General features: G+C 67.9%; 46 protein-coding genes, 2 tRNA genes and 1 pseudogene (2 of these 49 running past the window's edge). 27 read left to right on the top strand and 22 right to left on the bottom strand.

Annotation, left to right across the window (positions count from 1 at the left end; all coding sequences use genetic code 11):
- The 3 genes from EAO27_RS08725 to EAO27_RS08715 form a co-directional block, all read left to right on the top strand.
- Positions 1-265 carry the 3' portion of a tail fiber protein gene (locus EAO27_RS08725; protein ID WP_242779648.1) on the top strand. Its footprint begins 305 nt before the window's first position, so 265 of the gene's 570 nt are visible here — the last part of the coding sequence; its start codon lies beyond the left edge, outside the window; it ends in the stop codon at positions 263-265.
- A 61-nt stretch (positions 266-326) separates the two neighbouring features.
- Complete coding sequence (locus EAO27_RS08720; RefSeq protein WP_242779646.1) at positions 327-929, top strand: tail fiber protein; 603 nt, start codon at positions 327-329, stop codon at positions 927-929.
- Positions 930-976: 47 nt separating this feature from the next.
- Entirely contained in the window at positions 977-1,594 is a 618-nt protein-coding gene (locus EAO27_RS08715; RefSeq protein WP_242779644.1) for a tail fiber protein, read from the top strand.
- A 141-nt stretch (positions 1,595-1,735) separates the two neighbouring features.
- On the opposite strand, the gene EAO27_RS08710 is transcribed toward EAO27_RS08715, so the two are convergent.
- Positions 1,736-2,800 carry an MBL fold metallo-hydrolase gene (locus EAO27_RS08710; RefSeq protein ID WP_242779642.1) on the bottom strand — a complete coding sequence of 355 codons (1,065 nt, stop codon included), beginning with the start codon at positions 2,798-2,800 and terminating at the stop codon, positions 1,736-1,738.
- Positions 2,801-2,973: 173 nt separating this feature from the next.
- Between EAO27_RS08710 and EAO27_RS08705 the strand changes: the two genes are divergently transcribed.
- A complete protein-coding gene (locus EAO27_RS08705) occupies positions 2,974-4,167 on the top strand; it encodes an acyl-CoA dehydrogenase family protein (protein ID WP_242779640.1) in 1,194 nt (397 codons plus the stop codon).
- A 106-nt stretch (positions 4,168-4,273) separates the two neighbouring features.
- Complete coding sequence (locus tag EAO27_RS08700) at positions 4,274-5,413, top strand: acyl-CoA dehydrogenase family protein (protein WP_242779638.1); 1,140 nt, start codon at positions 4,274-4,276, stop codon at positions 5,411-5,413.
- Between the two features lie 431 nt (positions 5,414-5,844).
- Here the strand turns inward: EAO27_RS08700 and EAO27_RS08695 are convergent, their stop codons facing one another.
- From EAO27_RS08695 to EAO27_RS08680, 4 genes are all read right to left on the bottom strand, one after another.
- A complete protein-coding gene (locus EAO27_RS08695) occupies positions 5,845-8,307 on the bottom strand; it encodes a TonB-dependent receptor (protein WP_242779636.1) in 2,463 nt (820 codons plus the stop codon).
- A 1-nt stretch (position 8,308) separates the two neighbouring features.
- Positions 8,309-9,247 (bottom strand): FecR domain-containing protein, encoded by a 939-nt coding sequence (locus EAO27_RS08690; protein ID WP_242779634.1) that lies wholly within the window; start codon positions 9,245-9,247, stop codon positions 8,309-8,311.
- Complete coding sequence (locus EAO27_RS08685) at positions 9,237-9,755, bottom strand: sigma-70 family RNA polymerase sigma factor (protein ID WP_242779632.1); 519 nt, start codon at positions 9,753-9,755, stop codon at positions 9,237-9,239. Before EAO27_RS08685 ends, EAO27_RS08690 begins: the two co-directional genes overlap by 11 nt.
- 287 nt (positions 9,756-10,042) lie before the next feature.
- Positions 10,043-13,255 carry an autotransporter outer membrane beta-barrel domain-containing protein gene (locus tag EAO27_RS08680; RefSeq protein ID WP_242779630.1) on the bottom strand — a complete coding sequence of 1,071 codons (3,213 nt, stop codon included), beginning with the start codon at positions 13,253-13,255 and terminating at the stop codon, positions 10,043-10,045.
- Between the two features lie 204 nt (positions 13,256-13,459).
- On the opposite strand from EAO27_RS08680, the gene EAO27_RS08675 reads away from it, so the two are divergent.
- From EAO27_RS08675 to EAO27_RS08665, 3 genes are read left to right on the top strand one after another with little or no spacing between them, the layout of a single operon-like run.
- Entirely contained in the window at positions 13,460-14,677 is a 1,218-nt protein-coding gene (locus tag EAO27_RS08675) for an efflux RND transporter periplasmic adaptor subunit (RefSeq protein ID WP_242779628.1), read from the top strand.
- A 6-nt stretch (positions 14,678-14,683) separates the two neighbouring features.
- Positions 14,684-17,875 (top strand): efflux RND transporter permease subunit, encoded by a 3,192-nt coding sequence (locus tag EAO27_RS08670; protein WP_242779626.1) that lies wholly within the window; start codon positions 14,684-14,686, stop codon positions 17,873-17,875.
- A complete protein-coding gene (locus tag EAO27_RS08665) occupies positions 17,872-19,272 on the top strand; it encodes an efflux transporter outer membrane subunit (protein ID WP_242779624.1) in 1,401 nt (466 codons plus the stop codon). Before EAO27_RS08670 ends, EAO27_RS08665 begins: the two co-directional genes overlap by 4 nt.
- A 7-nt stretch (positions 19,273-19,279) precedes the next feature.
- Here the strand turns inward: EAO27_RS08665 and EAO27_RS08660 are convergent.
- Positions 19,280-19,370: transfer RNA gene (locus EAO27_RS08660), tRNA-Ser, on the bottom strand.
- 74 nt (positions 19,371-19,444) lie between these two features.
- Between EAO27_RS08660 and EAO27_RS08655 the strand changes: the two genes are divergently transcribed.
- The 3 genes from EAO27_RS08655 (at position 19,445) to EAO27_RS08645 (ending at position 21,275) form a co-directional block, all read left to right on the top strand.
- Positions 19,445-20,437, top strand: a complete 993-nt coding sequence (locus EAO27_RS08655) for a peptidylprolyl isomerase (protein WP_242779621.1) — start codon at positions 19,445-19,447, stop codon at positions 20,435-20,437.
- A 140-nt stretch (positions 20,438-20,577) separates the two neighbouring features.
- Positions 20,578-20,958, top strand: a complete 381-nt coding sequence (locus EAO27_RS08650) for a GIY-YIG nuclease family protein (RefSeq protein WP_242780527.1) — start codon at positions 20,578-20,580, stop codon at positions 20,956-20,958.
- Positions 20,955-21,275: a DUF1905 domain-containing protein gene (locus EAO27_RS08645; protein ID WP_242779619.1), complete on the top strand. Its 321-nt coding sequence runs from the start codon at positions 20,955-20,957 to the stop codon at positions 21,273-21,275. The genes EAO27_RS08650 and EAO27_RS08645 overlap by 4 nt, the downstream gene beginning before the upstream one ends.
- On the opposite strand, the gene EAO27_RS08640 is transcribed toward EAO27_RS08645, so the two are convergent.
- Positions 21,265-21,405, bottom strand: a complete 141-nt coding sequence (locus EAO27_RS08640) for a hypothetical protein (RefSeq protein ID WP_242779617.1) — start codon at positions 21,403-21,405, stop codon at positions 21,265-21,267. The genes EAO27_RS08645 and EAO27_RS08640 overlap by 11 nt on opposite strands.
- A 105-nt stretch (positions 21,406-21,510) precedes the next feature.
- On the opposite strand from EAO27_RS08640, the gene EAO27_RS08635 reads away from it, so the two are divergent.
- Positions 21,511-21,585, top strand: a tRNA-Thr gene (locus EAO27_RS08635).
- A 94-nt stretch (positions 21,586-21,679) separates the two neighbouring features.
- Entirely contained in the window at positions 21,680-22,765 is a 1,086-nt protein-coding gene (locus EAO27_RS08630; RefSeq protein ID WP_242779615.1) for an AI-2E family transporter, read from the top strand.
- Between the two features lie 4 nt (positions 22,766-22,769).
- Here EAO27_RS08630 and EAO27_RS08625 read toward each other — a convergent pair whose 3' ends face one another.
- Positions 22,770-23,648 carry a LysR substrate-binding domain-containing protein gene (locus tag EAO27_RS08625; protein WP_242779613.1) on the bottom strand — a complete coding sequence of 293 codons (879 nt, stop codon included), beginning with the start codon at positions 23,646-23,648 and terminating at the stop codon, positions 22,770-22,772.
- Between the two features lie 149 nt (positions 23,649-23,797).
- On the opposite strand from EAO27_RS08625, the gene EAO27_RS08620 reads away from it, so the two are divergent.
- Complete coding sequence (locus EAO27_RS08620) at positions 23,798-26,119, top strand: CDC48 family AAA ATPase (RefSeq protein ID WP_242779610.1); 2,322 nt, start codon at positions 23,798-23,800, stop codon at positions 26,117-26,119.
- A gap of 62 nt (positions 26,120-26,181) precedes the next feature.
- On the opposite strand, the gene EAO27_RS08615 is transcribed toward EAO27_RS08620, so the two are convergent.
- Positions 26,182-27,501, bottom strand: a complete 1,320-nt coding sequence (locus tag EAO27_RS08615; protein ID WP_242779608.1) for an MFS transporter — start codon at positions 27,499-27,501, stop codon at positions 26,182-26,184.
- A gap of 180 nt (positions 27,502-27,681) precedes the next feature.
- On the opposite strand from EAO27_RS08615, the gene EAO27_RS08610 reads away from it, so the two are divergent.
- Positions 27,682-28,320, top strand: coding sequence for a methyltransferase domain-containing protein (locus tag EAO27_RS08610; RefSeq protein ID WP_242780525.1), 639 nt, complete (start codon positions 27,682-27,684; stop codon positions 28,318-28,320).
- 15 nt (positions 28,321-28,335) lie between these two features.
- On the opposite strand, the gene EAO27_RS08605 is transcribed toward EAO27_RS08610, so the two are convergent.
- Positions 28,336-29,532: a phospholipase D-like domain-containing protein gene (locus tag EAO27_RS08605; RefSeq protein WP_242779606.1), complete on the bottom strand. Its 1,197-nt coding sequence runs from the start codon at positions 29,530-29,532 to the stop codon at positions 28,336-28,338.
- A 158-nt stretch (positions 29,533-29,690) separates the two neighbouring features.
- Between EAO27_RS08605 and rpoZ the strand changes: the two genes are divergently transcribed.
- Positions 29,691-30,035, top strand: a complete 345-nt coding sequence (rpoZ, locus tag EAO27_RS08600) for a DNA-directed RNA polymerase subunit omega (protein WP_242779604.1) — start codon at positions 29,691-29,693, stop codon at positions 30,033-30,035.
- 77 nt (positions 30,036-30,112) lie between these two features.
- Here the strand turns inward: rpoZ and EAO27_RS08595 are convergent, their stop codons facing one another.
- Positions 30,113-31,384, bottom strand: coding sequence for an MFS transporter (locus tag EAO27_RS08595; RefSeq protein WP_242779602.1), 1,272 nt, complete (start codon positions 31,382-31,384; stop codon positions 30,113-30,115).
- A gap of 147 nt (positions 31,385-31,531) precedes the next feature.
- On the opposite strand from EAO27_RS08595, the gene pgsA reads away from it, so the two are divergent.
- The 3 genes from pgsA to EAO27_RS08580 are packed head-to-tail and all read left to right on the top strand — an operon-like array spanning position 31,532 to position 32,817.
- A complete protein-coding gene (gene pgsA / locus EAO27_RS08590; RefSeq protein WP_242779600.1) occupies positions 31,532-32,104 on the top strand; it encodes a CDP-diacylglycerol--glycerol-3-phosphate 3-phosphatidyltransferase in 573 nt (190 codons plus the stop codon).
- Between the two features lie 3 nt (positions 32,105-32,107).
- Positions 32,108-32,365, top strand: a complete 258-nt coding sequence (locus EAO27_RS08585; protein WP_242779598.1) for a MoaD/ThiS family protein — start codon at positions 32,108-32,110, stop codon at positions 32,363-32,365.
- Positions 32,362-32,817, top strand: coding sequence for a molybdenum cofactor biosynthesis protein MoaE (locus tag EAO27_RS08580; RefSeq protein ID WP_242779596.1), 456 nt, complete (start codon positions 32,362-32,364; stop codon positions 32,815-32,817). The genes EAO27_RS08585 and EAO27_RS08580 overlap by 4 nt, the downstream gene beginning before the upstream one ends.
- 25 nt (positions 32,818-32,842) lie before the next feature.
- Here the strand turns inward: EAO27_RS08580 and EAO27_RS08575 are convergent, their stop codons facing one another.
- From EAO27_RS08575 to EAO27_RS08560, 4 genes and pseudogenes are all read right to left on the bottom strand, one after another.
- Positions 32,843-33,406, bottom strand: a complete 564-nt coding sequence (locus EAO27_RS08575; protein ID WP_242779594.1) for a CinA family protein — start codon at positions 33,404-33,406, stop codon at positions 32,843-32,845.
- 53 nt (positions 33,407-33,459) lie between these two features.
- Positions 33,460-33,999, bottom strand: coding sequence for a hypothetical protein (locus tag EAO27_RS08570; RefSeq protein ID WP_242779592.1), 540 nt, complete (start codon positions 33,997-33,999; stop codon positions 33,460-33,462).
- 48 nt (positions 34,000-34,047) lie between these two features.
- A pseudogene (locus EAO27_RS08565) lies at positions 34,048-34,751 on the bottom strand (IS5 family transposase).
- Positions 34,752-34,879: 128 nt separating this feature from the next.
- On the bottom strand, positions 34,880-36,082 hold the full coding sequence (locus EAO27_RS08560) for a bifunctional 2-C-methyl-D-erythritol 4-phosphate cytidylyltransferase/2-C-methyl-D-erythritol 2,4-cyclodiphosphate synthase (RefSeq protein WP_242779590.1): 1,203 nt from the start codon (positions 36,080-36,082) through the stop codon (positions 34,880-34,882).
- A 93-nt stretch (positions 36,083-36,175) separates the two neighbouring features.
- Here EAO27_RS08560 and dusB point away from each other — a divergent pair, with 93 nt between their 5' ends.
- Genes dusB through ntrC form a run of 3 tightly spaced genes read left to right on the top strand, consistent with a single transcriptional unit; the run spans position 36,176 to position 39,674 of the window.
- A complete protein-coding gene (dusB, locus tag EAO27_RS08555; RefSeq protein ID WP_242779588.1) occupies positions 36,176-37,174 on the top strand; it encodes a tRNA dihydrouridine synthase DusB in 999 nt (332 codons plus the stop codon).
- Positions 37,171-38,262 carry an ATP-binding protein gene (locus tag EAO27_RS08550; RefSeq protein WP_242779586.1) on the top strand — a complete coding sequence of 364 codons (1,092 nt, stop codon included), beginning with the start codon at positions 37,171-37,173 and terminating at the stop codon, positions 38,260-38,262. Before dusB ends, EAO27_RS08550 begins: the two co-directional genes overlap by 4 nt.
- A complete protein-coding gene (gene ntrC / locus EAO27_RS08545; RefSeq protein ID WP_242779584.1) occupies positions 38,259-39,674 on the top strand; it encodes a nitrogen regulation protein NR(I) in 1,416 nt (471 codons plus the stop codon). The genes EAO27_RS08550 and ntrC overlap by 4 nt, the downstream gene beginning before the upstream one ends.
- Positions 39,675-39,701: 27 nt before the next feature.
- On the opposite strand, the gene EAO27_RS08540 is transcribed toward ntrC, so the two are convergent.
- Both EAO27_RS08540 and gyrA read right to left on the bottom strand, forming a co-directional pair.
- Positions 39,702-40,016: a DUF952 domain-containing protein gene (locus EAO27_RS08540; RefSeq protein ID WP_242779582.1), complete on the bottom strand. Its 315-nt coding sequence runs from the start codon at positions 40,014-40,016 to the stop codon at positions 39,702-39,704.
- Positions 40,013-42,757, bottom strand: coding sequence for a DNA gyrase subunit A (gene gyrA / locus EAO27_RS08535; protein WP_242779580.1), 2,745 nt, complete (start codon positions 42,755-42,757; stop codon positions 40,013-40,015). Before gyrA ends, EAO27_RS08540 begins: the two co-directional genes overlap by 4 nt.
- Before the next feature lie 223 nt (positions 42,758-42,980).
- Here gyrA and EAO27_RS08530 point away from each other — a divergent pair, with 223 nt between their 5' ends.
- Genes EAO27_RS08530 through EAO27_RS08520 form a run of 3 tightly spaced genes read left to right on the top strand, consistent with a single transcriptional unit; the run spans position 42,981 to position 46,525 of the window.
- A complete protein-coding gene (locus tag EAO27_RS08530; protein WP_242779578.1) occupies positions 42,981-44,192 on the top strand; it encodes a hypothetical protein in 1,212 nt (403 codons plus the stop codon).
- A 60-nt stretch (positions 44,193-44,252) separates the two neighbouring features.
- Positions 44,253-45,155, top strand: a complete 903-nt coding sequence (locus EAO27_RS08525) for a hypothetical protein (RefSeq protein WP_242779576.1) — start codon at positions 44,253-44,255, stop codon at positions 45,153-45,155.
- Positions 45,152-46,525 (top strand): HAMP domain-containing sensor histidine kinase, encoded by a 1,374-nt coding sequence (locus tag EAO27_RS08520; protein ID WP_242779574.1) that lies wholly within the window; start codon positions 45,152-45,154, stop codon positions 46,523-46,525. Before EAO27_RS08525 ends, EAO27_RS08520 begins: the two co-directional genes overlap by 4 nt.
- Positions 46,526-47,062: 537 nt before the next feature.
- On the opposite strand, the gene EAO27_RS08515 is transcribed toward EAO27_RS08520, so the two are convergent.
- Both EAO27_RS08515 and gltX read right to left on the bottom strand, forming a co-directional pair.
- Positions 47,063-48,346, bottom strand: coding sequence for a citrate synthase (locus EAO27_RS08515; protein WP_242779572.1), 1,284 nt, complete (start codon positions 48,344-48,346; stop codon positions 47,063-47,065).
- A gap of 38 nt (positions 48,347-48,384) precedes the next feature.
- On the bottom strand, positions 48,385-49,818 hold the full coding sequence (gene gltX, locus EAO27_RS08510) for a glutamate--tRNA ligase (protein WP_242780523.1): 1,434 nt from the start codon (positions 49,816-49,818) through the stop codon (positions 48,385-48,387).
- 91 nt (positions 49,819-49,909) lie between these two features.
- Here gltX and EAO27_RS08505 point away from each other — a divergent pair, with 91 nt between their 5' ends.
- Positions 49,910-52,057 carry a ComEC/Rec2 family competence protein gene (locus EAO27_RS08505; RefSeq protein WP_242779570.1) on the top strand — a complete coding sequence of 716 codons (2,148 nt, stop codon included), beginning with the start codon at positions 49,910-49,912 and terminating at the stop codon, positions 52,055-52,057.
- On the opposite strand, the gene lexA is transcribed toward EAO27_RS08505, so the two are convergent.
- From lexA to moaC, 3 genes are all read right to left on the bottom strand, one after another.
- Complete coding sequence (lexA, locus tag EAO27_RS08500; protein WP_242779568.1) at positions 52,011-52,703, bottom strand: transcriptional repressor LexA; 693 nt, start codon at positions 52,701-52,703, stop codon at positions 52,011-52,013. The genes EAO27_RS08505 and lexA overlap by 47 nt on opposite strands.
- Positions 52,704-52,768: 65 nt before the next feature.
- Complete coding sequence (locus EAO27_RS08495) at positions 52,769-53,959, bottom strand: molybdopterin molybdotransferase MoeA (protein WP_242779566.1); 1,191 nt, start codon at positions 53,957-53,959, stop codon at positions 52,769-52,771.
- Positions 53,956-54,429, bottom strand: coding sequence for a cyclic pyranopterin monophosphate synthase MoaC (moaC, locus tag EAO27_RS08490; RefSeq protein WP_242779564.1), 474 nt, complete (start codon positions 54,427-54,429; stop codon positions 53,956-53,958). Before moaC ends, EAO27_RS08495 begins: the two co-directional genes overlap by 4 nt.
- A gap of 909 nt (positions 54,430-55,338) precedes the next feature.
- On the opposite strand from moaC, the gene EAO27_RS08485 reads away from it, so the two are divergent.
- Positions 55,339-56,880, top strand: the 5' portion of a protein-coding gene (locus EAO27_RS08485; RefSeq protein WP_242779562.1) for an ATP-binding protein. 741 nt of this gene lie beyond the right edge of the window; only the first 1,542 of its 2,283 coding nucleotides appear in the window; it begins with the start codon at positions 55,339-55,341; the stop codon falls past the right edge of the window.

Below are 56,880 nucleotides of genomic sequence, written 5' to 3'. Positions count from 1 at the left end.
GAACCAGATGCCGCGGCACGAGCATACGGCGTCGATCCGGACCACCAGCAGCGCTGGCAACACCGGACAGTCGTTCCGGGCCATCTTTGCAACGACACCCGCGAACAAATATGTGTCGGGCACCGCACCCGCCGCGCAGCTGATGAACATCAATACGCTCGACATCCGCCACACCGGCGAAGGAACGTCATTCGATCATCTGCCACCCTATCTGGCGATCCGCTATTGCGTCATCAGCGCGGGCATTTTCCCGTCGCGCAATTGACGGCGAAGCGCGCAGGGCGGCGACGCCAGCGGCGATGGGTTTTTGAGGGGGAGTTGGAGACATGCGGCATCTGAAGGCAGCAGCATTGGCGATGGCCGGTGTCAGCGCGGCCGGCATTGGGGCCCCGGCCTTGGCGCAGACCTATTATCTGGGCCAGATCATCGAAACGGGGGCCGATTACTGCCCGCGAAACTGGGTTCCGACCAACGGCCAGCTCTTGGCAATCCAGCAGAATACCGCACTTTTCTCACTGCTTGGCACGACATATGGCGGCAACGGCACCACGAATTTCCAGCTGCCCAATCTGCAAGGGCGGATGCTGATCGGGCAGGGGCAGGGGCCGGGACTCTCGCCTTATGTGCAAGGCCAAGTCGGTGGCGTCGAGAACCAGACTCTCACGATAGGCCAGCTCGCGCAGCATACACATCGCGGTGCGATCCTGTCAGTCAATCAGAATACGAACGATATCAAGCCGTTCCGCAACGCCTTTGCCGTGACACCCGATCGCCAATATTCGAATGTCATCCAGTTCGACGGCGCGCTGCATGCCGCCACGGTGACGGTGCAAAAGACCGGCGGCTCGGACCCGGTGGCAAACATGTCGCCGTTTCTGGTCAATCGCTATTGCATCGCGGTCCAGGGGGTTTTCCCGTCGCGCAACTGATTGCGGATCGACTATCGACCGAACAAGATGAAGACTGGAGGCGGGGTATGACACGCAAAGGAGCAATCCGGAACCTGACGATCGCGGCGCTGGCCAGCGCGTCCTCGCTGGCGGTGGCAACGCCGGCATTGGCGCAGACCGATCGTTATCTCGGGCAAATGATCCAGGTAGGCTTCACTTTCTGTCCCGCTGGTTGGGCCAGCGCAGAGGGGCAGATCTTGGCGATCAGCCAGAATACCGCGCTCTTCTCGCTGCTCGGGACGACCTATGGCGGCAATGGGCAGACGACCTTTGCCTTGCCCGATCTGCGTGGACGCACGGCGATCAACCAAGGGAGCGGCCCGGGGCTGTCGCCCTATGTCCTCGGCGAATTCGGCGGGAGCGAAACGACCACACTCCTCTCGACCAATCTCCCGCGGCACGACCATCGCGGTGCGATCCAGACGGCAAACGCGGCCGCGAACACGACGAGCGCGAACGGCAATGCGCTCGCCTATTCAGCGAACAACAGCTATCTTTCCGGGGTCGATCCGAACAATGCCATGGATGGCACGATGGTTCAGGTCGCGCCTGCCGGCAATTCGCAGCCGGTATCGAACCGGCCGCCCTATCTGACGATGCGCTGGTGCATTGCGCTGCAAGGGATTTTTCCGGCGCGTAACTGACACGCGACCGTTTGAACTTGCGCTGTTTCCCGAAAAGGCCGCGCTGGTTCGATGCGCGGCTTTTCTGCGTCGGGCCGGAGCGTCCCGGGAGGCGCACTGGAACCGCCGGCAACGTAACGCGTTGGTGGCGGACGGCGCGAGCTAGAACCAGCTGCCGCGCTCGATCGCATCGCTTCCCGCGGGAAGCGAAAAATACTGTCCGTCTTCGCCGACGATGATCGGCCCGTCGAAATGCTCTCCCGCGCCGTCGAGGAAGGCCGCGTTCAGATAGGGCGAGGGCATCGACGGAACGAGGTGGCTCAGCACCAGCATTTTCACCCCCGCGACACGCGCGCTGTCGGCCGCCTGCGCCGGAGTGGCGTGATAGTCGAGGATGTCGCGCATGATCTGTGCGGTCTGTCCGCGGCCCGCCTTGTCGAGTGCGGCGGCGAGCGCTTTCACCATCCGGGGCTGGAGCGCTTCGTGGATGAGGATGTCGGCGTCCCTTGAGGCCTGTTCGAGCATCTTCGACGGACCGGTGTCGCCGCTGATCACGACGCTGCGGCCCTTGTAATCGAAGCGATAGCCGACCGAAGGCGCGACGGGGCGGTGGTCGACCGGAAAGGCGGTGACGCGCAGCCCGTCCGTTTCGTAGACGATCGTCGGTGCGGACGGGATCGCAAAGGGCCGGGCGATCGCGCCGGCCGCCGCGGGCGGGGTGATCGCCGGCCCGTGATGTGCGGTGCGATAGCCATTGTCGCGGGCGTAAGCGGTGTTGAAGCCCGCAATCACGTCCTCGACCCCTGTCGGGCCATGGACGGGAAGCGGGCTTTGGTTGCCACTGGCGGTCCAGCGCAGCAGCATCATCGGCCCCAGCCCGTCGATATGGTCCGAATGATAGTGCGTCAGGAACAGTCCGCGAATCCGCCCGTTGGGCAGGCCCATTTGAGCGATGTTGCGCGCGCCGCCTTCGCCTGCATCGACGACCAGCATCGTCTTGCCCGCGATGACGACGGTGCAGGCGGCGGCGCGATCGCGGCTGGGCAGCGGCGATCCGGTGCCGCAAAGGCCGACGTGGAGTCCGTCGGGCAGGTCGGCATAAGGATTGCGCGCGGCGCTGCGCTCGACCGCGCGATCGAAGATCCACATGCCGACCGGTCGCTGGAACAGCCAGCCGCCCAGTGCGATCAGGACGAGCGGCAGCACCGCCCATTTGCCTTTGCCCATCGGTCATCCCCCACCTGTTTCGCGCATCATGGCGGTGAATGCGGTGCTGGACAAGGCGCCGGAAGTTGGCGAAGTTGCCGCGCAGCAGGGGTGCGTTGCGAAAGACAACTTACCTTTACGTAAGCGTGAACCAGGCCTATAAGGGCGGAACAGCCCAGTGGGAGAATCAAAAAATGGACATGGAGTTCAGCCCCGAGGATCTCGCCTTCCAGCAGGAGGTGCGGACCTTTATCGCCGAAAACTACCCCGCGGATCTGCGCGGCAAGCAGGACGAGGGCGACGAACTGTCCAAGGAGGATTTCCTCTCGTGGCACCGCATCCTGTACAAGAAGGGCTGGGTCGCCCCCGCTTGGCCGGTCGAATATGGCGGCACCGGCTGGACGCCGACGCAGCGCTTCATCTTTTCGGAGGAAACCGCGCGCGCCGACTGCATCCGCCTGATGCCCTTCGGGCTCGCGATGGTCGGGCCGGTGATCTACACCTTCGGCACTCCCGAGCAGAAGGCGCGCTTCCTGCCGCGCATCCTGTCGGGCGAGGACTGGTGGTGCCAGGGCTATTCGGAACCCGGCGCGGGATCCGATCTTGCCAGCCTGCGCACGGTCGCGGTTCCCGACGGCAGTGATTATATCGTCAACGGCCAGAAGACCTGGACCACGATGGCGCAGCACGCCGACTGGGGCTTTTTCCTCGTCCGCACCGACAAGGACGCCAAGCAGCAGGAGGGTATTTCCTTCCTGCTGATCGACATGAAGTCGCCCGGCATCACCGTGCGCCCGATCATCACGCTGGGCGGCGAGCATGAGGTCAACGAAGTGTTCCTCGAGGACGTGCGCGTCCCGCAGGCGCAGCGCGTCTATGAAGAGAATAAGGGCTGGACCTGCGCCAAGTTCCTGCTCGCGCACGAACGCACGGGCATCGCGGGCGTCGCAGCGTCGAAGCGCGGTGTCGAGAAGGTCAAGGAAATCGCGCGCACCGAGGTCGACGGCGACAAGCCGCTGCTCCAGAACGCCTTTTTCAAGCGCAAGATCGCCGAGCTGGAGATCGACCTCACCGCGCTCGAATTCACCGAGCTGCGCAGCCTCGCCGGTCCCAACGCCGGCAAGGGACCCGGCCCCGAATCGAGCCTGCTCAAGATCAAGGGGTCCGAAATCCAGCAGCGGCTGACCGAGCTGACGCTGGAAGCGGTCGGTCACTACGGCGCGCCCTATTTCCGCGGCTTCGGCGACGGCGACAACGAGCATCCGATCGGCCCCGACTATGCGCATCGGGCCGCGCCGACCTATTTCAACGTCCGCAAGACGACGATCTATGGCGGATCGAACGAGATCCAGCGCAACATCATCGCGAAGATGGTTCTGGGATTGTGATCCCGAAACCACCCCGGATCTGATCCGGGGTCTCCAACGGCCTTGAAGGCCGCTTGCGGCAATGGGCCCCGGCTTTCGCCGGGGAACACGGAAAGAGACAGAGACAATGGATTTCACCTACACCGACACGCAGGACATGATCCGCGACACGCTTTCGCGCTTCCTGGCGGACACCTATGACTTTGAAACGCGCCAGAAGTTCATCGCGAGCGACGACGGCCGCGACCCCGCGATCTGGACTGCGCTCGCGCAGGAACTCGGCATGCTCGGCGCCTCCTTTTCCGAAGATCATGGCGGTCTCGGCGGCGGCGCGCTCGAAAATGCGATCATCATGGAAGAACTGGGCAAGGTGCTGGGTATCGAGCCCTATCTGCCGACGGTGGTGATCGCGGGCGGAGCGCTCAAGGCCGTCGGCGGCGCGCAGGCGGACAAATATATTCCCGAGATCATCGCGGGCAATATGATCGTCGCCTTCGCCTATGCCGAGCCGCAGGGTCGCTACGACCTCGCCAACCTCAAGACGAGCGCGAAGAAGGACGCGGCGGGCTATGTGCTGAACGGGCACAAGAGCGTCGTCTATGCCGCGCCCTGGGCATCGCATCTGCTCGTGACCGCACGCACCGGCGGCGGCCAGCGCGACCGCGAGGGCGTGTCGCTGTTCCTGATCGACGCGAACCTGCCGGGCATCGTGCGCCGCGACTATCCGACCGTCGACGGCAGCCGTGCATCCGAAATCTATTTCGAGAATGTCGCGATCCCCGCTGAAGCATTGCTCGGCGGCGAGGGGGCCGGCCTGCCGCTGATCGAGCAGATCGTCGACGAGGCGACAGTCGCCGTGTGCGCCGAGGCGACGGGCGTGATGCAGAAGCTGCACGAAGGCACGCTGGAATATACGCAGCAGCGCAAGCAGTTCGGCATTCCGATCGCCAAGTTCCAGGTGCTCCAGCACCGCATGGTCGACATGTTCATGGAGGTCGAACAGGCGCGTTCGATGACGATCATGGGCACGCTCAAGCTCGGCCTGTCCGCCGACGAACGCAAGGCGGCGGTGTCTGCGGCGAAGAACAAGGTCGCGCGCGGTGCGAAGTTCGTCGGCCAGAATGCGATCCAGACGCACGGCGGCATCGGCATCACGCAGGAACTGGCGATCGGCCATTATTTCAAGCGTGCGACGATGATCGAGGGGCAATTCGGCAGCGCCGACTATCATATCGACCGGTTCGAGCAGCTGACGCTGGCGGCGTAACGCGGAGCAGGTTGCGCCCGCCGCCCGACGGCGGGCGCGATCGTTCCCCATCGGTGCCGTTCCCCGGTGGAAGCGGCCGCGAGAGGCCGAATTGCCGGATCGGGCTGTGATGGCAACGACTTCGCCTCTCCATCAGCCCTGCGGGCTGCACCTCCCCATGGCGGCGTGACAGGGAGGAGCGGGGCCGCTTCGACCGGCTACGGGCCTGTCTTTCGTCGTCACCCCGGCCCCGATCCGGGGTCCATGACTTCGACGCTGCTATGGATCCCGGATCAAGTCCGGGATGACGAAGGCAGGCGGGAACGTCCGCTCCCCACCCCGAAGCCGACATCCAAGCTACTCGCCCGACCTGATCGCAGCCGCCTTCGCGCAGCGAGGCCCGGTCGGATGGAACGAAAAGACATCGCCGTGGTACGCGATGGCGCGCCGCGTCAGTAGGCCACGTCGACCGCGATGCGCAGCGTCCTTGGGCGCAGCGGGGTGAGGTAGCCGGCGCTGCCTTCGACGAAGGGGGTGCCGAGCGCGAAGCGGTTGCCGCGGGCGTCGAACAGGTTGGTCAGCGTCAGCGAGAGACCGCGGCGGCGGTCGCCGATCCGCATCGCGAGGCCAGTGTCGACATAGTCGCCCTGGCCCTCGCCGAGGATCGGGCCGATGCCGAGGCGCGAGGGACCGACGTAATTGGCCCAGCCGTTCGCGCGGAATTCTTCGTCACCGATGAAGGTCGCATAGTTGATCGAGCCGCGGATCGCGTGGCTCGCGACGTTCGGAATGCGGCCAAGGCGGTCTTCGGGGGAATAGTAGAATGGCGGCAGCGGTGAGGGCGGCGGAGCGTTGCCGGAGCCCACCGCGGCATTCGCGGCGCGGAAAATCTCGACGATCGCGGGGGCGAGACGGTCGACGCGGCTGTGATTGTAGACCGCGCCGAGTTCGAACGAGAGTTCGCGTGTCGCGCGCACCGCGATCGCACCGGTGATGCTGGTGATGCGGCCGTCGCCGATATTGGCGGTGGTCGGAAAGCCGTCGGCGTCGATGAAATCGGCCTGGATGTCGCGCCAGCGCGTGTGCGAGACCGAGAGGCTGGCGTCGAAGGGCGTTTCACCCTTGCGGCCGAAGCGGATGCCGCCCTCGATCGTGCGCGTCTGGTCGTTGCGGAAACGCCGCACGAAATTGCTTTCGACCGCGAGCCCGCCGGGACGGAATCCTTCCTGATAGCGGGCGTAGAGGGTGATATCCTCGACCGGTGCCCAGAGCAGCGAGGCCGAAGGCAGCAGGTCGGTCTCGTTGCGATGCGCGGTGACCGCGCGCCCCGCGAAGGCGACGTCGAGCGCGACATCCTCGCCCCCGCCGCCGAGCCGCGCGTGCGAGAGTCGCAACCCCGCCGAGGCGATCAGGCGTGGCATCACTTCGGCGGTCGCCTCGGCATAGCCGGTGAATTCGGTGATGCTGTTGGTGACCCCGGTCAGGGCCATCGGCGACGCGAAATTGCCGATTTCGCGGTTCTGGCGCGTGCGATTGTCGAGCAGGCTGATCCCGGCGACCCACCCCAAGCCGTTGTGAAAGGGACGCGACAGGCGCGTCTCGTTGACGATCATACGCGTTTCGTTGGTCTGGTCGAGCACGCGCGGCGGGGCGTCGGGCCGCGTCGCATCGAAGCGTTCGAACAGCCGGTGGCTGACCCAGGCGCTCGACGACTGGAAACGCAGCCCGTCCCAGTCCTTCATCACCACGACCGTGCCGAGCCCGTATTTGGCCTTGGCATTCTGCTCGACCAGCGAATTGCGTTCGAGCGGCGGGGCATCCTTGTCCGCATATTGCGCGTCGTCGGAGCGGGTCGACTGATAGACGCCGCCGACGTCGATAGTCCAGTTGTCGCCCGCGTCGAACCGGAAGGTCCCGCGACCGCCGCGGATGTGGGTGCGGTTGACGTCCTTCTGTCCCAGCAGCGGGTTGTCGATATAGCCGCCGTCGCTGAGCATGTAGCCGACGAGGCGCAGCGCGTGGCCGCCGTCACCGACGGGCAGGTTGACGATCGCGCCGAGATCGCCGCCGGGGTCGCCATGCTGGGTCAGCGAGAGGCCTGCGATCGCCTGGACCGACTGATCGCGGGCGTCGGGCGCGTTCGGAACGACGCGGATGATGCCGCCGAGCGACCCGGCGCCATAGAGCGTGCCCTGCGGCCCTTCGAGCACCTCGACATTGTCAACGTCGTACAGGCGCAGGTCGGGATCAGGGGCGTTGTAGCTGAGGCGGATGTCGCCAAGATACTGGCCCACGGTCGATTGCGTGGGGCCGGTGAAGCTGGAATCGGCGATGCCGCGGATGAACAGCTTGTTGCGTCCCGATCCGAGATGCGTCGAGGACAGAGTCGCCATGCGCGACAGGATCGAGTCCATCCCGCGCTCGCCGCCGAACGCCAAATCGTCGCCATCGAGAACGGTGGCGACGCCCGCAAAGCTTGCGTAGGGAATGTCGGCCTTTGACGCGGTGACGATGATCTCGTCTTCGGGCGCGGCGACCGTCTCGACCGGCGCGGCCGGCCGCGAAGACGGCGCCGTCCGCGGCGGGGAGGTCGCGCGGCGCGCGACCCTGGCCTGTGGCGCTCGCTCGATGCGCCAGCTGGTGGCACTGACGCGAACCGCACGCGTGCCCGAATCGGCGAGCATGCGGCGGATCGCTTCGTCGACGCTCATCCGTCCGCGCACCGATCTGACGCGGCTCTGCCACAGCGCGGCGTCGGCGACGCTGATGCTGACCCCGCCCTGGCGGCTGATCAGCGGGAGCGCGTTCGACAGGCTGCCCTTCGGTACGTCGAACGCCCGCTGCTCGGACGCCGCCGCGATCGCCGGCACCGACAGCATTGCGCTCGCGGCGAGGAGGGCGAGGGGGCGACGCATCCTAGCGCGTCAGAACCCAGTCGTCGCCGCGCCGCGCCGCGCGTGTGCCCGAGAGCGCGGCGAGATCGGCAACGGTGCGATCCCGGTCCTTTGCCACGACGAGCACGCCGCGGAAGGGCAGGTCGGCGGCATCGGGCGCGACGCTGACCGTGATGCCCGCGGTGCGCCGCAGATCCTCCGCAACGACCGCCAGCGGGGTGTCGGCATAGACGAGTTGGCCGGTGCGCCAGCTGCCGATGGTGGCGGTGTCGACGTTGCGCACTTTGGGCGGGCGGGGGTCGCCGTCGCGGACGTCGATTCCCTCGCCCGCGGTCATGCGGACATTGGCGCGTTCGGGGTTCCAGGCGACGACGCCCTCGGACACCGCGACCGAGGTTGCGCGCTCGCGGCGGACGACGTTGAAGGCGGTGCCGAGGTCGACGATCCGGGCGCCGCCCGCCTCGACGACGAAGGGATCGGCGTCGCGGTGGACGACGTGGAACATCGCCTCGCCGCTTTCGAGCCGCGCGAAACGCGGGCGGTCCTTGTCGAGGTGCAGCACCGAGCCGCCGTTGATCTCGACCTTCGAGCCGTCGGCGAGCGCGAGCATGCGATGCTCGCCCGGCGCGGTCTCGATCCGGTTCGGATCGGCGAAAAGGCCGAGGCTGGGCAGCGCGATCGCGGTGACGAGCACGGCGGCGACCGCACCGCCGAACCAGGCGCGTCGCGTCGGGTGGCGGCGCGGCGGCGCGTCGTCGCGGATCACCACCGACGGCGCGGGGATACGCGGCAGCGCGTCGAGATCGGCGTCGAGGCTGGCGAGCGCGTCATAGGCGGCGGCGTGCGCCGCATCGGCCGCGAGCCAGTCGGCGAAGCCGTCCCAGTCGGCGAAGGCGGGATCGCGCTGGGCGATGATCCACTCGATCGCGCGCGCGTCGATGGCGGCAGGGTCAGGGCGCATCGAACTGCCTCCTGACGATGGCGAGCGCGGCGTAGACCTTGCGCAGGTCGGCCTCGACCGTGCTGAGGCTGACACCCTGTTCGGCGGCGATCTCGCGCTGGGCGACGCCGTCGAAGCGGAAGCGGCGGAAGATGCGCGCCGGCCGCTCGCCGGTCGCGGCGATCGCCGCCTCGACCTCTGCCAGCTGCTCGCGCGAGATCAGCGTCGCTTCGGCCGAAGGCCCCTCGGTGACGGCATGCTCGCTCCACGCCTTGTCGCGCAGTTCGCGCTGGCGCGCCGAGCGATAGCGGTCGAGCATCAGGTTGTTCGCGGCGCGCATCACATAGGACAGGGGCTCGGCGATCGGGCCGACGGCGCGATCGGTGAGGCGCATCCACAGGTCCTGGAACAGGTCCTCGGCGGCCGCGCCCGCACCGCGCACCTCGAGGAAGCGGATGATCCGCTCGCGATTGGCGAGCAGTACCGCCTCGATGCCCTGCGCGGCTGGGGGTGCGTCGTTCGCGGTCATGGATCGGTTGGTTCGGAACGCCATCTGCTGTTGATCGGCACCTGCCCGGATGGTGCCCCACATCCCCCTGGCGGTGCCGTCATATAGCGCGCCGGGCCGCAGGCGCAACCGTGGCGTGTCGCCACGCCGGGGAGCGGGGCGGAGCCGGTGCGTCGGGAAAGAGGCGGTGGCGGCAATCATGGACCTCGTCGTTTGTTCGAATGAGCCAGTGCAAGGGGGAAGCGGAGGGTGGGGGTGGGTGCTCCCCCCTTGCGTGCTACAGGCCGGTCGGGCGGGGGGCTTGCCCTTTAGAGACCGACCCGCAGGCTCGCACGGAAAGCCCAGGCCATGTGGCCCTGCTGTTCTTCCGCGGAAAGTTCGCCGCCAACCTGGAATGCAGAGTTGCCGGCGAGGCCACGGATGCGGCCGACCCAGCCGCTCGTGCGATCTTCAGGAACCAGGGTGAAGGGCGTGCCGTTCTTGAACGACGCGGTGGTCGTCCCCAGCGCGCCGCCGACGATCTGGCGCCGGCCGCCCTCGATTTCGAAGCGCGTCCAGCCGTCATATTCGTCGCGACCACCGAAATCGAGGCCGAGCGCAACGGTACCCGACACCGCGAGCTCGTCGCTGTCGCGGCCGAGCACGGTGAGGTCGAGAGCGTCGCCGCCGCCGGTTTCGGTGTAACCCTTTTCGGTCAGCTTGTAATAATCAACCGCGACGGTCGGGCGGAAGGAGATGCCGCCGAGGCGCGTGTCATAGGCGACCGAGCCCGCGGCCGACCACAGCGTGCCGTCCCACTTGCCACGGATCGTCTTGTCGATGTCCTCGGCGCCGGCTTCGGCCTGGAACAGGCGCGTGCCCTTGAAGCTGATCGGCGCGCCCGAAACGCGGGCGTGCGCGAGGAAGCCGTCGGAGGCGAGGCGCCAGTGGATCGCGCCCTCGAACTGGCTCGACGACACTTCGTTGGCGTTCGCCTTGTTGCCGTCCTTGCCGCTGAGATAGCCGATCGAGCCGCCGAAGTTGCCCATGCCGGTCTCGATCTCGGCACCGAGCGAGATGCCCCAGCCGGTGACGTCATAACCCGCGGTGTCGCCGATGCTCTTCGACGTGCCCCACACGGCCTGGTTGATCCAGTAACCCCATTTGCCCTCGTCCTGGAACGGCGCGTTGGGGTCCATCAGGTGACGCGCCAGTGCGCGCGAACCCGAGGTGACGGTTTCGAAGGCGCCGCCCGCATGGTCGGGCAGCATCTGGCCAAGCTGGCCGCGGAACTGTTCGCCGTCGCGGATGTTCAGGAACACCGATTCGATGTCCTCGTCGCCGCCGAGCGCGTCGATCACCGCGTTGAACGCGCCGGCTTCCGAGCGGTTGAGGCCGAGTTCGGTCGTGCTCTTGCGCGAAACGTCGACGATCAGCTGGGTCGCGTTCGACGACAGCGTGCCCTTGTAGAGGAAAGGCAGCATCGTCGAGTTGGCGGTGACGTTGTTCGCGCCGGTCAGCGAGCCCGCGGTCAGCACGACATGCTGGCCCTCGGCATCGTCGATGCTCGACAGCTTGAGCAGCAGTCGCGATTCGGCGCCGAAGCTGGCGTTGCCGGTGACCTGGATCGCGGTGCCCGTGGCGCCGTCGTCGAGCGTCACGCCGAGCGCGCCCTTGTCGGTCACCGCGAGCGAGGCGATGGTCGCCGCGCCGACGACGTCGAAGGTGCCGCCGGCGACGGTGACGCCGAGCCCCTGCGAATTGGCGAGGCGGCCCGAGAAGAGCGCGGTGCCGCCGATGCTGAGCGTATCATTGCCGCCGCCGAAGTCTGCGAGGCCGCCGAATTTCGAGGTGCCGGCGAGCGTCAGGCTGTCGTTGCCGCCGCCGAACAGCGCGGTGCCGTCGTAGGTGCCGTCGCCCGAGAGCGCGAGGCTGTTGTTGCCGGTTCCGAAGAAGGCGTCGCCCTTGACCGAACCGTCGGCGATGTCGAGCGTGTCGTTGCCGGCGCCGAAGCGGATGTCGCCGACGATGGTCGGCGCGGTGATGCCCGACGCCACCGCGGTCTGCTTGACGGTCGCGCCGCCGGCATTGGCCGACAGGTCGATCGCGACGTTGCGGTCGGAGCTCGCGAGCGCGCCCGACGCGGTGATCGCACCGCTGTTTTCGATGAGGTCGACATTGCCCGACAGGTCGACGATCGCGCGCGCGGTGCCGTTTTCGCCTGCCGCCTTGGCCGCGATCGTGCCGCTGTTGCGGATCATGCCGACATTGCTGCCCGCCTCGACGAGGACGCCGGTGGCGATTGCGGTCGCGGCGTTGCCGCCCGTCGCCTCGACCTTGCCCGCGTTGCGGATTTCGGCGAGGTTCGCACCCGATCCGACCTGGATCGCGGTTGCCGAGGCGCCGTTCGAAATCGCTGCGATGTTGCCGCTGCCGCCGATCGCGAGGCCGCCCGCGATGGTGACGTTGCCGCCCATCCCGCCGATCTGCATCCCGGTTGCATTCTTGCCGGCATAGAGGCCGTTGCCGATGATCGAACCGTCGACGATCACGCCGAAGCCGGTGCCGGTGCCGGCGACCGCGCCGATCGTCACGTCGCTTCCGGCGGCGCCGATCCGCACGGCGGGAGCCGAACCGAAGGAGCGGACCGCGGCCGATCCTTCCTTCGAATCCTCGATGCCATCCTTGTCCTCGTCATTGTCGGTCGTGCTGTTGTCCTTCGGCGGCACGGCGAAGACGATCCCGCCGGTCACGTTGCCCTCGACCGACAGCGCGGGTCCGCCCTGGAGCAGATCGTCGGCGTCGAGTTTCGACGGGTCGCTCGGCGGCGTGGTGAAGCGGTAGCCGGTCGAGGTCAGCGCGCCCTGCACGACGAGCGCGCCGGTGATGTCGCCCGAAAGGCGCGCGGCGGTGGCGTCGAGGCCGGTCGCGGTGATCGTGCCGGCGAGACGAACGTTGCCGGTGACGTCCTGGAGCCCGACGCCGAGCGCGCGGTCGCCGAGTACCGAAATCTTGCCGTCGTTGGTGAAGTTGCCGATGAGCGGCCCGCCGAGCTTGATGCCCGCCGAGTCATTACCCTCGATCGTGATTTCGCCCGAGTTGACGATATTGCCGTTGAACGCACCCGCGGTCGCGATGCCGACGCGGTTGCTGCCGATCGCGAAGGGGCCGTCGAGGTCGCCGTCATTGTCGATATCGGTCGGCGCGTAGTTTTCGTCGATGATGATCTTGCCGGTCGCGGCGTTGGTGATCGCGCCGGTCGTGCCCGCATTGGCCGAGATGCCCCGTGCGCCGTCCGCATTGGTGATCTGGATCGTGCCTTCGTTGACGACCTTGTGGTTGCTGTCGATCGTGATCGCGGTCCCCGATGTCGGCTTGATCGACCCCGAAGCGGCAAGCTTCACGTCGTCGGGGGTCGTTCCTTCCTTGACCGTCGAGGTGCGGATCGGGGTGGTCAGCGCGTTACCGATCACGGTTTCGGCTTGAGCGGGGGCGGCGATCATCGCGGCCAGGCAGGTCGACGCGAGCAAGGTCTTGCGCATTGGGTTCCTCTTGAAATCGTGGCGGGGATGGTCCCGTACAGCCGCAAGACGGAGCCCGAAGCGCGCGACCTTGGAAAAATATTCGCCATGTCCGGCAAAATTGTCGCGAATTGTCGCAATCGCGCCCACAGGCATTGCGCCGCGCGCGCCAATTTGCTGAATGGCGGGGCATAACGGCAACCGCCCAGCCATCAGAGGTTTCGAATGCAATCTTACCGGCGGTCGACGCTCCGGCTCGGCGCTATCCTGTTGTTTGCGGCATCGCTCGCGGCATGTTCGGGCAATGACGAGAAGGACGGCGGGCGCTCCGCGCCCGAGGTCGGCTATGTCGTCGCGCAGCCCGGGACGGTCCCGGTCGCGATCGAACTGGGCGGTCGCACCGTCGCCTTTGAAACCAGCGAGGTCCGCCCGCAGGTCAACGGCATCATCCGGCGCCGGCTGTTCGAGCAGGGCGGCTATGTCCGCGCCGGCCAGCCGCTGTTCCAGATCGACGCCAGCCTGTACCAGGCGGCGGTCGAGCAGGCGGCGGCCAATCTGGCGAGCGCCCGCGCCAGCGCCGAGGCCGCGAAGGTCAAGGCCGACCGTTTCCGCCCGCTGGCCGATATGGAGGCGATCGCCAAGCAAGACTATACCGATGCTGCGGCGCAGGCGCGCGTCGCCAACGCGGCGGTCGCGCAAAACGCCGCCGCGCTCGAAACCGCGCGGATCAACCTGCGCTATGCGACGATCAGCGCGCCGATCAGCGGGCGGATCGGACGCAGCCTGTTCACCGCCGGGGCGCTGGTCAACGCCAATCAGGCCGACCCGCTGGCGGTCATCCAGCGCACCGACCCGATCTATGTCGACATGCAGCAGTCGAGCGCCGAGCTGACGACGCTGCGCCAGCGGCTGGCGAGCGGCGGCGTGCTGCCCGGCAACACCAATGTCCGCCTGCTGCTCGAGGATGGCAGCGCCTATGGCTTTGCCGGCACGATTGAATTTTCCGAAGCGGTGGTGAACGCCGAGACGGGGACGGTGACACTGCGCGCGCGTTTCCCGAACCCGCAGGGTGGGCTGTTGCCCGGCATGTTCGTGAAAGCGGTGTTCGAGCAGGCGATCGAACCCGGCGTCTATCTGGTGCCGCAGGCGGCGGTGCAGCGCGATTTCGACGGGTCGGCGTTCGTCTATCTCGTCGGGGTCGACAACAAGGCGGCACGGCGCAAGATCACCGCCGAGCGTACGGTGGGGAACGACTGGGTCGTCACCGACGGGCTGAAGCCGGGCGACAAGGTGATCACGCAGGGGCTGGGCACGCTGCGCCAGGGGCAGCCGGTGCGGCCCGTCGCGGCGGGCACCCCGCAGCGGGTGGGAGCGCCGAAGGGCGGTGCGGCCAAGGGCGGTTCAAGCGGTGGCGCGGGCGGATCATCGGCCAAGGGCGGCTGACGCAGCATGTCGCGCATCTTCATCGACCGCCCGATCTTTGCGTGGGTGCTGGCGATCATCGTCATGCTGGGCGGCGTCGGTGCGCTCTCGGCGCTGCCGATCGAGCAATATCCTGATATCGCGCCGACCCAGATCAACGTGCGCGCCAACTATCCGGGCGCCTCGGCCGAGGCGATCGAGAACAGCGTCACGCAGGTGCTGGAACAGCAGCTGACCGGGATCGACGGGCTGCTCTATTTCAGCTCGACCTCTAGCTCGCGCGGGCAGGCGAGCCTGACCGCGGTGTTCGCCAAGGGCACCGACCCCGACATCGCGCAGGTGCAGGTCCAGAACAAGATCCAGGCGGCGGTGTCGCGCCTGCCCGCGCAGGTCCAGAGCCAGGGCGTGCGCGTCACCAAGTCGAACTCCGATTCGCTGTTGATGGTCGCGGTGTTCGACACGACGAACACGCGCTCGAACCAGGACGTGTCGGACTATATGACGTCGAACATCCAGGACCCGCTGTCGCGCGTCGACGGGGTCGGCGACGTCAATGTCTTCGGATCGCCGCATGCGATGCGCATCTGGCTCAACCCGCAGCGGCTGGCGGCGATGGCGCTGATGCCGTCGGACGTGGTGTCGGCGATCACTGCGCAGAACAGCGAGGTCGCGGCGGGCGACGTCGGCGGGCTGCCCGCGCCGCAGGGACAGATGCTCAACGCGACGGTGACCGCGCAGTCGCGGCTGCAGACCCCAGAACAGTTCGAGAATATCGTCCTCAAGACGCTGCCCGACGGGTCGAGCGTGCGGATCAAGGATATCGCGCGCGTCGAGGTTGGCGCCGAGAATTACAGCACGATCAGCCGCGTCAACGGGCACCCCGGCGCCGGCATGGCGATCTCGCTGTCGCCGGGGTCGGACGCGCTGCGCACCGCCGAACTGGTCAAGGCGCGGATGGAGGAGCTGGCGCGCGGCATGCCTGACGGGCTCGACTATGCCTATACCAACGATGCGACGACCTTTATCAAGCTGTCGGTCAGCGAGGTGCAGAAGGCGCTTTTCGAAGCGATCATCCTCGTCATCATCGTCATGTTCGTCTTCCTGCAGAGCTGGCGCGCGACGCTGATCCCCGCGATCGCGGTGCCGGTGGTGCTGCTCGGCACCTTCGCCATCTTCTACGTCGCGGGCTTCTCGCTCAACACGCTGACCTTGTTCGGGCTGGTGCTCGCGATCGGGCTGCTCGTCGACGATGCGATCGTCGTGGTCGAGAATGTCGAGCGGCTGATGCACGAGAATCCGGGCATGGGCCCGCGCGAGGCGACGATCCAGTCGATGCAGGAGTTGCAGGTCGCGCTGATCGCGATCGCGCTCGTGCTGTCGGCGGTGTTCCTGCCGATGGCCTTTTTCGGCGGGTCGACGGGGGTCATCTACCGCCAGTTCTCGATCACCGTCATCTCGGCGATGGTGCTGTCGGTGCTCGTCGCGCTGATCCTGAGCCCCGCGCTGACCTCGACGTTGCTCAAGGCGCCGAACCATGAAGCCGCGGGGGGCGGGCGCTTTCCCGCGATCAGCCGCGCGTTCGAGCGCGCGAAGCACGGGTTCAACCGCAATTTCGACGGCGGGGTCGACCGCTATGTCGGCGCGACCGAAAAGGTCGTCGCGCGCAAATGGCGTTTCCTCGCGCTCTATGTCGTGGTGTGCGCGCTGCTCGCCTTCCTGTTCCTGCGCCTGCCCGGCGGCTTCCTGCCCAATGAGGACCAGGGGCGGGTGTCGGTGCAGTTCCGCCTGCCCGCGGGCGCGACGCAGGCGCGCACGCTCGAGGTGCGCGACGCGGTCGAGACATATCTGCTCGAGCAGGAGCGCGCGAACATCCAGGCGGTGTTCCTGCTCGCGGGCGGCGGCGGCGGCAGCGCGACGGGGCAGAATACGGGGCAGGGCTTCGTCAACCTCGTCCATTGGGACGACCGTCCCGGCAAGGAGAACAGCGCCGACGCGATCGCGCAGCGGACCGCGGCGGCGCTGCGCGGGCTGCGCGACGCCCAGATTTTCACGACGGTGCCGGGCGCGGTGCGCGGGCTCGGCGATTCGGGCTTCACGATGCAGTTCCAGAACAGCAGCGGCATGCCGCGCGAGCAGTTCCTCGCCGCGCGCGACCGGCTGATCGAGATGGCGAACGCCAACAAGCGGCTGACCTCGGTCCGCCTGTCCGACCTGCCCGATGCGGCGACGCTCAAGATCGACGTCGATACGCAGCGGCTCACCGCCTACGGGATCAGCAACGGCGACGTGAACAACACGCTCGCGACCGCGTGGGGCGGGCGCTACGTCAACGACTTCGTCGACAAGGGGCGCGTCAAGCGCGTCTATGTGCAGGGCGACGCCCCCTATCGCGCCAAGCCCGAGGATCTGGGCCAATGGTATGTCCGCTCGTCGGACGGCCAGATGGCGCCCTTCTCGGCCTTTGCGAAGACGAGCTGGGCGACGACCCCGGCGAGTTCGTCGCGCTTCGGCGGGCTGCCGACCTTCGAAATCTCGGGCCGCGCGGCGCCGGGGACGAGCTCGGGCGAGGCGATGGCCGAGATGGAGGCGATGGCGGGGCAGATCCAGGGCACGAGTGTCGCCTGGTCGGGCTCTTCGTTCGAGGAGCGGCTGTCGTCGGGGCAGGCACCGCTGCTCTACGCGCTGTCGCTGCTCGTGGTCTTCCTCTGCCTCGCGGCGCTCTACGAAAGCTGGTCGATCCCGGTCGCGGTGCTGCTGGTGATCCCGCTCGGGCTGGTCGGCGCGGTGTTCGCGGTGACGCTGCGCGGGCTCGAGAACGACGTCTATCTCCAGATCGGGCTGCTCACGACGATGGGACTCGCGGCGAAGAATGCGATCCTGATGATCGAATTCGCCGAGCAGGAAGAGCGCAAGGGGCGCCGCGTGATCGAGGCGGCGCTGGCGGCGGCGAAACTACGCCTCCGCCCGATCCTGATGACGAGCTTTGCCTTCATCTTCGGCGTGCTGCCGCTCGCGATCGCGACCGGTGCCGGGGCGAACAGCCGCGTTGCGATCGGCACCTCGGTGATCGGCGGCATGCTCACCGCGACGATCCTTGCGATCTTTTATATCCCGCTCTTCTTCGTGCTCGTGCGCCGCGGCGTGCGCGACGGGCTCAAGGCGGCGCGCGAATGGCGCGGCGGCGGGCATTCGGACGCGGCGGCGGAGGCAGGGGCATGAGGCGAGAGCTCGTCCTGACGGCCGCGGCGCTGGCGCTCGGTGCCTGTTCGCTCGCGCCCAAATATGTCCAGCCGGAGGCGCCGGTGCCGCAGTCGTGGCCCGCGGGCGACGCCTATCTGGCCGCCAGCGAGGCCGCGCTGCCGCAGGTGGCGCTCGCCGACCTGTTCCGCGACCCGCGCCTCCTGTCGCTGATCGACCGGGCGCTGGCGAACAATCGCGACCTGCGCGTCGCTGCCGCGAATGTCGCCGCGGCGCGCGCGCAGGTGCGCGTGACGCGTTCGGCGCAATTCCCCGCGATCGGGGTGAGCGGATCGGCCGACTATAGCGACGGCGGCGTATCGGGCGGTACGGCGGGCGGCGGGCGCGAGAGCTATGCGCTGCAGGCCGGGGTGTCGGCGTTCGAGCTCGACCTGTTCGGGCGGCTCGCCAATGCGACCGCGGCGGAGCGTGACCGCGCGCTCGCGACCGAAGCGGGCGCGCGCACGGTGCGGCTGGCGCTGATCGCCGACCTCGCCGAAGCCTGGGCCAATCACGCGGCCGACCGCGAACTGCTGGCGATCGCGCGCGACACCGCGGAGAATGCGCGCAGCAGCGTGCGGCTGACGCGCGCGCGGCTCGAGGGCGGGGTGGCGCCGCGCACCGACCTGCGCCAGGCCGAACAGGTGCTGGCGACCGCGGAGGGCGACCTCGCGCTCCAGACCGCCGCGGTGGCGCAGGACGAGAATCTGATCCGGCTGCTCGTCGGCGCCGATTATGACAAGGCGCTGCTGCCCGCGTCGCTCGCCGAGGTGCGCGCGTCGATCGCGGCGCTGCCCGCGGGGACCAGTTCGCAGATATTGCTGCGCCGCCCCGACGTGGTGCAGGCCGAATATCTGCTGCGCGCCGCCAATGCCGACATCGGCGTGGCGCGCGCGCGGCTGTTCCCGACGATCTCGCTCACCGGGCTGCTCGGCTTCGCAAGCGACGCGCTGTCGTCGCTGTTCACCGGCGACGCCTTTCGCCTGAGCGCGGGCGCCGACGCCAGCCTGTCGATCTTCGACGCCGGCGGTCGCCGCGCCGGGGTGGCGGTGAGCGAGGCGCAGCGCGACGCGGCGCTCGCCGCGTACGAAGGTGCGATCCAGGCGGCGTTCCGCGAAGTCGCCGACGCGCTCGCCGATCAGGGCACGCTCGGCGAACGGCTGCGCGCCGTGCAAGCGAACAGCGAGGCGGCGGCCGACACCGCACGCCTCACCGACGCGCGCTACCGCGGCGGCGTCGACAGCTTCCTGTCGAGCCTCGACGCCCAGCGCAGCCTGTACGGCGCACGGCGGAGCGAGATCGCGGTACAACTGGCGGCGGTACGCAACCGGATCACGCTGTACCGCGCGCTGGGAGGCGACAGCGGCGCATCGAACTGAGACGGGGTGGCGGAGCGGGAGGGATTCGAACCCTCGATACGGTTTTGCCGTATACTCACTTTCCAGGCGAGCGCCTTCGACCACTCGGCCACCGCTCCGCATGCACTGGAAGGGGCGCCCTAATCGCTTGGCGGGGCTTTCGCAAGCCGATTGGGCGTGGCAGATATCGCGCATGACGCATCGCCTCCTGACCGCTGTCGCGGCACTCGCGCTCACCGCTCCCTCTGCCGCGCAGGACAAGCCTCCGGCGCCCGCCGAAATCCCGTCGCCCGGTGACATCGTCGCGGCCGCGCCGGCTGGCGACTGGGTGGCGATTGCGGCGTCGGACCTGCTGGTGATGGACCTTGCCCCCGATGCCGCAGGCAGGCCGCGCCGCGTCGTCATCCAGCTGATGCCCGCGCCGTTCAGCCAGGGGTGGATCGGCAATATCCGCAAGCTCGCCGCGGCGCATTGGTGGGACGGGACGAGCATCAACCGCGTGCAGGACAATTATGTCGTGCAATGGGGCGATGCGACCGAGAAGAAGCCGCTGCCCGCGGGGTTGGCGGTGGTGCCGGAAGGCGAATATGTTACGGCGACAAAGGCTGAAGGCGGCGTAATTCCTTCCGACGGCAAACTACCGCCAATGCACTGGAGTGGATATTCGCCGGGCTGGGCCTGGACAGATCATGCCGATGCCTACGCGAAGAAATACAGCTATTTTCGTGGCTGGCCCTTTGCCGGCGACGATGGCCGGTCGGGATGGCCAGTTCATTGCTACGGCATGGTCGGGGTGGGCCGCAACATGCCCCCCGACACCGGCTCTGGCGCTGAACTCTACACCGTCATCGGGCATGCTCCGCGCCACCTCGATCGCAATATCGCGCTTGTCGGGCGCGTGGTCAGCGGGATCGAGCATCTGTCGAGCCTGCCGCGCGGGACCGGCGGGCTCGGATTCTATGAAAATGAGAATGAGCGGGTGCCGATCGCCTCGATCCGTATCGCGAGCGACCTGCCGCCCGCCGAGCAGCCGAAGTTCGAATATCTGTCGACCGAGAGCCGCAGCTTTGCGAAATATGCCGACGCGCGCGCGAACCGGCGCGATCCCTTTTTCATCAAGCCCGCGGGCGAGGCCGACATCTGCAATATTCCGGTACCGGTGCGCGCGGTGGCTGACAGCCGATGAGCGGGTTCGGCCCCGAGAGGCGCCCTTCGACAAGCTCGGGGCTACGGTGTGAGGAACGAAGGTTATGATGTCAGAAATGATGGCTCGCCTTCCGCAGCATGACGGACGTGTCGGCAGCCGCGGCTTGATCCTTGACCGTAGTGCTGAGCTTGTCGAAGCACGCTTGTCGGTTCGATGCGAGCTTCGATAAGCCCATGGACTGGATGTTCCATTGCTACATGCTGCGCTGTGCCGACGGGAGCTATTATGTCGGTCACACCGACAATATCGCGCTGCGCTTCGGTCAGCATCAGACGGGCGCCTATGCCGGCTACACCTACAAGCGCCGGCCCGTCGAACTGGTCTGGTCCGAATCCTTTCAGACGCGGGATGACGCAAAACTGGTGGAGCGACAGGTCAAGGGCTGGGGGAGGCCGAAAAGGGAAGTCCTGATTGCGGGCGACTGGAGCAGGATTTCGGAATTGGCGAAATGCCGTTCGCTGACCGAGAAGCACCCTTCGACAGGCTCGGGGCTACGATGATGGAGGAAAGCTTCACCACCACCGCGCCGCTGTGGCGCTGGCAGTCGGCGACCGCGCCCGCGGCGTGGTTTTTCCTGACCATCGCGGGCGAGGTTGCCGACGCGATTCGACTGGCGGCGATTTCGGGGCAGTGGCTCGACGGGCGGAAGGGATTCGGCTCGGCGCGCGTCGAAGCGGTGATCGGCGACACGCGCTGGAAAACATCGGTCTTTCCGCATCGCGAAAGCGGCGGCTGGCTGCTGCCGGTCAAGGCGGCGGTGCGCAAGGCCGAGGGACTGGCCGAGGGCGATGCGGTGACGGTGACCGTCAGTCTTTAGGCGGGGTGTCGGTCCGGGCTTCGCGCGCCTGCGCCTTCCTTTTGCGCAGATTTTCGCGCAGCGCCTCGGCAAGGCGGCGTTCGCGTTCGAGGTCGGCGGGGGAGGGCGTCTTGCTCACGGCCGCGTCCATGCCCGCGAAATCTGCGCGACGTCAAGTCTGGCACCTTGACAGGCGGCGGAGGCCCCGCCATAGGCCGCGCCTGCCCAGCGACGAAGGTTCGCGGGCGGCCCGGTTGCTGCTGTAGCTCAGTGGTAGAGCGCGTCATTGGTAATGACGAGGTCGACAGTTCAATCCTGTCCAGCAGCACCATTTTCCCCGACATCGACGTCCGGCTTTACCGCGGCCTGGCCCACGGGCTAGAGTCGGGCGCGTATCGCATGGGGCGATGCCGGCAGGGGAGCATATGACGGACGGCGACGACCGGGCGGGAAGCGGCAAGCGCTGGTCCTTTCTCGCGATCCTGATCGCGATCTCGATCGCCTTTGCCGTCGTGCTGCTGCCCTTTGCCGCCGCGATCCTGTGGGCGGTGATCGCGGCGATCCTGTTCGAGCCGCTCTATCGCCGGATGCTGACGAAAATGCCGGGGTGGCGCAACGGCGCTGCGCTGCTGACCATCCTGCTGATCCTGGCGATGGTGATTCTGCCCGCCGCGATCCTGGCCGTCGCGCTCGTCAACGAAGCCGCCGCCGTCTATCAGCGCATCCATTCGGGGGCGATCGATCCGGCGCACATCTGGACCAATTTCCGCAGCGGCCTGCCCGAATGGCTGCTGTCGTGGTTCGACCGCATCGACATCGGCAATATCGCGACCGCGAAGAGCCTGTTGGGCGGCGGTGCCGCCGACGGCGTCCGGGCGATCCTGGGGCAGGCGCTGTCGATCGGGCAGAGCCTGTTCGGATTGCTGATCAACCTGATGGTGATGCTCTACCTCGCCTATTTCCTGATCCGCGACGGCGAGAGCCTGCAACACAGCATCCGCCGCGCGATGCCGCTGCGCACCGACCATCTCGAACTGCTCGCCAACCGCTTCGTCGTCGTGGTGCGGGCGACGATCAAGGGCAGCATCGTCGTCGCCGTCCTGCAGGGGCTGATCGGCGGGATCGTGCTGTGGGCGCTCGGGATCGAGGCGGCGCTTTTGTGGGGGGTGCTGATGGGCGCGGCATCGCTGCTGCCGGCGGTCGGCACCGGGCTGGTCTGGGTCCCGATGGCGCTCTACCTGCTGTTCACCGGGCAGATCTGGCAGGGGCTGGCGCTCGTCGTGTGCGGATTGTTCGTGATCGGGATGGTCGACAATGTGCTGCGCCCGGTGCTGGTCGGGCGCGAAACGCGCATTCCCGACTATGTGGTGCTGATCACCACGCTCGGCGGGCTCCAGCTCTTCGGCTTTCACGGCATCGTCATCGGCCCCGTGATCGCGGCGATGTTCATCGCGGTGTGGGATATTGCGACGACGATGCGCGGCGAGCCCGCCGCCAGCGGCACCGCATGACGCGTCAGATCTTTGCGCCGAGCAGCCAGTCGTGGAACAGCTTGACCGCGGGCTGGCGCAGCGCGCGCGGACGGCACACGAACCAGTAGCTGTACGGGCTGTCGACCTCGAAATCGAACAGGCGCACGAGGCGCGGGTCGTGCGCGTCGTCGAAATGGTGGGCGTGCATGAAGGCTACGCCGATGCCCTGCGCCGCGGCTTCGAGCATCAGCGGCCCCGAATCGAAATAGTCGGTCCCGGCGGGTTCGAGCCAGGGCATGCCGATCGCCTTGCGCCATTCGGCGAAGGTTTCGGGCATCTCGCGGTGGAGCAGGATCGTCATGCGCTGCAATTGTTCGGGCACGGTGATCGGGCGGCCATCGTCGGTCAGCGCGCGCGAGGCGATCGGGAAGACCTGGTCCTGATCAAGCCGCGCGGCGTAGAGCGCGGGATCGATCGCCCGCGCGAGCGCGATCGCGGCGTCGATGCCGTCGCCGAGCCGTGCCTCGGCATGCGAGATCGTCTCGATGTCGATATGCAGTTCGGGATGCCGCTGCCGGAGGTCGGGGAGATGCGGGAACAGCCGCTGCTGGGCGAAGAGCGGGAGCACGTTGAGCCGCAGCCGCATCGACGCATCGGGGCTGCCCGCCTGTTTGATCACCGCGCGCAGATCGTCGAGGATCGGCGACAGCTGGTCCTGGAGCGCGCGCCCGGCCTCGGTCAGGCGCAACCCGTGGTGGTGACGGTCGAACAGCGGACGGCCGACGGCATGTTCGAGCGTCTGGATACGCCGCGACAGCGCGGGCATCGACAGGCCGAGCTCGCTCGCGGCCGCCTTGACGGTGCCGTGGCGGGCGACCTCGAGAAAGGCCTCCATGCTGCTGAGGGGGGGAAGGCGTGCCATGTTCGTTCGCGCGCAATGATGACATGGCGCCGCGCGTCGCGCCAGTAACATTTGTGCAGTGCGTCATGAGTGCGGCGCGCGTGCGGGGGTGCAAATCGGGAACCGTCATCCTATCTTCCGCATAGTGACCATTTTGCGGGAGACACGCCTTGGCCGATGCGACGGTGAAAGAAAAACAGGTCAAACTGCAGGTTGCGAACGCCCGCGCCGAGGAAAGCGGCGGGGGTATCGCACGCATTCCGCGATCGGCGATGGCCGAGCTGGGACTCGCCGAGGGCGACGTCGTCCAGATCAGCGGCAAGCGCGACACCGCGTCGCGCGTCGTCGCTCCCTATGCCGAGGATGAAGGGCTCGACGTGATCCGCCTCGACGGCCTGCAGCGCGCCAATGCCGGCGCGGGCGCGGGCGACATGGTCGCGCTGAGCCGCGTCGAGACGCGCCCCGCGACGCGCGTCGTCTTTGCCCCCGCGCAGGAGAATCTGCGCCTCCAGGGATCGGCCAATGCGCTCAAGCGCAGCTTCTTCGGCCGTCCGCTGGTCGCCGGCGATACCGTCGCGACGGCGGGGCAGCAGCGCGTGTCGGCGGGCGACATGCCGCCGCAACTGCGCCAGATGCTCAACGCGCCCGCCTATGCACTCGCCGAGGTGCGCCTGCTCGTCGTGTCGGCGAGCCCCAAGGGCGTCGTCTTCATCGACGAGAATACCGAGGTCGAGCTGCTCCCCGAATATCAGGAGCCGCAGGATGCGCGGCGCACCGACGTGACCTATGACGACCTCGGCGGGCTGGGCGAGACGATCGACCAGCTGCGCGAGATGGTCGAGCTGCCGCTGCGCTACCCCGAGCTGTTCCGCCGTCTGGGCGTCGATCCGCCGCGCGGGGTGCTGCTGCACGGCCCGCCGGGAACGGGCAAGACGCGGCTGGCGCGCGCGGTCGCGAACGAGAGCGAGGCGCAATTCTTCCTGATCAACGGGCCCGAGATCATGGGGTCCGCCTATGGCGAGTCCGAAAAACGCCTGCGCGATGTGTTCGAGCAGGCGGCGAAGGCCGCGCCGTCGATCCTGTTCATCGACGAGATCGATTCGATCGCGCCGAAGCGCGGGCAGGTGACCGGCGAGGCCGAAAAACGCCTTGTCGCGCAGCTCTTGACGCTGATGGACGGGCTCGAGCCGCGCACCAATCTGGTGGTGATCGCCGCGACCAACCGCCCCGATGCGATCGACGAGGCGCTGCGGCGCCCGGGCCGTTTCGACCGCGAGATCGTGATCGGCGTTCCCGACGAGAAGGGACGCCGCGAGATACTGGGCATCCATACGCGCGGCATGCCGCTGGGCGAGGATGTCGACCTCGACGAACTCGCGCGCACGACCTTTGGTTTTGTCGGCGCCGACATGGCGGCGCTGACGCGCGAAGCGGCGATCGAGGCGGTGCGGCGGATCATGCCCAAGCTCAACCTCGAGGAAGGAACGATCCCGCCCGAGGTGCTGGAGGAACTGCGCGTTACCCGCGACGATTTCACCAATGCGCTGAAGCGCGTCCAGCCGTCGGCGATGCGCGAAGTGATGGTGCAGGCGCCGACGACGCGCTGGAGCGACATCGGCGGGCTCGATGCCGCGCGCGACAAGCTGATCGAAGGGATCGAGCTGCCGCTGAAGCACCCCGAGGCGTTCCGGCGGCTCGGCATTCGCCCGGCCAAGGGTTTCCTGCTCTATGGCCCGCCGGGGACGGGCAAGACGCTGCTCGCAAAGGCCGCGGCGCGCGAGTCCGACGCGAACTTCATCTCGATCAAATCGTCGGACCTGCTCTCCAAATGGTATGGCGAGAGCGAGCAGCAGATCGCGCGGCTGTTCCAGCGCGCGCGCGCGGTGGCGCCGACGATCATCTTCATCGACGAGCTCGACAGCCTGGTGCCCGCGCGCGGCAGTGGTTCGTCGGGCGAGCCGCAGGTGACCGAGCGTGTGGTCAACACGATCCTCGCCGAGATGGACGGGATCGAGGAGATGCAGTCGGTCGTCGTGATCGGCGCGACCAATCGCCCGAACCTGATCGATCCTGCGCTGCTGCGCCCGGGACGGCTCGACGAGCTCATCTATGTGTCGGTGCCCAATGCCGAGGGGCGGAAGCGCATCCTCGAAATCCAGACCGGCAAGATGCCGCTGGCGGACGACGTCGACCTGCTGGCGCTGGCCGAGAAGACCGCGCGCTTCACCGGCGCCGACCTAGAGGATCTGACGCGCCGGGCGGGGCTCGCCGCGCTCAAGCGATCGATGGACAGCGAAACGGTGACGATGGCCGACTTCGAAGCTTCGCTCAAGGACACCCGTGCCTCGGTGACCGAGGCGATGGAGAAGGATTATGAAAAGATCCAGGGCGAGATCAAGCAGGCCGCGATGAGCGTCGACCCGATCGGCTTCTTCGCGCCGGGCATGCTCAAGCCGTCGCGCGAAAGAAAGCACGAGGAACCAAGAGACTAGCCGGAGAATCTCTGGGTCTGTGGAAGAGGGTGTCCCGGATGGGCCCCTCGACAGACCCAGAGCTATGGCTGTTTTGTCGCCGGCGGGGGCGGGCGCAGCGCCTTCCAGCCCCAGAGCACGAGCCAGACGCAAAAACCCGCCATCAGCGCGTAAGCGACCATCGCGTGCCAATTGTAGAGAAGCACGCCCACCGCCGGCGAGACGATATAGGCCGAGCCGTTGATCGAGGCGGTCATACCCGCGACGCTGCCCTGGTCGCGGCGCGGCACGGCGAGCGAGGCGCCGGCGGTGAAGCCGGGGCGGAACAGGCCGAAGCCGAGCGAGGCGGTGGCAAAGCCGATCACGATGCCGTGGAGGTCGAACGACAGGCCGGTCATCACCAGTCCCGCGGCGCCGAGCGCCGCGCCCGCGAGCACGGCGTTGCGCGCCGACAGTTTCAGCAGCGGGATCAGCCCCCATTGCGCGAGCAGCGTCGCGACCGCGCCCGACATCAGGACGATGCCCGTGATCGCCGCGCCTTCGTCGGGACGAAGGCGGAGATGCAGGCGATCGAGGATCAGGAAGCCGATGACGCCGAGCATCATCGCCTGCGCCTGTCCGCCGAACAGTCCGGCGAGCAGCCATGGGCGGACGCGCGCATCGGTCCAGCGCAGCGGCGGCGAAGCCGCGGCGGACTGGTCGACGACCTCGTCGTCGGCGTCGTCGGCCGCCGCCTGCGGCGACCCCCCGGTGGTCGGGTAGGAGACGATCGCGCCGCGCGCGGCAAAGCGCGGCACATCGTCGGGCAGCCGCCAGCGCAGCGCGATGAGCACCGCAACGCCGATCAGCGCAAAGACGAGGAGCGGCCCCGACAGGCCGAAGACCGGCAGGATGAAGAAGGGCGCGATCGCGGGACCGATCACCGTGCCGAGCCCGAAGGAGGAGGAGACGAGCGACAGCGCCTGCGTCCGCTCTTCGGGATCGGTGCGCGCCGCGACATAGGCCTGCACCGCGGGCGGCGCCGCCGAACCGAGCCCGCCATAAAGGCTGCGGAACAGCGCGAAGAGGATGAAGGTCGTTCCGGCGGCGAGCCAGCCTTCGAGTCCCGACCAGAGCACGAGACCGCACAGCGCCATCGACGACAGGAAACCGATGACGCCGAGCGCCATCAGCGCCTTGCGCCCGCGCTTGTCCGACTGGCGCGCCCAATGCGGGGCGGTGAGCACCCAGAGCAGCGCCGACCAGCTGAAGGCGAGGCTGACCCAGACGTCGGGGATGTGCAGTTTGGCGCCGAGCGCGGGCAGGATCGACTGCATCGCGGTGTTGCCCGCCGCGGCGACGAGCATCACCGCGAAGAGCACCGCCATACGGTCGGCGGGTATCGAGCGGCTGATCGTCGACAATGTGCTCCCCCCGTCCGGTTGCGTCCGCTCGTGCGGATCGATGCGTCGGCAATCTCCTACACAGGCTGTCCCACCTGTCCAGCACGCGGGCGTGCACGTCCTTGTCAAGCGACATCTTTTCTTGCGCAGGCGCGCTGTTTTTGCCACGCCTTGGCCATCCGCAACAACGCGAAAGCCATCATGTCCAATCCCCGGGCGCAGGCCCAAGAACAGAAGATCGCGCTATCCCGCCGGATCCGCGATCGTGCGAAGCGTTTCTTCGGACCGTGGGGCATGTTCGTGAAGGGCTTTATCAAGCATCCGGTGATGGTCGGTTCGATCGTGCCGTCGTCGCCGACGCTGATCCGCCACATGCTGAAGCCCGTCGACTGGAAGAACACCAAGCTGTTCGTCGAATATGGCCCCGGCGTCGGCACCTTCTGTCGCCCGGTGCTCGAGAAGATGGCGGGCGATGCAACCCTGATCGCGATCGACACCAACGAGGATTTCATCGAGTATCTGCGGGCGGACATCCGCGACAGCCGCTTCATCGCGGTGCATGGATCGGCGGCCGACGTCGAGGAGATCGTTCGTGCTCACGGGTTCGAGCACGCCGATTATGTGCTGTCGGGCCTGCCGTTCTCGACCCTGCCTGCGGGAGTCGGCCCGGCTATCGCCGCGGCGACGCACCGCGTGCTGCGCCCCGGCGGCGCTTTCCTCGTCTATCAGTTCCGCGCCCGCGCGCGCGATTTCCTCGCCGCGCATTTCAAGCGCATCGACAATGCGTTCGAATGGGTCAATGTCCCGCCCTGCTTCCTGTTCTGGGGATGGAAGGACTGAGCGCGGCCGTCGGGTTCAGACTTCGGTCTCGGGATCGATTTCGCCGAGCCCGAAATTGAGCCGCCGCGACACGGTATAGTCGGCGACCCCGACGACGAACCACGCGAGCGTCCAGCGCAGCCGCGTCAGCCAGGTGCCGCGCGCCTTGTGCACCGCCGGGGTGATGACCTCGCAATCGGGCTCGAGCCCGTCGATGAAGCTTCGCATCTGCCGGGCAAAGTCCGGATCGGTTACGCGCAGCATCACCTCGACATTCATGAACAGGCTGCGCATGTCGAAATTGGCGGTGCCGACATAGACGGTGTCGTCGATGACGATCAGCTTCATGTGCAGGCGGCACGGCTGATATTCCCAGATCGTCGCCTGCTTGCGCAGCAAATAGCCGAACAGCAGGCGCGAGGCGCCGATCGTCGCGGCATTGTCGGACTTGGCGGCCATCACGAAGCGCGCGCGGCCGTGCGACGCGACGCGGCCGAGGCGGCGCAGCATGCCCTGTCCGGGCGAGAAATAGGCCATCGCCATGTCGAGCCGGCTTGCGGTCCTGAGGTCGCTGCGCACCGCACGTGCCCAGGGCGACAGCCGCTGGGTCGGCCCGCCGACGAGCCAGCTTACCGGCCCCGCGTCGACCGGCCATTCGCGGATCAGGCGGCGCAGCATCAGGAGCTTGCCATCGTCGTTCACGGTATAGTCGTGGATCGCCTCGAACCATTCGGCCATGCGCGCGACCGACGGACCGCGCACGACGATGCCGAGATCGAACCAGCAGGTGCCATGGCCGGTCGCGAGATAGGGCTCGGCGATGTTGAAACCGCCGGTTACCGCGACATGATCGTCGATCAGCAGCAGTTTCTGGTGGTTGCGGATCAGGTAGCTCGACCGCCAGTGCCGCGAGAAGAAAATGACGCTGCCGCCCGCCGCGCGCAGCGGAGTAAAGACGCTGTCGGCGGTGTCGGCCGATCCGAAGCTGTCGATCACCGCGCGCACGCGCACGCCGCGCCGCGCCGCGGCGACCATCGCGTCGAGGATGCGCGAGCCGGCGGCGTCGGCCTTGAAGATGTACATCACCATGTCGATGCTGCGGATCGCGCCCGCGAGCAGCGCGAGCAGGCTGGCGAGGCGGTCGTCGCCGTCGACGATCACCTCGATCCGGTGTCCGGCGACGTCCGCCCTAAAACTCTCGGCTTCGCGGACGGGCGCGGGTTCGGCGTTCATGCGTCCGTCATAGGCGCAGCGCCGCGAGCGGGGCAAGAGCAGGGACCGCGAGGCCGGCAGCGGCCGCGGTTTCGTTGACATCGGCGGGCCTGCCTGCTAGCGCGCAGCGCTTGCCGCCAGCCGTCCGGGCTGGCCTCTCCTATACCTAAGGAATTATCATGGCCCGCGTTACCGTCGAAGATTGCGTCGACAAGGTTTCCAACCGCTTCGATCTGGTCCTGCTTTCGGCGCATCGTGCGCGCGAAATCTCGGGCGGTTCGGAACTGACCGTCGACCGCGATCGCGACAAGAACCCCGTCGTCGCGCTGCGCGAGATCGCCGAACAGACGATTCGTCCCAAGGACCTCCAGGAAACGCTCGTCGGTTCGCTGCAAAAGGTCGTCGTCGATGATGACGACACGCCCGACGAAATCAGCTCGATCGCGCGCTCGGCCGAAGCGCTTCGCCTCACCGCCGCTGCGCCGCCGCGCAGCCCCGCGGGCGGCGGCAGCGACTTCGAATAAGACGCACCGCCATCGATCGAAAAGGGCTGCGGGAAACCGCGGCCCTTTTTGTTTGGCGGGAGAAGCGAGGAACGCGCCTAGTCGCAGGCCTTGTGCAGACGCCAGGCGAGCAGCGCCGACACGACGCACATGACGGCGACCATCAGCAGCGTGTCGTCGATCGTCAGCCCGAGGCCGATCAGCACGCTGAGCAGCAGGGTTGCGGCAACCATGAAGCCCGAATTGACGATATTGTTCGCGGCGATCGTGCGCGCGGTCTGCGACTTGGCGACGGTGGTGGTGAGGAAGGCGTAGAGCGGAACGACGAACATGCCCCCGGCGATCGCGATGCCGAGCAGGTCGAGGATGATCCGGTCGCCCGCGGTCAGCGCGAGGAAGGCGCGCCAGTCCATCAGCGTCGTGCCATGGTGGCTCCAGCCCTTCACATTCCACCACAGGTCGAGCACGAACAGCCCCATCACGATCACCGAGCCCGGCGAATAGCGCGCCGAGACATGCCCCTTGAGCAGGCGGTTGACGACGATCGAGCCGATCGCGACCCCGACCGAGAAGATCGCGGTGAACATGGTCGCGACGGTGTTGTCGGCGCCGAGTGCATTCTTGACCAGCGGCGGGAATTGCGCCGCGAGGATCGCGCCGATCGCCCAGAAGAAGCTGATCGAGACGATCGCGAGGAACAGCCGCGGGATGTGCATTGTCGAATTGACCAGACGGTACGACGAGCGGAAGACATTGTGGTCGATGACCAGCCCTTCGGCTTCCTTTTCGGGCGGCGCAGAGGGGACGAAGGTCGCGGTCAGCCGCCCGATCACGGCGACGACGATGATCCCCGGGATCGCGACGTGCGGCGGGGTCAGCCCGCCGACGATCGTCCCGCCGAGGATCGCGATATAGGTGCCCGCCTCGACCCAGCCGGTGCCCGCGAGCACCTCGTCTTCCTCCAGATGCTGCGGCAGGATCGCATATTTGATCGGCCCGAAGAAGGTCGAGTGCATCCCCATTGCGAACAGCGCGAGCAGCATCAGCGGCACGAGATGCAGCCAGATGCCGACCGCGCCGACGATCATGATGAAGATTTCGGCGGTCTTGATCAGGCGGATCATCCGCGTCTTGTCGGTGCTGTCGGCAAGCTGCCCCGCGAGTGCCGAAAAGAGGAAGAAGGGCAGGATGAAGAGCCCGCCCGCCAGCGCGTTGAACCACGCCTCGGTCTCGGGGTCCTTGTAGATGGTGAAGGTGACGAGGATCACCATCGCCATCTTGTAGAAATTGTCGTTGAAGGCGTTGAGAAACTGGGTGGCGAACAGAGGCAGAAACCGGCGTTGCTTCATCAGCGCAAAGGAACCGGTCATGCAAAGCCCATTCTGGTGGTCCGACTGTCCGACGCGCGCCGCCCGGCAGGGCAAGACGGTTGTCGCGCGGCGGGCTTATCGGCTAGGGGAGGTGGGGTCAAAGCCCATTTTGCAACACAGGCGCCGGTGCGGCGGGAATCAGGGGTCATGCTCAGCCTTCCCAATCTCTTGACCTTGTCGCGGATCCTTGCGGTTCCCATCCTGCTCTTCCTGTTGTGGCCGGGCATCCGCATCGGCGCGCACCAGCCGCTGGCGATCGACTATGCGCTCGCCTTCGGCCTCTACTGCCTGATGGGCATTACCGATTATTTTGACGGTTATGTTGCGCGCTCGCGCGGAATCGTGTCGCGGCTTGGCGCCTTCCTCGATCCGATCGCCGACAAGATCATGATCGCCGCGGTGATCCTGCTGCTCGTTTTCACGCGCGACATCGACGGCTATCACGTCATCGCGGCGCTGATGATCCTGCTGCGCGAGATCATCGTGTCGGGGCTGCGCGAATTCCTCGCGACCTTGCAGGTGTCGATGCCCGTGACGCAGCTCGCCAAGTGGAAGACGACCTTCCAGCTCGTGTCGTTCGGCGCGCTGATCCTCGCGGGGGCGCTGCCCGCGATCGAGTGGATCAAGACCGTCGGGTTGGTCACGCTGTGGGGCGCGGCGGCGCTGACGCTGGTCACCGGCTGGGACTATCTGCGCGTCGGCCTCAAGCATATGGATTGAGCCATGGCGCTGACGCTCAGCTATTTTTCCTGGGTGCGCGAGCGGATGGGGATCGCCGGGGAGGCCGTGACACCGCCCGACACGGTCGCCACGGTGGCGGAGCTGATCGCCTGGCTCGCGGCGCGCGACGAAGCGGGAGCGCGCGCCTTCGCCGAGCCCGCGCGTATCCGCGCCGCGGTGAGCGGGGGAATGGCGGCGCCGGACGCCACGCTCCCGCGCGACGGCGAGGTCGCGCTCTTCCCGCCGGTCACCGGCGGATGATTCGCGTCCTCGTCCAGTCCGAAGCGATCGACGTCGCCGCCGAACTGGCTGCCCACGACGCCGGCGGGCATGGTGCGAGCGCAAGTTTCGTGGGCCGGGTGCGCGGCGATGGCGGGCTGCGCGAGCTGTTCCTCGAACATCATCCGGTGCTCACCGAAAGCGGGCTCGCCGCGCTGGCGGCCGAGGCGGCGGCGCGGTGGGAGCTTGCCGCGCTTACGTTGATCCACCGCGTCGGCGGCATGACGCCGGGCGAGACGATCGTGCTGGTGCTCGCGAGCAGTCCGCACCGCGCCGAAGCGCTGGCGGCGGTCGAATTTCTGATCGACCGGCTCAAGACCGACGTGATGCTGTGGAAGCGCGAGACGTTCGGCGACGGACGCGCGGTCTGGGTCGAGCAGCGCGGCAGCGATCAGGCGCGTGCCGAACGGTGGGACGAGTCGGCCAGTATCTGACGTGCGGACGGCCTGGCGCACTCCTTCAGGCCGGCAGCGCGATGTCTTCCGACGGGCGCAGTTCGTCGCGTTCGGGCCGCAGCAGGTCGAGCGCGAACATCGTCGCGGCGTGACGGATCGACGCGCGGTCGCCGCCCTCGAACTGGATGCGCTGGGTGAAATAATCGTCGGGGTCCTGCCCGCGCAGGCCACGCGCGAAGACGACGAGCCCGACCGGCTTTTTCTCCGATCCGCCACCCGGACCGGCGATCCCGGTGATCGCGACGGCGACGTCGGCGTCGCTGTTCGCCAGCGCCCCCGTCACCATCGCCCACGCGGTCGCGAGCGATACCTCGCCGAAAGTCTCGAGAATCTCGCCGCTGACGTCGAGCTGGCGCTTTTTGGCGTCGGCCGAATAGGTCACGAAGCCGCCGGTGACGACGTCCGAGCTGCCCGCGATGTCGGTGAGCGCCGCGCACACCATGCCGCCGGTGCAGCTTTCGGCGGCGGTCACCTTGCGGCCCGCCGCGCGGTTGCCGGCGAGCACGGCCTCGGCGAGCGCGTTGCGGGCCGTCTCGCGGCTGCTGGGGATGGCCGATGTATCAGTCATGGAAAAAACCTTTGCAGCTCCCGTCTGGCCGGGCGGTTCGGGGCGATATCCGCCTAGCCGGCATTGTCTTGGGCGCGCGGGCAGCTCGCCATGCGCTTGTCGCCACGCGATACTGCGGCAAATGTCACCGCGACGAACTCGACCATCTGGGCGGCGCTCAGCGATGCCAGCGTCTCGCTGATGTCGTTGACGTCGGCGCAGCCGCCGGGTTTGAGGTCGATGCCGAGCGTTTCGACGAAACCGACGTCGATCTTTTCGCGCAGCTCATCGTCGGACAGGGCGAGCATTGCGGCCGCATCCCCCGGATTCTTGCCGCTTCCGATCTTGATGAAGCCCGCTCGGGCCAGCGGCCAGACCGCATCGGCGCGGCCCCGCAGTTCGTCGGCGCGCACGGTCAGTCCGGTCCGCAAATAGCTGTCCTCGGGCAGGTGCGGGCTACAGGTTTCGACCACCCCGTCGATGACTTGCGGCAGGAAATAGGTGACGAGGCCGTTCATTTCGGCCGGCGTGAGACAGGTTTTCGTTGCCGCCTGTGCCGCCGGCCCCGCCAGCGTCGCCGCCGCGGCCGCGACGCCCAAAACGATGCGCTTCATATGCTCCCCTTTGTCCTTCGCTTTGCCGACCTTAGGTTGAATCGACATTCAGCACCAGAAGGCGATGGCGGCGAGGTATAGAGTTGCGAGGTAGTTGTGTGGGAGGCGGTCGTATCGCGTGGCGACGCGGCGTAGCTGTTTGAGCTTGCCGATGGTGCGCTCGATCCGGTTGCGAAGCCTGTAGATGGCAGGGTCGAAATCGCGTCGGCGTGGCATGCAGACGCGCTGGGGGATGACGGGCCGAGCGCGGCTGGTTTCGACATGGTCGAGGATGGCGTGGCTGTCATAAGCCTTGTCGGCGAGGACATGGCGAGCGTCGAGACCGGTCAGCAACGGGATCGCGAGCTTGGCATCGCTGACATGGCCGCCGGTCAGGATGAAGCGCACCGGTCGTCCGAAGGTATCGACCGCGATATGCCATTTGGAGGTCAGTCCTCCTCGGGAGCGCCCCAGAGCCTGGTCGCCGAGCCCCCTTTTTGACCCGTCGCCGCTTGGGCATGGGCGCGCACGATCGAGCTGTCGATCATCAGATACTCATTGTCCCGATCGCGGGCGAGCGAGGTGAAGATGCCTTCCCACACCCCGGCAGCGGCCCAGCGGGTGAAGCGCTTGTGAACAGTCTTGTACTTGCCATAGCGCTCCGGCAGGTCCGACCAGCGCGCACCCGACCGCAAAACCCACAAAACACCGTTCACAAACAGGCGGTTATCCAATGCTGTGCGGCCAGGATCAGATGCCTTGCCGGGCAGCATCGGCGCGATCCGAACCCACTGCGCCTCGCTCAACTCGTACCGCTTGATACCCATGATACCTCCGCAATCTGCGGAAACTCATGAATCAGACACCAACGCTCTTGGGAATCCCTGAATGTCGATACAGCCTAGGGCCTGTCGTCGGGAAGCGACAGTGTCGCAACCGCCTGCGCGGCGATGCCCTCGCGGCGGCCGGTGAAGCCCAGCCGCTCGGTGGTCGTCGCCTTGACGCTCACCCGCCCGCTCGAAATCGCGAGAATGTCGGCGATGCGATCGCGGATCGTTGCCCGGTGCGGGCCGATTTTCGGCGCTTCGGCGATGATCGTCAGGTCGAGATGCGTGATGCGCCCGCCGTGCGCGGCGACGCGGTCGCCGGCAAAGGCGAGGAAACGGTGCGACGCGGCGCCGCGCCATTGCGGATCGCTCGGCGGAAAATGGTCGCCGATGTCGCCGTCGCCGAGCGCGCCGAGCAGCGCGTCGGTCAACGCATGAAGCGCGACGTCGGCATCACTATGCCCTTCAAGCCCATGACTATGCGGGATTTCTATGCCGCCGATCCACAGCGGCTTGTCGGGCACCAGCCGATGCACGTCATAACCCATGCCCACCGCGGTCCGCATCATCGCCGTCCCTCCGATCAGCCCCGACAGGATCACCTTATCCTCGGCATATGTCAGTTTATGGAGGCGGGCGTCGCCGTCGACCGCCGCAACCGCGACGCCAAGCCGCCGGACGAGCTGTGCATCGTCGGTTGCCGCCGCGCTGTCGGCGCCGGCGTGCGCACGGCGCAGCGTGCCGAGGCGGAAGGCCTGCGGGGTCTGGACGCGGGCGAGCGCCGCGCGGTCGACCGTATCGCCCGCCTGGCCGTCGGCCTGTTCGACCAGCGTATCGGGCACGGGCAACGTGGGGATCGCGGCTTCGGCGCCGTTCGCCAGCGCCGCGAGCAGCCGGTCCACCACCGCGCCGGTGACGCCGGGGCGCGCGGCGTCATGAACGAGAACGATGTCGTCGTCGTCCCGGTCGCCGAGCACGGCCAGCGCGTTCGCCACCGAATCCTGGCGTTCGGCGCCGGGATCGGCGGAAATCCAGCCGTGTGGAAGCGGCGCTGCGTCCGCCATGACGTCATGATCGCCCACCAGCACGCCTCCCGACACGGCGTCATGGTCCGCGAGCGCATCGAGGCTCCAGCGCAGCACGGGCTTGCCCCCCAGCATCGCAAGCTGCTTCGGGCGATCGAACCCGGCGCGCAGGCCGCGGCCGCCGGCAAGCAGGATCACGACGACGCGCGGGGCGGGGCGGGGCGGGAAAGAAGGCACGGACTCGGTGGTCATGCGCGCCGGTTAGCCCAGCCGCGACTTGCGGGAAAGCCGCTTAGCGTGTAGGGGCGTGCACAAATTTTAGGCAGTTTCCACGAAAGTCTCTCCATGGCGGCGCTGCGCCCCATCCAGATCGGCCCCATCAGCATCGCGGATCCGGTGATCCTCGCGCCGATGACGGGCGTCACCGACATGCCCTTCCGCACGCTCGTGCGGCGCTATGGCTCGGGGCTCAACGTCACCGAGATGATCGCGAGCCAGGCCGCGATCCGCGAGACGCGCCAGTCGGTCCAGAAGGCCGCGTGGCACCCGGTCGAGGAGCCGGTGTCGATGCAGCTCGTCGGTTGCACGCCGGACGAGATGGGCGAGGCCGCGAAGCTCAACGAAGATCGCGGCGCGGCGATCATCGACATCAACATGGGCTGTCCGGTGCGCAAGGTCACCAACGGCGACGCCGGGTCGGCGCTGATGCGCGACCTCAAGCTCGCGTCCGAGCTGATCCGGGCGTGCGTCGAGGCGGTGTCGGTGCCGGTGACGGTCAAGATGCGCATGGGCTGGTGTCATGACAGCCTGAACGCCCCCGAACTGGCGCATATCGCCGAGGATCTGGGCGCGAAGCTCGTCACCGTCCACGGCCGCACGCGCAACCAGATGTACCGCGGCACCGCGGACTGGAGCTTCATCCGCCGCGTCAAGGATGCGGTGTCGATCCCGGTGATCGCCAACGGCGACATTTGTTCGCCCGACGACGCGCGCACCGCGCTGGCGCAGAGCGGCGCCGATGGCGTCATGATCGGGCGCGGCGCCTATGGCCGTCCCTGGCTGCTCGGTCAGGTGATGGCGGCGCTGCGCGGCGAGGCCGAACGGCCCGACCCCGGCCTCGACGAACAATATGAAATTATCACAACGCATTATCGTGCGATGCTCGATCATTATGGTGAAATGACCGGGGTCAATATGGCGCGCAAGCACCTCGGCTGGTACGTCAAGGGGCTGCACGGCTCGGCCGAGTTCCGCAACAAGGTCAACCAGATCCCCGACAGCAAGGGCGTGCTCGACGCGCTCGAAGCCTTTTACGGACCGCATCTGAGCAAGGCCGCTGCGTGAGCGCGCGGACGTCGAGCATCCCGACGTTCGACCATGACGAGCTGATCCAGTCGCATCCCGTCGCAACCCTGCTCATCGACCGCAACGGTGTGATCCTCTTCGTCAACGCGGCGGCGGAGCAGCTCTGCAATACCGGGCGCGCGGCGATGGTCGGGCAGGTCGTCTATGACGTGATCGGCATGGACCGCAATTACCGCCAGCGGATGAGCGATCCCGCCTATTCGGCGCTCTTCGCGCACGGCGCCGACATCACGATCGGCGGTCGCAAGACGGTCGCGGTCGACATGCAGATGGTGCCCTATGGCCAGAACGGCCACCGCATCCTCGCGCTGGTGCCCTCGCAGCGCGAGGCCGAGCTGATGGGGGGCGCGATCGGCCGTTCGGGGCGCGCGGCGGGCGCTGCCGCGTCGATGCTTGCGCACGAGATCAAGAATCCGCTCGCGGGTATCCGCGGCGCGGCACAACTGCTGGCGCGCGGCGCCGACGCGGGCAAGGCGCGCTTCACGACGCTGATCGTGTCCGAGGTCGACCGGATCGCGACGCTGATCGACCAGATGGAACATTTTTCGCGCGGTCAGCCGATCGCGTGCGAGCCGCTCAACCTCTACCAGCCGATCCACCAGGCGATGGAGGCGGTGCGCGCGCGCCAGTTGCCCGGTATCCGTTTTGCCGAGGATTTCGACCCGTCGCTGCCGCTCGTGCTCGGCAACCATGACGCCATGGTGCAGATATTGCAGAATTTGCTCACCAACGCGTCCGAGGTGCTCGGCGCGCGCGACGACGGGGTGGTGCGGATCGCCACCGCCTATCGCCACGGGCTGTCGATCGACAATGGCGACGGGCGCGGGCGGATCGCGCTGCCGATCGAAGTCAGCGTCAGCGACAATGGCCCCGGCGTTCCCGCTGAAATCCGCGGCGACCTGTTCACCCCCTTCGTCACGACCAAGCGCGAGGGCAGGGGGCTCGGGCTCGCGCTGGTCGCCAAGCTCGCGCGCGACATGGGCGGCACCGTCCAGCACATGCGCGATGGCGACTGGACGCGATTCCGCCTGCATTTTCCCGCCGCCGGATCGGGAGGGGCGGCATGAACGGCAAGACGATCCTGCTCGTCGAGGACGACCCGACGATCGCACTGATCATCCGCGAAACGCTCGCCGAGGAGTGCGGCGTCTTCGCCTCGGTGGCCAGCGTCGCCGAACGCAACGCGTGGCTCGCCGCGCACAGCCCCGACCTGATCATCACCGACGTCGTGCTGCCCGACGGCGACGGCATCGACTCGCTCCCCGGCGCGGGGGTCGATCCGCAGGTGCCGGTGATCGTGCTGTCGGCGCAGAACACGCTCGACACCGCGGTGCGCGCAACCGGGATCGGCAGCTATGATTATCTGCCCAAACCCTTCGACCTCGAGGATCTGATCGCCAGCGTGCGCGCCGCGCTGGGGCGGCGTCGCGCCGAACCCGCCGCCGCGCCCGACAGCGCCGCCGCCGACAGCCACGGGCTCGTCGGGCGCGCGCCGGCGATGCAGGCGGTGTACCGCACGATCGCGCGGCTCGCCTCGAACGACCTCGCGGTGCTGATCCTCGGCGAATCGGGCACCGGCAAAGAAGTCGTCGCGCGCGCGATCCACGCGACCGGGCTCCGCCGCGGCGGGCCGTTCGTTGCGATCAACATGGCGGCGATCCCGCGCGAGCTGATCGAGGCCGAGTTGTTCGGGCACGAAAAGGGCGCCTTCACCGGCGCGCACAGCCGCAGCGCGGGGCGTTTCGAGCAGGCCGCAGGCGGCACGCTTTTCCTCGACGAGATCGGCGACATGCCGCTCGAGGCGCAGACGCGGCTGCTGCGCGTGCTCCAGAGCAACGAATATTCGACCGTCGGCGGCAGCCAGGCGCTGCGCGCCGACGTCCGCGTCGTCGCCGCGACGCACCGCGACATCCGCGGCCTCGTCGCCGACGGGCGTTTCCGCGAGGACCTTTTCTACCGGCTCAACGTCATCCCGGTGACGCTGCCGCCGCTGCGCGACCGGCGCAGCGACATCGCGGCGCTGGTGCGGCATTTCGTCGATTCGGGGCGCGTGTCGGGGCTTCCCGACCGCCAGTTCGCCCCCGCGGCGATGCAGATGCTCGAACGCTATGACTGGCCCGGCAACGTCCGCGAACTCGGGAACGTCGTCCAGCGTCTCGCGGTGCTCTCGCGCGACACCACCGTCGCGGTGCGCGACGTCGAGGCGGTGCTGCACGAAAGCGCGGGGGCGGTGTCGATCGTCGCGCCCGAGGACGCGATCGCGCGCGCGATCGACGACTGGGCGCGCGAGGAACTCGCAAGCGACCATGACGGCACGATCCACGAGCGGCTGCAGGCGATCGTCGAGGCGGCGCTGCTCCGCCGCGTGCTGCGCGACGTGCGCGGCAACCAGCTCGAAGCAGCGCGCCGGCTCGGCATCAACCGCAACACGCTCCGCAAGCGGTTGGGACAGCTGGATATTGACCCCGCGCGGGTGTGAGCGGGGCGGGCGGTTTCGAAACCCGGATCAGACGGTATCGCGCCTTTGCAGGCTGACCACCGCGTGGATCGGCAGCTCGGCGTAGATGTGCGGGAACAGGTCGCCGCCGCGCGCCGCTTCCCAGCGGATCGCGTCGCCGAGCTGGAGCAGGTCCACCTCGGCGATCATCAGGCCGCTCTGGCCCGCGAAATATTTGGCGATCGTGCCTTCGAGCTGCTCCGCGGTCGACAGGTGGATATAGCCGTCGGCGATATCCACCGGTGCGCCGCGGAACACGCGTTCGCGCTCGAAATCGGCCCACTGCTGCTGGGTCAGCACCTTGAAGGCCGTCGATGCGCTCATTCCGACGGCGCCCCGCTTGCCGCCGGCACCTCGTCGGTCGCAGTCGCGGTTGTTGCGTCGCCATCGTCGGCGGCGTCTTCCTCGCCTTCCTCGATCAGCGCCGCCGAGACGACATGTTCGTCCTTGGCGACGTCGAACAGGCGCACGCCCGCCGATCCGCGGCCGATCACGCGCAGGCTGTCGAGCCCCATGCGGATAAGCTTCGCCTGATCGGTGACGAGCATCAGCTGGTGCGCCTGCGTTGCGGGGAAGCTCGCCACGACCGGCCCGTTGCGGCCGATATTGTCGATGTTGGTGATCCCCTGGCCGCCGCGGCCCGTACGGCGATATTCATAGGCCGACGACAGCTTGCCATAGCCGTTGGCGCAGACGGTGAGGATGAACTGTTCCTTCGTCCTGAGCTCGTCGAAGCGTGCGGCCTCCATTTGCGGGTCGCTGTCCTTTTCGGCCTTCCACGGGGCGTGGCGCAGATAATCCTCGCGCTCTTCCTGATCGCGAATGCCCGCCTTGTGCAGGATCGACAGCGAGATGACCTCGTCGCCGGCACCGAGCCGCATACCGCGAACGCCGGTCGAGTTGCGGCTCTGGAACTCGCGGACATCCTCGCCGGGGAAGCGGATCGCCTTGCCCTGGCGCGTCGCGAGGAGAACGTCGTCGCTTTCGTCGAGCAGCGCGACGCCGATCAGCCGGTCGTCCTCGTCCTCGCCTTCGAATTTCATGGCGATCTTGCCGTTCGAGGGCACATTGGTGAAGGCGTCCATGCTGTTACGACGCACGCTGCCCTTGGCGGTTGCAAACATCACGTGCAATTTGCCCCATTCGTCCTCGTTCTCGGGAAGCGGGAGCACGGTCGAGATGGTCTCGCCGGTGGCGAGCGGCAGCAGGTTGATCATCGGACGGCCGCGCGTCGCGGGTCCACCCTCGGGCAGGCGCCACACCTTCATGCGGTACACCTTGCCCGCGGTCGAGAAGAAGAGCACCGGCGTGTGCGTCGAGGTGACGAACAGGTTGGTGACGACATCCTCGTCCTTCGTCGCCATGCCGGCGCGGCCCTTGCCGCCGCGGCGCTGGGCGCGGAAGGTCTCGAGCGGGGTGCGCTTGATATAGCCGTCGAGGGTGACGGTGACGACCATCTCCTCGCGCTCGATCAGATCCTCGTCGTCGATGCCGTCGGCGGCGGGGGCGACGAGGGTGCGGCGCGGCTTGGCGAATTCGTCGCGCACCGCTTCAAGCTCTTCGCGCATCACCGCATAGAGCTTGTCGCGGTCGGCGAGGATCGAAAGCAGCTCCTCAATCTCACTCGCCAGTTCCTTGAGTTCGTTTCCGATTTCATCGCGACCAAGCGCGGTCAGGCGATGCAGGCGGAGGTCGAGGATCGCCTTCACCTGGATTTCGGACAGGCGATAGGTGGTCGCGTTCTCGGCCTCGCCCTCGATCGCCTCGACGAGGCGGATGTAGGGCGCGATCTCGCCGATCGGCCATTCGCGCACGAGCAGCGCCTCGCGCGCCATCGCGGGGCTCGACGAGCCGCGGATGATCCGCACAACCTCGTCGAGGTTGCTCACCGCGACGACGAGCCCGAGCAAGATGTGCGCGCGGTCGCGTGCCTTGGCGAGTTCGTATTTGCAGCGGCGGGTGATCACATCCTCGCGGAAGGTGATGAACGCCTCGAGGATCGTCTTCAGCCCCATCATTTCGGGGCGGCCGCCGCGGATCGCAAGCATGTTGGCGGGGAAGCTCGACTGCGCCGGGGTGTGGCGCCAGAGCTGGTTGAGCACGACGTCGGGGGTCGCATCGCGCTTGAGGTCGATCACGACGCGCACGCCCTCGCGGTTCGATTCGTCGCGGATGTCGGCGACGCCCTCGATGCGCTTGTCGCGCGCGGCTTCGGCGATCTTTTCGACGAGGCCCGACTTGCCGACCTGGAAGGGGATCGAGGTGAGCACGATCGAACGGCGGTCGCCGCGGCCTTCCTCGATCGTGTGCGTCGACCGCATCATGATCGAACCGCGGCCGGTGGCATAGGCGTTGCGCGCGCCGCCCTGGCCAAGGATCATCGCGCCGGTCGGGAAATCGGGGCCGGGGACGATGCCCATCAGCTCTTCGAGCGTGATCGCGGGATTGGCCATCGTCGCAAGCGTCGCGGTGATCACCTCGCCCAGATTGTGCGGCGGGATGTTGGTCGCCATGCCGACCGCGATGCCGCCCGCGCCGTTGACGAGCAGGTTGGGGTAGCGCGCCGGCAGCACCGTCGGCTCGCTTTCGGAGCCGTCGTAGTTGGGCTGGAAGTCGACCGTGTCCTTGTCGAGGTCGTCGAGCAGGGTGATCGCAACCTTGGCGAGGCGCGATTCGGTGTAGCGCATCGCCGCCGGCGGATCGGGATCCATCGACCCGAAATTGCCCTGGCCGTCGATGAGCGGGACGCTCATCGACCAGTCCTGCGTCATGCGCGCAAGGGCGTCGTAGATCGAGCTGTCGCCGTGCGGGTGATATTTACCCATGACGTCGCCGACGATGCGCGCCGACTTGCGGTAGGGCTTGCTGGCGACATAGCCGCTTTCATAAGCCGAATAGAGAATGCGCCGGTGCACCGGCTTCAGGCCGTCGCGCACGTCGGGCAGCGCGCGGCTGACGATCACGCTCATCGCGTAATCGAGATAGGAAGTCTTCATCTCGTCGACGATGTTGATCGACGAAATGCCGTCACTCGGCGGTTCCATAGGCGTATTTTCTTCGGTCAAGACCCGGCCTTTTTCCTGCGTTTCGGAAGATGCTTCGGGCCTAGCCCAAGGGGGGCGGAAAGGCCAGCGATTCGGCAGGTTTCGGGGGGATTTTTTCATCGCGGAAATCGGGCCGCCGGGCGCCCGTCGGCGACATCGCGGGGCCGCCGCGACGGGGGCTTGCCAATCGCCCGACCGCCCGTAAAGGTCGCGCGGTGACCATGATGCAGCTCGCCCCCGGCCGATGGCCCTGATCGCGCTGATCGGCGCCAGCGAAACGCTGCCCGACGGCGGGCTGCGCGCGCTCGTCACGGTGGCCGGCGAGACCTTGATCGAGCGGCAGGCGAGCCGGCTGGCCGACGTCGGGGTGACGCATGTCGCCGTCGCGGTGGGCGCGGTACCCGCCGACCTGTTGACCACGCTCGATCGCATCCGCCGCCGCGGGATGAAAGTGACCCCGGTGCGCGCCGCCGCCGACCTCGTCGCGCTGGTCGCCGGCGACGACCGGATCATCCTCGTCGCCGACGGGCTGCGCGCGGGCGGGACGCACTATGCGGCGATCGCCAAACCGGGTTCGCCTGCGATCCTCGTCACCGGCGACACGGTGCTGACGCAGGGATTCGAGCGGATCGACGCGACGCGGCGCTGGGGCGGGCTCGCCAGCATTTCGGACCATATGGTCCGCGAACTCGCCAGCATGCCGGGCGAATGGGACATGATCCTGACGCTGCTGCGCATGGCGGTGCAGGCCGAGGCGCGGCGCCTCTATTGCGAGCCGGCGCTGTTCGAACAGGGCGAGATCGCGATCGTCGCCGACCGGCCGACCGCGGCGCTGATCGAGCAGTCGAGCCTGCAACGCACCGAATATGGCGGCATGGGGCTGGGGCGGTCGGCGATCATGATGCCGCTGGTGCGGCTCGCGGGACCACTGCTCGTCAGGTCACCCGCGACCGCGCGCTATCTGCCCTATGTCACCGGCCTGCTGTGGGTCGGCGTCGCGCTGCTCGCGGCAAGCGGGCTTGCCGCCGCCGGAGCGCTGCTCGCGGTCTTCGGCGGGCTGGGGCTCGCCGCGATGCGCTTCCTGTCCGCCTTTCGCGCCGAAAGCGCGGCGCAGGACCGCGTGCGCGCCGTCATCCGCACCTTTGCCTGGCTGCTGCTCGGCGCCTTTCCCTGGCTCGTCGCGCTGGGCGGCGAGGGACACGACATGCCGCCCTTTGCGGAAGCCGCGCTGGCGCCGTGCCTGGCGGCGACGATCCTGCTCGCGCGCTGGCTGTACGAGGATTCAGGCGAACGGCGGCGCTTTCACTGGCTGCTCCCCGACGCCGATCAGGCGTGGATCATGCTGGCACCGGCGCTGCTGTTCGGGCTTGCCCCGCTGATGTTTGCGATCCTGCCGCTGCTCGGCCTGTTCCAGATACTGCTCTGGCTGCGCCTCGCACACCGCCCCGAGGCATGACAAAACAAAGACGTTCAAGGTTTAGAGCGCATTAACGCCAAACTGCTATCGCGCGCTGACATGGTGCAGCCTTCTCTCTTTTCGCAGCTGGCGTCGGTGAACCCGGCGCTGTCGGCGTGCCTTGCGGAAACGGCGGAATATCTGGGGGCGCCGGGCGCACCACGATTGTCCGACGAGCAGCGTGCGCTGGCGTTGGGGATCGCGCGGCGACTGGTCGCCGATGTTGCCGACCGGCTGGGCTGCACCGCCGATTCGGCCGCGCTGTGGCACGACTGGAGCGAAGCGGGCGTGCCCGCCGCCGCGCAGTTGGCTGGGCTCTGCTTCGCGCGCGGCGAGGAGCATCGTTGGCGCGAACAGCCGGGCGGCGACGCGCCGCCGCCTGCCGAGGATGTTACCGGGGCCGACGTCGCGCCGCCGGTTGCCGCGGCCCCGCTCTCGGATGCCGCGCGCGCCTACCTTGACCTCCAGATCGCCGATCGCCGCCGGTTCGACGCGCTCGGGCATCCATGCATCGCGATCGACGATCTCGAACCCGAGCTGCTCCGCACGCTGTTGCTCGACGTGGCGGCATGGCGGCTGCTGCGCGCGGGCACCGACGGGGCCGAAGCCGCGCGGCTTGGCGAGGCGGTGCGCGCGGCGTTGGCGGCGCATGCGCCCGATCGCGGGATCGACCGCGCGGCGGCGGCCTATCATGCCGCATTCGCCGATGCCGACGCGCTGGCGGGCGCCGCCGGCGACGCGATCGTGCGCCACGACTGGACCGCGCTGATCGCGCTCGTCGCGACGGTGCACCGCTATCGCTACGATGCCATGGCGCTTGCGCTGCTCACCGCCGAGCCGGCGCAGCTTGCACCGCTGCTCGCGCCGATCCTGCGCGACCACGGCGCGCTGGCGCCGCTCGAAGGATCGCTTGCGATGCTTGCCAATCGCGCGGTTGCGAGCGCCGAAGGCGGACCGCGATGAGCGAACGGATCGTCCGCGGCCGGATCGACCGGGCCGGGCTGCTGGTCAGCGGTGACGCGCCGCTGATCCGGCTGCAGCGGCGCGCGGGGTCGGCGGCGGGCAAGCCGCTCGCGCTGCCCAATCTGGCGCGACTGGTCGCGCTGTCGCAGCGGCTTCAGCGCGAGATCAACCGGCCGCTGATCGCCGCCGACGACCATAGCGACATCCATGCGCTGGTGCGGATCGTCCCCGATGCCGACGGGGCGACGATCGAGATCAGCGACTGGCGGACGCAGCCGATCGTCCAGCCGCAAATCCCGCCGGTCACTGAAGCCGCGGTCGCGTCGCCGCAGGCGTGGATCTGGGAAAGCGACGTCCAGCTGCGCCTGATCGCGCTGCGCGCGGGCCGCGAGGCGGCGCCGGTGCCGACCGGTTGGGAAGGGCGTTCGCTGTCCGAGCTGTTCGAACTGCAACCCGACGGCGAGGGGCGTTTCGCGGTGCTGAAGGCGCTGGCGCGTCAGGCGCGTTTCGCGGGGCAGCGGGTGCGCGTCGAAGGCGGCACCGGGCCGCTGGCGATGAGCCTTGCGGGCGAGCCGCGCTTCGATGCCGCCGGCGGCTTTGCCGGTTTTCGCGGCACCGCGCTGCCCGACGTCGAAGCGCGCGCCGCCGCGGCGCCCGCGACCCTCGCCGACCCGGCCTTCGGGTCGCTGCCGCTGTCCGATCCCGCCTTCGGTCGCCGCATCGACGGCGCGCTGCGCGGGCCGCTCGCGCGGATCATCGCCACCGCCGAGACGATATCGGGCCAGTTCGAAGGGCCGATCCGCGCCGATTATGCCCGCTACGCCGGCGACATCGCCCACGCCGGGCGCCACCTGCTCGGGCTGGTCGACGACCTCGCCGACCTCCAGAATATCGAACGCCCCGGGTTCAAGGCGGCGCGCGACGAGATCGACCTCGGCGACCTTGCGCGGCGCGCGGTGGGGCTGCTCGGCATGAAGGCCGAGGAAAAGGGCATCCGCATCGACGCGCCGCCGGTCGACGACAAGATGCCCGCAACGGGCGAATTCCGCCGCGTGCTGCAGGTGCTGCTCAACCTGCTCGGCAATGCGATCCGTTACTCGCCCGACGATTCGCTGATCTGGATCCGCCTCGACCGGCAGGGCGATCGCGCGATGGTTACCGTCGCCGACCAGGGACAGGGGATCGCCGCCGATCAGCAGGCGGTGGTGTTCGAGAAGTTCGAACGGCTCGGCCGCACCGACAGCGGCGGTTCGGGGCTGGGCCTCTATATCGCCCGCCGTCTGGCGCGTGCGATGGAGGGCGACCTGACCATCGACAGCGCACCTGGGCAGGGCGCACGCTTCACGCTGAGCTTGCCGGCGCGCGATTGACTCGCGCGGGTGCCCGGTCTCGTCGGCTTTGGGGTGGGGAGTGGACCGTGTCCATTCTCCGTCATCCCGGCGAAGGCCGGGATCCCGCCCTGCAAGCCATGATGCACCGGTGAGATCCCGGCCTTCGCCGGGATGACGACGAAAAATGACCGAATCCAAGCCGCCGTGCGCCCCGGCGAAAGCCGGGGTCGATTGCAGAAACACGCCGGGTTCGTGTCGGCATTCTGGGCCCCGGCTTTCGCCGGGGTGCGCATCTCTATCGGCGACTAACGGCCGTTGGCGGATGTCCAAATCCTCCCTGTCGCGCAGCGATGGGGAGGTGGCAGCGCGAAGCGCTGACGGAGGGGCCGACGCCGTCAGGTGTCGCGCGGCCTTGCGGCCCCTCCACCACTCGCTGCGCGAGCGGTCCCCCTCCCCATGGCCTGCGGCCACAGGGAGGATTTCCGATGTCCGCAACCCGTCGTTATCGGCCATCGCCATCACGCACAAAAAAGGGGCCGGAAACCGGCCCCTTTCTCGTTTTCGTCTTTCGCCGGATCAGCGCTGGCCGACCGGAACATAGGGCCGCTGCGTCGGGCCGGTGTAGAGCTGGCGCGGGCGGCCGATCTTCTGCGCGGGGTCCGAGATCATTTCGTTCCACTGCGCGACCCAGCCGACGGTGCGGGCGAGCGCGAAGAGTGCGGTGAACATCGTCGTCGGGAAACCGATCGCCGACAGGATGACGCCCGAATAGAAATCGACGTTCGGGAACAGCTTCTTTTCGATGAAATAGGGATCGTTGAGCGCCATTTCCTCGAGCTGCAGCGCGACTTCGAACACCGGGTCGTTGACCTTGAGCGCGTCGAACACTTCGCGCACGGTTTTCTGCATCACGGTCGCGCGCGGATCATAGTTCTTATAGACGCGGTGGCCGAAGCCCATCAGGCGGAACGGATCGTCCTTGTCCTTGGCGCGCGCGATATATTCGGGAATGCGCTCGGGGCGGCCGATTTCGCGCAGCATGTTGAGCGCGGCCTCGTTCGCGCCGCCATGCGCCGGACCCCACAGGCAGGCGATGCCCGCCGCGATGCACGCGAACGGATTGGCGCCCGACGAACCGGCGAGGCGGACGGTCGAGGTCGACGCGTTCTGCTCATGATCGGCGTGGAGGATGAAGATGCGGTCGAGCGCGCGCTCGACGACCGGGTTGACCTCATATTCCTCGGCAGGGACGCTGAAGGTCATGCGGAGGAAATTGCCGGTGTAGCTGAGGTTGTTGTCGGGATAGACGAAGGGCTGGCCGACCGAATATTTATACGCCATCGCCGCGATCGTCGGCATTTTCGCGATCAGCCGGTGGCTGGCGATCATGCGCTGGCGCGGATCGTGGATTTCGGTCGAATCGGGATAGAAGGCGCTGAGCGCGCCGACGACGCCGCACATCACCGCCATCGGATGCGCGTCGCGGCGGAACCCGCGGTAGAAGGTCGCGAGCTGTTCGTTCAGCATCGTGTGGCGGGTGATCGTGTTTTCGAACGTGGCCAGTTCGTCGGCGCTCGGCAGTTCACCGTTGAGCAGCAGATGGCAGACTTCCATGAAGCTCGAATGTTCGGCGAGGTCGCCGATCGCGTAACCGCGGTGGAGCAGGACGCCTTCGTCGCCGTCGATATAGGTCAGCTGCGATTCGCAGCTCGCGGTCGAGGTGAAGCCCGGATCGTAGGTAAAGGCCCCGGTCTGGGCATAGAATTTGCGGATATCGACGACATCGGGGCCGACCGTGCCCTTGAGCACCGGATTGTCGACGGTCGTGTCGCCCAGGGTGATTTTTGCGGTCTCGGTCATGCTTCTTCCCCTGTACTGACGGCGGGAGCCTTTGGTGCTCAGGCCCCTGCCGGATAATTGTGCGCTGCGTCAAGTCGCGCCAGGCTGGTATCGCGGCCGAGCAGCAGCAATACGTCGAAAATTCCCGGCGATACGGTGCGCCCGGTCAGGGCCGCCCGCAGCGGCTGGGCCAGTTTCCCGAGCCCGACGCCGGCCGCTTCGCTTTCCTCGCGAACCGCGGCCTCCACCGTTTCCTGCGACCATGTCGGCAGGGCCCGCAAGCGGTCGGTGACCGACGCGAGCAATCCCTCCGGCGCATCCCTTAGCACCTGCGCCGCCTTTTCGTCCATCACCAGCGGGTCGGGAACGAAGAGGAAGGTCGCGCCGTCGGCGATCTCGTGCAGCGTCTTGGCGCGCGGCTTGAGCGCGGGCATCGCCGCCGCGAGCAGATCCTTTTCGGCGGGCGTGACGTCACGCCCGATCAGCTTCGCGACCATTGGAGCGACGATCGCGGCGAGTCGGACATCGTCGGCCTCGCGCAGATAATGGCCGTTGAGATTCTCAAGCTTCTTGAAATCGAAGCGCGACGGCGAACGGCCGACATTGTCGAGCCCGAACCACTCGATCGCCTGCGTGCGGCTGATGATCTCGTCGTCGCCATGCCCCCAGCCGAGGCGGAGGAGGTAATTGTTCACCGCCTCGGGCAGATAGCCCATTTCGTCGCGATAGGCGTCGACCCCGAGCGCACCATGGCGTTTCGACAGCTTGGCGCCGTCGGCGCCGTGGATCAGCGGGACGTGCGCATAGACGGGCTCGCGCCAGCCCATCGCGCGGATCAGCCCGAGCTGGCGAAAGGCGTTGTTGAGATGGTCGTCGCCGCGGATGACGTGCGTCACCCCCATGTCGTTGTCGTCGACAACGACGCTGAGCATGTAGGTCGGGGTGCCGTCGCTGCGCAGCAGGATGAAGTCGTCGAGTTCGGCGTTCTGGACGGTGACGTCACCCTGCACCTTGTCGGCGATGGTCACTGCGCCCTCCTGCGGCGCGCGCAGGCGGATGACGTGCGGCGCGGCGGGATCGCCGTCGGTGCGGTCGCGCCAGGGGCTGCGGACGCGGAAGGGCAGGCGCTTTTCCTGTGCCTCGGCGCGCATCGCGGCAAGCTCGTCCTGCGTCAGATAGCAGCGATAGGCTTCGCCCTTCGCGAGCAGCTCGTTCGCAACCGCGGCGTGACGGTCGGCGCGCGCGAACTGGTACACGGTGTCGCCGTCCCAATCGAGGTCGAGCCAGCGCATGCCGTCGAGGATCGCGTCGATCGCGGCGTCGGTCGAGCGTGCACGGTCGGTGTCCTCGATCCGGAGCAGGAACTTGCCGCCATGATGGCGCGCGAACAGCCAGTTGAACAGCGCGGTGCGCGCGCCGCCGATATGGAGATATCCGGTGGGCGAGGGCGCGAAACGCGTCACCACGTCGGCGCCGGTCGCTTCGCCTGCGATTGCTTGATTTTCGGTTGCCACCAAGGCCTCTTTCACTCACTTTGCCGGCCCCGGCAGGGAGGCCGGGGCGGGGTTCGGGGGTGCCCCTAGCATGGCGACAAGGCCGCTTCAAACGCCCATTGCGACCGGCATCGCCGCGGCGCTGCGGCGGTGCGCCGACTGGCTCGAAACCCGGCTCGATGCCGAGCGCGAACGGATCGCGCTCTGGTTGCCCGTCGCGCTGGGCGCGGGGATCGCGGCGTGGTTCGCGCTGCCGACCGCATGGCACTGGACCGGCGCGCTGTTCCTCCTCGGCGCGGGCATGCTCGCCGGGTGGCTGCTCGGCTGGCGGCGGCGGCTGGGCCGTACGGTCGCGATCGGTTGCGCGGTCGCCGCGACGGGGTTGCTGCTGATCTGGGTACGCGCGCTGTGGGTCGCCGCGCCGGTGCTTGTCCAGCCGCTGACCACCGAATTTTCGGCGCGCGTCGAGCGCGTCGAGGCGTTGCCGGCGCGCGAGCAGGTGCGGCTGATCGCCCTGCCGCTGGCGCGCACCGACCTGCCGCCGCGGCTGCGCCTTACCGCGACCATAGGGCAAGCGGGCGATGTGGCGCCGGGCGAACGGGTCGGGCTGCGCGCACGGCTGATGCCACCGCCGACCGCCAGCCTGCCGGGGGGCTATGATTTTGCCCAGCGGGCGTGGTTCGACCGGCTCGGCGCGGTCGGCACCGTGCTCGGTACGATCGGCCGTGCGCCGGAGGCGGGGCGCGGGGCGCCGCCGCTGCGCGCGCGACTGACCGGGCATATCCACGGCCGCGTCGACGGGTCGGCGGGGGGCATCGCGGCGGCGCTCGTCACCGGCGACCGCGGCGCGATCGACCCCGCCGACGAGGAAGCGATGCGGCGCAGCGGGCTCGCGCACCTCCTGTCGATCAGCGGGCTGCACGTCACCGCGGTGGTCGGTTTCGCGATGCTGCTCGCGATGCGGCTGCTCGCGTTCAGCCGCTGGCTCGCGCTCAGGGGGCTCGTACTGCCGCTCGCTGCCGCGTTCGCCGCGCTGGCGGGCGGCGGCTATACGCTGCTCGCGGGTGGCGAGGTGCCGACGCTGCGCTCGTTCATCGCGGCGCTGCTCGTGCTCGTCGCCTTTCTGCTCGGGCGCGAGGCGCTGACGCTGCGGCTCGTCGCGGCGGGGGCGCTGCTCGTGCTCGTCTGGCGCCCCGAGGCGCTCGCAGGGCCGAGCTTCCAGCTGAGCTTCGCCGCGGTCACCGCGATCATCGCGCTGCACCAGGCGCGCGCGATGCGCGGCTTTCTGATGCGGCGCGACGAGCCCTGGCCCCTCCGGCTGGCGCGCGCGATCGCAGGGCTGCTGATCACCGGACTCGTGGTCGAGGTGGCGCTGGCGCCGATCGCGCTCTTCCATTTCCACAAGGCCGGGCTCTACGGCGCGCTGGCCAATGTCGTCGCAATCCCGCTGACGACCTTTGTGATCATGCCCGCGGAGGCGCTCGGCCTGATCTTCGATGCTGTCGGGCTGGGGGCGCCCTTCTGGTGGGTCGCCGAACAGGCGCTGCACGGCCTGATCGCGCTCGCGCACCGCGTCGCGGACGCCCCGGGCGCAGTCGCGACGCTGCCGCGGTTTCCCGCGTGGGGTTTCGCGCTTGCGGTGTTCGGCGGACTATGGATGCTGCTCTGGCAGACGCGCTGGCGCCGGGCGGGGCTCGTGCCGCTGATCGCGGGGATGGCGGTGCTGCTCGTCCAGCCGCGTCCCGACCTGCTGGTCACCGGCGACGGACGTCATATCGCCGCGGCGCTCCCCGACGGCAGCTACGCCCTGCTGCGCGACCGCGCCGGCGACTATGCGCGCGATGCGCTGGCCGAGGCGGCGGGGATCGACGCGCCGCTCGTCGCGCTGGCCGATCTCGACCATGTCGCGTGCAACCGCGATTTCTGCCGCTGGACACAGCGCGGGCGGATCATCCTTGCCGCGCGCGGACGCGACCGCATCGAGGGAGCCGACATGGCCGCGGCCTGCGCCGCCGCCGACGTGGTGATCAGCGAGCGCTGGCTGCCGCGCGAATGCGCCGGCCGCTGGCTGACGATCGATCGCGACACACTGCCGCAGACCGGCGGGCTGGCGCTCTACCTGGGCCAGCGCCCGCGCGCCGTCGGCGCACTGGACCCGGGCGACGCGCATCCGTGGCGGCGCCCGCCGCAGGTCAGTGGTAACGACGAAGCAGTCCCGACAGCCGCCCTTGGACGATGACGCGTTCGGCTTCGTAGCGCTGCGGTTCATAGGCACTGTTCGCCGGGTCGAGCCGGATCATCCGACCTTCGCGACGGAAATATTTGAGTGTCGCATCCTGCCCGTCGACGAGCGCGACGACGATGTCGCCCTCGCGCGCGGTGCTCGCTTTCTGGATCAGGGCATAGTCGCCGTCGAAAATCCCCGCCTCGACCATCGAATCGCCCGACACTTCGAGCGCATAATGCTCACCCGAACCGAGCAGTGCCGCGGGCACCGCGAGATTATTGTGATCCTCGAACGCCTCGATCGGCACACCCGCGGCGATCTTGCCGTGCAGCGGCACCTCGATCACGTCGTTCGCGGCGATCGGTTTGAGCTGCGGGGCGGGCTTGCGCAGTGGCACGACATTGTCGCTATCGTTGCGCACGGCGGCATGGGCGGTCTTGCCACCCTCGGGCAGCTTGACCACTTCGAGCGCGCGCGCGCGGTTGGGGAGGCGGCGAAGGAAGCCGCGTTCTTCCAAGGCACTGATAAGACGATGGATTCCCGATTTGGATTTGAGGCCGAGGGCTTCCTTCATCTCCTCGAACGACGGCGAAATGCCGCTCGCGTCGAGCTTTTGCTGGATGAAGTGAAGCAGTTCATGCTGCTTGGCGGTCAACATCGGGCGTTCTCCATGATGCCGGCATCGGACATAAGGGGAACGATAGTGGAACAGAGCGGAACTTGTCAAGCGATGTCGATGTAGGCCGCGAGATCACCCGCGGCGCGCGGCGCGGCACCGATTTCGCGAAGAACCAGCGCGGTGGCAGCGACGAGCGGCCGCGTCTGCCCGCTGTCCTGGCTGTCCAGAAGCTCGAGCATCCCGCCGGCGAGGCGGGCGCGCAGATAGTCGCGCCGCCCGCCGCCCGGACCTAGCGCGGCGGCGAGCGGCGCGTGGCGGATGACCGGCAGCGGGTCGCGCGCGCCCGCGAGGTGGCGGACGAGCGGGAGCAGGAACAGCGTCGCCGTAACGAAAGCCGACGAGGGATTGCCCGGAAGCCCGAGCAGCAGGGCGTCGCCGATCGTGCCCGCGATCAGCGGTTTGCCCGGACGCATCGCGATCTTCCAGAAGTCGAGCCGTCCCCCGGCGTCGTCGAGCGCGCCGCGGACATGGTCGTGATCGCCGACCGACGCACCGCCGACGGTGACGATGACGTCATGATGGCGCGCCAGATCCCCCAGAACCCGGGCCATGACGCGGCGATCGTCGCCGACGTGGAGCGGCGGCGTGACCACGGCGGGCGCGCCGGCGAGCATCGCGGCGAGCATCGCGCCGTTGCTGTCGGGGATCTGCCCGGGGGCGAGGGGACGCCCCGGCGGCACGAGTTCGTCGCCGGTGGTGAGGATCGCGACGCGCGGGCAGGTCCCCACCGCGATCTGCGCCGCGCCGCCCATGATCGCCGCGGCGATCGCGCCGGGGGTAATGCGCGTGCCGGCGGACAGGAGCGGCGTGCCCGCGGCGAAATCACCCGCGCGGCCGCGAACATGCTGGCCGCGGGTGGCGGGGCCGTCGCAGGTCAGCCTCAATGTCGCGCCGTCGGCGGCGACATCCTCTTGGATCACCACGGTATCGGCGCCGTCGGGGAGCAGGGCGCCGGTGAAGATGCGCATCGCCGCGCCCGGAGCGAGCGGTTGATGCGGCACCGCGCCTGCGGGAATCTCACCCGCAATCGCCCATGGGCCGGGCAGGTCGTCGAAGCGGATCGCATAGCCGTCCATCGCCGACAGCGCCGCGGCGGGCTGGTCGCGCCCTGCCGCGATATCGCCTGAAAGATAGCGGCCAAACGCTTTGGAACAATCGACATTTTCTGGTAGCAGTGGGGGGCGGAGCGCGAGCAGCCGCGTCTGCGCCTCTTCGACCGGCAGCCATGCGCTCATGCGGCGCGCCAGTCGCCCGAACGCCCGCCGCTCTTTTCGAGCAGGCGAAGTCCCTCGATCACCATCGCGCGGTCGAGCGCCTTCGCCATGTCATAGAGCGTGAGCAGCGTGACCGAGGCGGCGGTGAGCGCTTCCATCTCGACCCCCGTCGGGCCCGTGGTCGCGGCGGTCGCGGTGACGCCGATCCCGTCGTCGAGCCAGGTAAAATCGATTCCGACCTTGCTGAGCGCGAGCGGGTGGCACAGCGGGACAAGGTCGGACGTGCGCTTTGCGGCCATGATCCCGGCGATGCGCGCGGTCGACAGCACATCGCCCTTGGGGGCGTTGCCGGCCCGGATCGCATCGAGCGCCTCGGCCGACATGGTGATGCGCCCCGCCGCGACGGCGCGGCGCGCGGTCGCGGGCTTGGCGCCGACATCGACCATATGCGCAGCGCCGGTGTCGTCGAGATGAGTCGGGGTCTTTGCCATCGTCCGCCAGCGAAGCAAGGCGGGATGCGAAAGGCAAGGGCGATCGGTGCGGCATCACCGAAAACGGTCTCATCATCGTCCTCTCCCGCCCCGTGTCGGTGGGAGGAGCGAGGCTGGCTCTGCGACGCATGGTGGTTCACCGCGGTTCACCACCTTGATCGGCGGCTTGCGGCCGGTTGCGGGCGTTGGATGATGTGCACCCCGGCGAAAGCCGGGGCCCAGAATGCCGGCACGAACCCGGCGTTTTTTCTGCAATGAACCCCGGCTTTCGCCGGGGTTCACGGAGGGCTGGATTCGGTCATTTCCGGTCATTCGATCTGGATTGGCATGAATGACCGCTTTCGACCGGTTGCGGACATCGGTGATCCTCCCTGTGGCCGCAGGCCATGGGGAGGTGGCAGCGCGCCGCGCTGACGGAGGGGCGAAGGACGCAGCGTTGCGGCCCCTCCACCACCGCCTGCGGCAGCGGTCCCCCTCCCCATCGCTACGCGACACGGAAGATTGGCAGAAAGCGACCGATTGCTGACGCCTAAGGATTGATCTGATTCCCCCTCCCGCAGGCGGGAGGGGTAGCGAGACTTGGAAACTTGTTTCCTAGTCGCAGCGGGGTGGGCATCGCACCGTTGCTGGCCCACCCCCGGCCCCTCCCGCCTGCGGGAGGGGAGAAGAATGGCCGCTTTCCACCCCATTCCGGTCTTTCGCAAATAGCATGGCGGGCGATGACCCGAAGCGAGCGATTGCGCGTTCGATGGGAGGCCGACGTGGCGTCCGGTCGACCCGGGGTGATACCGGATTTGCACGCGTAACACGCCCGGAACCCATCTCGCCGAAGCCGTTTTCGCGGCGAACTGTGTTCATCGCGCACTTTGTGTGTTCTCTATGCAACAGGATTGTCGTAGCAAGGCAACAATGGCGACCAGCGTTCCCTTGGCAAGCGACGGCGAATCCGGTCAACCGGCCCCGCGCGCGAGGGCGTGGGAGTTTGCCGCGCCCGAATATTACGCGCTCGCGGTGATCATCAGCGTCGGCATCGCGACCTATATCTATGTCACCGGCGACGCGCAGAGCGAGCGGCTGCTCACGCCCGCGCTCGTCGCCGCGATCATGGTGGTCAATCTGGTGCCCGCGATGGCGCTGATCGTGCTGATCGGCAGCCGCGTGGCGCGCGCGCGCGCGATGCGCTCGATGGCGGGGGGCAGCGGTCGCCTGCACGTCCGGCTCGTCGCGCTCTTTTCGCTGATCGCCGCGACGCCGACCTTGCTGGTGGTGATCTTCGCGTCGCTGCTGTTCCAGTTCGGCGTCGATTTCTGGTTTTCCGACCGGTCGCGCGGCATGTTCGAAAATGCCGCGGGGCTTGCCGAAGGCTATTACCAGGAGAATCAGCGCGAGGTCGCGGCGAACACCGTCGCAATGGCGACCGACCTCGGCAATGTGCTCGAACGCGTGCGGACCGATGCGCCCGATTTTTCGAGCTTCTACCTCCAGCAGGTGGTCGTCCGGAACCTCAATGAATCGGCGATCATCGAAATCGGGGCCGACGGCGTGGCGCGGACCGCGGCGGCGATCGATCCCGACAATCGCGCCGCCGAGAACCGCCTCCAGCCTGCGATGGTCACGCGCCTCGACGCCGGCGAGGAAGTCGTCGTCGTCCGCCAGTCGGACCGGATCGAGGCCGCGACCAAATTGCCCGGGACCCGCCGCGCCTATCTCTACGCGTCGCGCGATTTCAACGTCCCGGGTTTCCAGCAGTCGGTGCGCGCGGGCACGGTGCTCGCCGACTATAACGCGCTGTTCGCGCGCTCGCAGCAGCTCCAGCTGCAGTTCAACGGCGCGCTCTATCTCGGTTCGCTGCTGCTACTCGCGCTCGCGGTGGTCGCGGCGATCCTCGTCGCCGACCGTATCGTTCGTCCGCTCGGCACGCTCGTCGGTGCGACGCAGACGGCCGCCGAGGGCGACTTGTCGGTGCGCGTGACGCCGACCGCGCACGACGACGAAATTTCGGTCCTGACGCGCGCTTTCAACCGCATGACCGAGCAGATCCAGGGGCAGACGGGGGCGCTGGTCAGCGCCAACGAGCAGATCGAGGCCCGGCGCAGCTTCATCGAGGCGGTGCTCAGCGGCGTCTCGTCGGCGGTGGTTTCGGTCGACGCCGGACATCGCATCCTGCTCGCCAATGCGGCCGCCGAGCGGCTGATCGGCATCAAGGCCGAAGAACTGACCGGGCAGCCGCTCGCCGAGGTCGCGCCCGAACTTGCGCAGCTGATCACCGGCGACGAGCGCGAGGGCGTCGTGCAACTCGCGCGGCAGCACGCCGAACCCGCGACGCTGGCGGCGAAGGCGGTCGCGCAGGGCGACGGTTTCGTGCTCAGTTTCGAGGATATCACCCAGCAACTGCTCGATCAGCGCCGCGCGGCCTGGTCCGACGTCGCGCGCCGCATCGCGCACGAGATC

The organism is Sphingopyxis sp. YF1, from assembly GCF_022701295.1.
In the GTDB taxonomy this organism is placed as follows: domain Bacteria; phylum Pseudomonadota; class Alphaproteobacteria; order Sphingomonadales; family Sphingomonadaceae; genus Sphingopyxis.
The sequence above is the reverse complement of the archived record's forward strand: the minus strand, read 5'-3'. Positions and strand labels throughout refer to the sequence as shown.

What these genes read in the sequence shown, in the direction of transcription:
- EAO27_RS08720 (WP_242779646.1), top strand. Translation starts at nt 327, where the DNA reads ATGCGGCATCTGAAGGCAGCAGCATTGGCGATGGCCGGTGTCAGCGCG.
- EAO27_RS08715 (WP_242779644.1), top strand. Translation starts at nt 977, where the DNA reads ATGACACGCAAAGGAGCAATCCGGAACCTGACGATCGCGGCGCTGGCC.
- EAO27_RS08710 (WP_242779642.1), bottom strand. Translation starts at nt 2,800, where the DNA reads ATGGGCAAAGGCAAATGGGCGGTGCTGCCGCTCGTCCTGATCGCACTG.
- EAO27_RS08705 (WP_242779640.1), top strand. Translation starts at nt 2,974, where the DNA reads ATGGACATGGAGTTCAGCCCCGAGGATCTCGCCTTCCAGCAGGAGGTG.
- EAO27_RS08700 (WP_242779638.1), top strand. Translation starts at nt 4,274, where the DNA reads ATGGATTTCACCTACACCGACACGCAGGACATGATCCGCGACACGCTT.
- EAO27_RS08695 (WP_242779636.1), bottom strand. Translation starts at nt 8,307, where the DNA reads ATGCGTCGCCCCCTCGCCCTCCTCGCCGCGAGCGCAATGCTGTCGGTG.
- EAO27_RS08690 (WP_242779634.1), bottom strand. Translation starts at nt 9,247, where the DNA reads ATGCGCCCTGACCCTGCCGCCATCGACGCGCGCGCGATCGAGTGGATC.
- EAO27_RS08685 (WP_242779632.1), bottom strand. Translation starts at nt 9,755, where the DNA reads ATGACCGCGAACGACGCACCCCCAGCCGCGCAGGGCATCGAGGCGGTA.
- EAO27_RS08680 (WP_242779630.1), bottom strand. Translation starts at nt 13,255, where the DNA reads ATGCGCAAGACCTTGCTCGCGTCGACCTGCCTGGCCGCGATGATCGCC.
- EAO27_RS08675 (WP_242779628.1), top strand. Translation starts at nt 13,460, where the DNA reads ATGCAATCTTACCGGCGGTCGACGCTCCGGCTCGGCGCTATCCTGTTG.
- EAO27_RS08670 (WP_242779626.1), top strand. Translation starts at nt 14,684, where the DNA reads ATGTCGCGCATCTTCATCGACCGCCCGATCTTTGCGTGGGTGCTGGCG.
- EAO27_RS08665 (WP_242779624.1), top strand. Translation starts at nt 17,872, where the DNA reads ATGAGGCGAGAGCTCGTCCTGACGGCCGCGGCGCTGGCGCTCGGTGCC.
- EAO27_RS08655 (WP_242779621.1), top strand. Translation starts at nt 19,445, where the DNA reads ATGACGCATCGCCTCCTGACCGCTGTCGCGGCACTCGCGCTCACCGCT.
- EAO27_RS08645 (WP_242779619.1), top strand. Translation starts at nt 20,955, where the DNA reads ATGATGGAGGAAAGCTTCACCACCACCGCGCCGCTGTGGCGCTGGCAG.
- EAO27_RS08640 (WP_242779617.1), bottom strand. Translation starts at nt 21,405, where the DNA reads ATGGACGCGGCCGTGAGCAAGACGCCCTCCCCCGCCGACCTCGAACGC.
- EAO27_RS08630 (WP_242779615.1), top strand. Translation starts at nt 21,680, where the DNA reads ATGACGGACGGCGACGACCGGGCGGGAAGCGGCAAGCGCTGGTCCTTT.
- EAO27_RS08625 (WP_242779613.1), bottom strand. Translation starts at nt 23,648, where the DNA reads ATGGCACGCCTTCCCCCCCTCAGCAGCATGGAGGCCTTTCTCGAGGTC.
- EAO27_RS08610 (WP_242780525.1), top strand. Translation starts at nt 27,682, where the DNA reads ATGTCCAATCCCCGGGCGCAGGCCCAAGAACAGAAGATCGCGCTATCC.
- EAO27_RS08605 (WP_242779606.1), bottom strand. Translation starts at nt 29,532, where the DNA reads ATGAACGCCGAACCCGCGCCCGTCCGCGAAGCCGAGAGTTTTAGGGCG.
- rpoZ (WP_242779604.1), top strand. Translation starts at nt 29,691, where the DNA reads ATGGCCCGCGTTACCGTCGAAGATTGCGTCGACAAGGTTTCCAACCGC.
- EAO27_RS08595 (WP_242779602.1), bottom strand. Translation starts at nt 31,384, where the DNA reads ATGACCGGTTCCTTTGCGCTGATGAAGCAACGCCGGTTTCTGCCTCTG.
- pgsA (WP_242779600.1), top strand. Translation starts at nt 31,532, where the DNA reads ATGCTCAGCCTTCCCAATCTCTTGACCTTGTCGCGGATCCTTGCGGTT.
- EAO27_RS08585 (WP_242779598.1), top strand. Translation starts at nt 32,108, where the DNA reads ATGGCGCTGACGCTCAGCTATTTTTCCTGGGTGCGCGAGCGGATGGGG.
- EAO27_RS08580 (WP_242779596.1), top strand. Translation starts at nt 32,362, where the DNA reads ATGATTCGCGTCCTCGTCCAGTCCGAAGCGATCGACGTCGCCGCCGAA.
- EAO27_RS08575 (WP_242779594.1), bottom strand. Translation starts at nt 33,406, where the DNA reads ATGACTGATACATCGGCCATCCCCAGCAGCCGCGAGACGGCCCGCAAC.
- EAO27_RS08570 (WP_242779592.1), bottom strand. Translation starts at nt 33,999, where the DNA reads ATGAAGCGCATCGTTTTGGGCGTCGCGGCCGCGGCGGCGACGCTGGCG.
- EAO27_RS08560 (WP_242779590.1), bottom strand. Translation starts at nt 36,082, where the DNA reads ATGACCACCGAGTCCGTGCCTTCTTTCCCGCCCCGCCCCGCCCCGCGC.
- dusB (WP_242779588.1), top strand. Translation starts at nt 36,176, where the DNA reads ATGGCGGCGCTGCGCCCCATCCAGATCGGCCCCATCAGCATCGCGGAT.
- ntrC (WP_242779584.1), top strand. Translation starts at nt 38,259, where the DNA reads ATGAACGGCAAGACGATCCTGCTCGTCGAGGACGACCCGACGATCGCA.
- EAO27_RS08540 (WP_242779582.1), bottom strand. Translation starts at nt 40,016, where the DNA reads ATGAGCGCATCGACGGCCTTCAAGGTGCTGACCCAGCAGCAGTGGGCC.
- EAO27_RS08530 (WP_242779578.1), top strand. Translation starts at nt 42,981, where the DNA reads ATGGCCCTGATCGCGCTGATCGGCGCCAGCGAAACGCTGCCCGACGGC.
- EAO27_RS08525 (WP_242779576.1), top strand. Translation starts at nt 44,253, where the DNA reads ATGGTGCAGCCTTCTCTCTTTTCGCAGCTGGCGTCGGTGAACCCGGCG.
- EAO27_RS08520 (WP_242779574.1), top strand. Translation starts at nt 45,152, where the DNA reads ATGAGCGAACGGATCGTCCGCGGCCGGATCGACCGGGCCGGGCTGCTG.
- EAO27_RS08515 (WP_242779572.1), bottom strand. Translation starts at nt 48,346, where the DNA reads ATGACCGAGACCGCAAAAATCACCCTGGGCGACACGACCGTCGACAAT.
- EAO27_RS08505 (WP_242779570.1), top strand. Translation starts at nt 49,910, where the DNA reads ATGGCGACAAGGCCGCTTCAAACGCCCATTGCGACCGGCATCGCCGCG.
- lexA (WP_242779568.1), bottom strand. Translation starts at nt 52,703, where the DNA reads ATGTTGACCGCCAAGCAGCATGAACTGCTTCACTTCATCCAGCAAAAG.
- EAO27_RS08495 (WP_242779566.1), bottom strand. Translation starts at nt 53,959, where the DNA reads ATGAGCGCATGGCTGCCGGTCGAAGAGGCGCAGACGCGGCTGCTCGCG.
- moaC (WP_242779564.1), bottom strand. Translation starts at nt 54,429, where the DNA reads ATGGCAAAGACCCCGACTCATCTCGACGACACCGGCGCTGCGCATATG.